Origin of the sequence: Acinetobacter sp. YH12064 (assembly GCF_013419735.1) — a bacterium.
In the GTDB taxonomy this organism is placed as follows: domain Bacteria; phylum Pseudomonadota; class Gammaproteobacteria; order Pseudomonadales; family Moraxellaceae; genus Acinetobacter; species Acinetobacter amyesii.
The window spans coordinates 1-51,012 of the sequence record NZ_VOZP01000021.1 but is presented as its reverse complement, the minus strand read 5'-3'; the positions used below and the strand labels follow the sequence as shown (position 1 = coordinate 51,012).

Below are 51,012 nucleotides of genomic sequence, written 5' to 3'. Positions count from 1 at the left end.
TGCTCATTATAGGGCAATTTCTTACACGTGCAAGTGCTTTTCACTCACAAAGAACACGAGTGTTTTATTTTTATGCACCATTATGGTTCAAAAAATACACTTTACTCACATAAACACATGATATTTATTACAAATATCATGTAAAATATTTTTCCTATTTTGTGCGCTTAGTTTTTTTCAGGTGCTGCTTTAATCACCACACTCTGTATAACTACTGGGTTTACAGGGACATTCTGGTGCATTCCATAGTTCGCAGTTGGAACTTTTACGATTTTATCGACGATATCCATACCTTTAGTGACCTTACCAAAAACAGCATATCCCGCATTCATTGCACTTTTATTGAGGAAGTCATTGTCTGCAACATTAATAAAGAACTGACTACTTGCTGAATCAGGATGATTCATCCGTGCCATTGCCAATGTGCCGCGTTTATTGCTCAAGCCATTACTTGATTCATTCTTAATAGCCGCTTTTGTTGGCTTCTCCTGCATTTTGACATCCATGCCCCCACCCTGAACCATAAATCCAGGAATCACGCGATGAAAGATTGTACCGTTATAAAATTTTTCTTTTGCATAGCTTTCAAAGTTTTTTGCTGAGATAGGTGCCTTGTCATTGAATAGTTCAATTTCAATATTGCCTTGAGAGGTTTTCATTTCGACAATAGTATTGGCAGCAAAACTGCTTAAGCTCACACAGCCAAGTACTGCTGTAAATAAAATCTGTTTTAACATTTGCTAACTCTTCTGATTGATCTCGTACTTGTTATTGACTGTATATTAGTCTTTGATGATTAAAAAGTAATTATTCTGCCATTATTAAAACGAGAACAATGATGACGCAAATAATACCGTCGGACGCTCCATTGACACATTTACCGCCTTGGCAACTGCGTGGCGATGCTTTTATTTTAAATTATTGGATCTCTCCGAGTTTTATCCAACAAGCGCAGATGTTCCGTTTAGCGACATCACCTTTGGGTCGTATGGTTCAGGTGTTATTGGTCCGATACCATGATTCGCCTGTGGGTCCTTATGACGAATTGCTGATTTTAGATCACCCTTTATTGAGTAAGAAAAGGTTAAGTTCGATACCTAAGATTTATGTTTCGACAGATATCTCTGTCATTCATGGCCAAAAACTCTGGGGTATTCCTAAAGAGTTGGCAAAGTTTGAATGGCAACAACATGACAATGAAGTGGTCTGTACTATAGAAGTTGAACAACAAAAGATGCAGATCCGTTTAAAAAAATCACGTTCACAGCGTTCTTTCTATATTAATAGTCATCATATCCCTGCAGCGATGTTGCAAATCAGACAAGCGTGGGAAGGTAAGCGCTATCAATTTTCACCGAAGTTTCGCGGACGGCTCTCTAAACTGAAACAGGTAGAATGGCACAACACACAGGAGATTTTTCCAAATTTTTCTGAAGCACGATTATTGCAAAGCTTTTATGTCCCAGAATTTAGCCTCGTTTTTCCTGCTGCAAAAATCCAAGATAAATAACCCAATAAATAAAAAACCAGTGTTTCACGTGAAACACTGGGTTTACTTTATATAAAGGAATGATTAGCTACGTTTATCCCAAAATTTACGGAACTTCGTACTGATCTCGATCACGTATTTTTTAGCTCGGTGCGAAACCGGGGTTAAATTGATAAAACCATGAGTTTGATCGGTATATTCTTGATAAAACACTTTCACCCCTTGCTGACAGAGTTTATGCGAATAAATTTCACCTTCGTCATGTAAAACGTCATGCCCTGCTGTCACGATATACGCGGGTGCGATACCTGCCAATTTTCCATAGGTTGGTGAAATTAATGGATCATCTAAGGCCACTGCATGTTGTTCTGCATATAAAGCCGTTACGACATCAATATCTTTTTCAGTCAGAACTAGACCATCTTTATAAGCATAGAAAGATGGGTGGCGACTCTTGAAATCCACTACTGGGTAAATTAATAGTTGAGCTTGCGGGGCAAAAACTTTTTGAGCACTGCGCTGTGCAACCGCAGTAGCAATATTGCCGCCTGCACTATCCCCTGCCACCGCAATTCGATTTTTTAGAATTTTAAACTGACGACTATTTTGATAAGTCCAAGCCAAGGCATCTTCACAACTTTGCATTAATTGAGCTGGGCTGGCTTCTGGTGTTAAAGGATAATCAATACTTAAAACTTGTGCTTTGGCATGCACGGCCAATAAACGACAAACTTCATCATGCGTGTCTAGACCACCCACCACAAAACCACCACCGTGATAGAACACGATCATCGGTAATTTTTTATTTGGAGCAGGATGATAATGACGCGCAAACAGCGTAGCACTTTGTAAAGGTAGACGTATATCTTGCACTTGTTTCACAAAGGTCGGCTTGGTCTTGATCGACTCCATCTGTAAATCAAATAATTTACGAGACTTCACATAGTCTTCGGTCACAAAGCCTGACTTACCTTGCTTGAGTTGAGCCGCCATCATGCATTTCACCAGCGGATCTAATTCTGGAAAAATAAACGGATAATCGAGACGTTTTGCGAGGCTTTCTTTGGCAAAGTTAGGAAGACGATCAAGTAACCGAGCAGCCGTACCTTGGCCTTTATCTTTCATATTTTTAAGTGATTCATTCAATGCAAACATGCTCTATCCTTCGAATTATGCTCTTCATACTTTCTACATGATCTAGGTCAAATGTGACCATATTCACATATAAGTCTCAACATCGACATACATAGTACAAACCTAGTTAAGCTAATCTTCTTTTATAGAGTTGTCATTGACAATTTACCCAAGTTTTATGGGTTGATTATGCTAACCCATTCTCGATAAAGGATACTCACCATGGCTAAAAAGATCATCCTTCTGTCTTTTGCGACTGCTTTTTTGGCTGTAGGCTGCGTAGCATTCCCTGAAGATGGTTACTACGATGGACGTTATGATCAACGTTATGACCGCCGTTATGATCATAATGATCGTCGCTATGATAATCGTTATGATCGCCGTTACGACAGCCGTTATGAACAAGACCGCCGTACATGGGAACGTCAGCAACAACAACGTAATCGTTTAGAGCTTGAACGTAGAAAGCAGCAACTTGACCAGCGTAACTGGGAACAGAATCGTAAAAATCAACAAGAGTGGGATCGTCGTAAAAACGAACTCGAACGTCAACGTCTAGAACAACAGCGTAAATACTCTGAAGCTGAACGTCGTAAACGTGCTGAACAAGATCGTCAAAAAGTCAGCAAAGAGCGTCAGCGCTTAGAAGAACAGCGCCGTAAAGCCAGTCAAGATCGTAGAAAACAAATTGAGCAAGAGCGCAAAAAAAATATTCAAGATTTAAAAAAGGCATCAGATCAACAACGTAAAGCAGCTGAAGAACGTCGTCGCGCGTGGGAAAATCGCCGTTAATTGTTGTTTTTGCAGATCGGTTAAAAGTAAAAAGCTCATCTACATGATGGGCTTTTTTTTCATTCACTAAAAATAGAAAAGGTAAAAAAAGCAATAGAAAAAAAATAGACAGAAGAGGCATCCTATCTTCTGTCTATTCTTGACTGCCTGTTGTTACAGGTCAGAGAGCATTAAACAATCTTATTGCTGAACTGTAGGTTGCGGTGCAGGCGCAGATTGAACTTCAGCACCTTGAGCTGATGGATCTGCTTGAACCACAGCACCCGATTGCTCTGTCGTTACAGATGCTTCAGTTGCAGACGTTACTTGTGCGGTTTCTGGAGATTCTACAGTTTCTTGAGAAGTACAACCTACCGCAGCTAAACCAAAACCTAAAACTGCGACAGCGAATAAACCAATTTTTTTCATCTTCATTATTTCCTTCATTGAATCATTAAAAGCAAAGCTCAACTTTGCCCGAGTCATAATGGAAAATAATTCTGTGAAGTTCCCACCTTCTAAGTTGTACTTTGTACGAGACACGGTACAGCTTATGAAATGTTTTATTAATCAAGCAGTTTTCTTTTATAGTGAGGCTTTACATCATTTATTTAACTCAAGTGCTTTGTTTTTTATTAATAAAATAAATATACATGGTTTTAAATCAAGCGTGATCTCAGCTTTTGAATACAACAAAGTCCAACAAAACTTGCAGCTCAGTTACTTAAGTGGCTGTTTTTATAAATTTCATGCAAAAAAAAGCCTGCTTATGAGAGAAGCAGGCCATGAAAAACACATTTGAAATAAATTAAGAAACTACAGCGATATAATCTGAAACAAAGAATACTGTGCTGATCATTTTTTGTGAAATATTTAATAAAACTGATACTAAGAGTTTTTATGTATAAATATTAACCACTATTTTTTGAGGCAAAAAAAATGCTGATTCTTGGGAAATCAGCATGGAAAAGTGTTTCTAAAATCTAGAGGTAGTCACCATATCCCTCTCTCCAGTGGATATGGTCACTTCCGATAGATAAATTATGCAAATTTTCAGGCACAAAGAGAAACCGTTAAAATTTATGATGAAAATCTATAAATCCGATCAAAATATGATTATACATTCAAATCAATAATTTATATTTTCATAGAATTTAATTTTGCAGTCGATATTTTGCTGAAAAACCATTTATTTGAATAAAAAACTGCATTTAATCGCTGACTTCGCTTGAATTTTTATCCCCTGCCCCGATTTCTTTTATTAATCATGAATTCAAAACGCATGGCAGTTACGCATCGATGTCGTTTGAACGCACAGCTATAAGGACTGAACATGTTTAAGAACCCATTTAAACGGAGTAAATCAATGGCGACTGAGCAAAACCAAGACGCTCAAGATCTTCAACAAGAGCAAGCAGAACAGCAAACTCAAGCTGAAAACGAGCAAGCTGAAGTTTCAGTTGAAGATTTACAAGCACAAATCACCAATTTAGAAGAAAGCTTAAAACTTGAAAAAGCACGTACTGCAAATGCCGTATATGAAGCGCAAAAAAGTGTAGAGCGCATTCAACGCGAATCTGAAAAGCATAAAGATACTGTGCTGGAAAAATTTGCAAAACAATTGCTTGAGTCAGTTGATAACCTTGAACGCGCGATTGCTGCGGCAGGTGATGAAAAATCAGGTTTATCTGAAGGTGTAGAACTTACACTGAAATCATTGCTCAGCACTTTAGAAAAATTTGGTGTGGTTGCTGTGGATACTGCAAATGGTTTCAATGCAGATCTTCATCAGGCTGTGGGCATCGATCCAAATGCCAAATCAAATGAAATTGGGACAGTATTGCAAAAAGGCTATAGCTTAAACGGTCGTCTATTACGCCCTGCTATGGTTATGGTTGGTGCATAAAGACAAATTTTCTGAGACGAATTAAAAATTTTAACCAATATTACTTGAAAATTTTTGATTGGCTCTCATATCGGATAACAAGCGAAAACATCGTAAAAGAATTTTAGAGGAAACATCCAAATGGCGAAAATCATTGGTATTGACTTAGGTACTACAAACTCTTGCGTAGCAGTACTTGAAGGCGACAAAGTAAAAGTAATCGACAACGCTGAAGGCGCTCGTACAACCCCATCTATTATTGCATATAAAGACGGCGAGATCCTTGTCGGTCAATCTGCTAAGCGTCAAGCAGTGACTAACCCTAAAAACACATTATTTGCAATCAAACGTTTGATCGGTCGTAAGTACCAAGACCAAGCTGTGCAAAAAGATATCGGCCTTGTACCTTACAAAATCATCAAAGCTGACAATGGCGATGCTTGGGTTGATGTAAACGACAAGAAACTTGCACCACAACAAATCTCTGCTGAAATCTTGAAAAAGATGAAAAAAACAGCTGAAGACTACCTTGGTGAAACAGTAACTGAAGCGGTAATTACTGTTCCTGCGTACTTTAACGATGCTCAACGTCAAGCGACTAAAGATGCAGGTAAAATTGCTGGTTTAGATGTTAAACGTATCATCAACGAACCAACAGCTGCTGCACTTGCGTTCGGTATGGACAAAAAAGAAGGCGACCGTAAAGTTGCGGTTTACGACTTAGGTGGTGGTACTTTCGACGTATCAATCATTGAAATCGCTGACCTTGATGGCGACCAACAAATCGAAGTGTTGTCTACAAACGGTGATACATTCCTTGGTGGTGAAGACTTCGATAATGCATTAATTGAATACTTGGTTGAAGAGTTCAAGAAAGAACAAAGCGTAAACTTGAAACAAGATCCGCTTGCACTTCAACGTTTAAAAGAAGCTGCTGAAAAAGCAAAAATCGAGCTTTCTTCTTCGAATGCAACAGAAATCAACCTTCCATACATCACAGCAGATGCGACTGGTCCTAAACACTTAGTGATCAACGTGACTCGCTCTAAACTTGAAGGTTTAGTTGCTGAATTGGTTGCTCGTACAATTGAACCATGTAAGATTGCACTTAAAGATGCAGGTCTTTCAACCTCTGACATCTCTGACGTAATCTTGGTGGGTGGTCAGTCTCGTATGCCACTTGTACAACAAAAAGTACAAGAGTTCTTCGGCCGTGAGCCACGTAAAGACGTGAACCCAGATGAAGCTGTAGCGATGGGTGCTGCGATTCAAGGTGCAGTACTTTCAGGTGATAAAACTGACGTACTTCTTCTTGACGTAACTCCGCTTACACTTGGTATTGAAACAATGGGTGGCGTGTTAACAGCGATCATTGAGAAAAACACGACGATTCCTGCGAAGAAATCTCAAGTGTTCTCAACTGCTGCAGACAACCAACCAGCTGTAGACATTTCAGTTTACCAAGGTGAACGTAAAATGGCTCAACAAAACAAATTGTTGGGTAACTTCCAATTGGGCGATATTCCACCTGCTCCACGTGGTGTACCACAAATTGAAGTATCATTTGACATCAACGCTGATGGTATCTTGAAAGTATCTGCAAAAGATAAGAGCACAGGTAAAGAGCAATCAATTCAAATTAAAGCTAACTCTGGTTTGAGCGATGCTGAAATTGAAGCGATGATCAAAGATGCTGAAGCGAATGCTGAAGAAGATCGTAAATTTGAAGAATTAGCGAAAGCACGTAACGAAGCTGATGCACTTGTTTCTTCTGCTCAAAAAGCAGTAAAAGATCTTGGTGAACAGGTAACTGCTGATGAGAAATCTGCAATCGATGCTGCTGTAGCTGAGCTCGAAGCAGCGACTAAAGAAAACGATGTAGATGCAATCAAAGCGAAAACTGAAGCACTTCAAAACATCATTATGCCGATCACTCAACGTGCTTATGAAGCTGCACAAGGTCAAGGCGGTGCTGAAGGTTTTGATCCTAACGCTTTCCAAGGCGCTGAAGGTCAAGCTCAAAAAGCAGATGACGGCGTTGTAGATGCTGAGTTCACTGAAGTAAAAGATGACAAAAAATAATTTGTCGCTTTAACTGAGTTTTTCAAAGCTCAAAAAGACCGCGCGAAAGCGCGGTTTTTTTTGTGGATGATTTTGTCTGCATCAGGCAATATTCAAATAACACGCTTAAGCTCAAACAGCCACATTCTTCTCGACTGCCAATCTGTCTAAACTTAGATTTGCATAGCACTAAATTTCAGTTAAATTAATGCAAAATAATCAAGTTTTGCGACGCTATGCGTTTGATTTTAATTATTGTTGTCATCGTTTTGAGTACTTGGTGGATCTTTCAAACCAAGCAGCATCCTCAACTGAAATTTAATTCAATTTCAGATCGAATTTTACACCCTCTCGATACCCGTTTGCGTTATCGGGTTGCTGATGTCGATCCGCGTTTTGGATTAAGCCAGCAACAAGTCATTCAACTTAGCGAAGAAGCCGCAGAGATATGGCATAAAGGGACACTCAAACCGTTATTTATCTATGACCCAAATGCACAACTGGCGATCCATCTAATTTATGATGATCGCCAAGAACAATACAATGCCTATAAGCAAGTCCAAAAGACCTTAGCCGCAGATAAAGCCCGTAATGATTTATATGCCGAGAACTTAGCAAATTCGAGAAAAGGTCTGGAGATGAATGAGCAACAGCTCCGATCAAAACAAGCCATGATCCGTGCGGAAATCGCACAGCTGTCGCAAGAACGTATGAATTGGAGCCGAATAGAGCATGCACAAGACCCCAATATGCAACGCGTTGAAAGAGAACTTGAGCAAGTTAAAGCACAAGCGATGCAATTAGACCAAGAAATAGATCGATTTAATCAGCAAAATGATCAATTTAACCAACAAGTCTTAAGCTATAACCAGCAAATCGATCAATATAATGCAGGCGTGATACAAGCCAGTCAGCGCTTTCCTGCTCGAGAGTTTCATAAAGGCGTTTTTATGGGGGATCAGATTCAGATTTATCAATTTGATGCCGAAGATGATTTACGTCTTACCCTTGCCCACGAACTCGGACATGCTCTCGGCTTATCTCACCATAATGACCCTGCTGCATTAATGTACCCAATCTTAGGCGCGCAACAATTAGAAAACTTTAAACTGATGCCAGCAGACCAAGGCTTACTATATTATCGTTAGAACACCCTGAGCAAAAAAAACCATACAATCTATAAGGATATTATAGGATTCACCAACAATAATTAGCATTTCATGTTATTGTTGATTTGCAATAATTCCCTTATATCAATGACATCTTACGTGGAGAGCAATGTGAGTTACTACCATATCTTAATTGAAGTGAATGACCACATCAGCACGATTGAACAAACCCGTGATATTGAGATTTTTGATATTACAGACATTCAACCTTATCTCCATGCGGTACTTTTACCCTTTTTTAATGAGCAATTAATTGAGCTCGAAGACGAAAATCTTGAGTTTAAAGATGTCTTGCATTTACAGGTCAAACAAACCCTATTGCCGATCCGTGACCTCATCGAAGAAGAACAACGCCTGCTTCCGAGTGATACCGATGTCACCATTACGGCATATGAAATTTTTAATAATTATCAATTGACTCAAGACGTGACTACCGTAATTTTAGATCTATTAGAAGCACTAAAATTTGAAGCCTAATATCGATTTTAAACATTAAAAAAGCCCTCTAAATGAGGGCTTTTTTATGGCTCAATTCATCATTGCGATTAGATCGAGAATGAAGATCCACATCCACACGTGGTTGTCGCATTCGGGTTTTGAACCACAAATCGAGAACCTTCAAGACCTTCAATATAGTCGACTGTTGAACCAACTAAATATTGATAGCTCAGTGAATCAACCAACATCTTCACATCACCATTGATGAATTCAGCATCATCTTCGTTTTGGCTTTCAGCAAAATTAAACCCATATGAGAAACCTGAACAACCACCACCAGTCACATATACACGTAACATAAGGTCTTGATTACCTTCACTCTCACGCAATTGGCGTACTTTATTGGCAGCATTGTCAGTCAGCACAAGTGCTTGAGCATTCATGATGGATTCCTCTGAGTCATTGGGGTGTCTTTAAAAAGAAAAGACCATATTTCAAGTATAACATACTCAATATATGGTCAGTCTTCACAGTTTAAAGTTAAATCAGAGTATTTTTCTCAAGATTCATTTAAAACTTATTTATAGTTTTCTTCCTGTAATGCGCATTCGAAGTTTTTCGGATCTTGTTTACAGCGGAATTGCCATAATAGTTTCATCATTCGCTTGTCGTAGATACCACGTTTAGTCAAATCAATACGCGCTTCACGCATCATTTTTTGATAACCAGCTTTGTCTGCAGTTGGAACATCCATCCAATATTTGGCTGGAATTTCCGATTTCATTTTTCCTAAAATGGTGAATGCACGAGGTAATTGTGTTTTGACCCAATCACGTGATTTTTGTCCATAACCTGCAGGGAATTTATCTGGGCGAATAATGATATTTCCCGTCACTTGTAAAATTGGATAATTGACGATTGCGCCTTTGCTGCCTAAACCTTTATGTAATTCCAATGGTTTGAACACCGCAGCAGGTGCCCCAATTATATCTACCTGACCATTGTTAAATTTGGCGCCAAAATTGGTTACATCAGCACTGACTGCTTGAGCTCCGACCTGCTGCACCATAATTTTCTGTGCTTCATCATAGTCAAGCACCGCAATTTTTTTACCTGCGGCTTTAGCGACAGTATTAATACTTCGGTCATTCACTAACAGATAGGCATCACCAACAGGTATCACACCTGCCACTTCATATTTACTATTAACCATGCTCTTCGCAAATGTTGGACTTGCAAGACCTTGCATAACTTTTACGGCCAATTTCAAATCTGGAATCGCACCAATGGCATCTAAAGAACCAGTAAAATTATTGAATTGGCGACCACGCATACCAGTAACACTGATCCCATCACATTTACCGGCTTTAAAATCTTCTGCAATCACTGCTTCATTTTGACCGACGCGGAGCTCAATGTCTGCGCCCCAGTTTTTTGCCGCCAATTGATAATCTTTCATCAGGGTAAAAACATCACCATTTTTACCGACCAAATCAAATACGCATACCACTTGCTTCGCTTGAGCTACGCCATTTACCGCTATTAATGCAGCAGCAACGCTCAATACCTTTGTCCATTGTTTCATACTGACTTTCCTTGTTTTTTACTGTTTTTGTTTTTAACCATTTTTTTAATTTTGGGTCATGCTAAGTTCGATTCAATTGACTCACAGCCCTCGATTTGAATTTAGATTACCTGAATATTTGCTCACTCAATGGCGAGAATGACCTGTAAATTTGCAAAAAAAAGCCTGGATAAATCCAGACTTTTTTCTTTAAATATCAGCTTATTCGCCGCCAAGTGAACATTCAAAATTAGCTTTATCGACAGAACAACGTGCCTTTTTCAAAACAGACATCATGCCTGCATCGTAAATGCCACGCTTCGTCATATCCATACGACCTTCACGCAGTAATTTTTGATATTTGGTTTTATCTTCTGCACTTAGGTTAAGTTTATATTTCGCAGGAATACCTGCTTCTAGACGGTTAATCATCGCGATACTCTTCGGTAAGTGTTTCACAAACCAATCACGTGATTTTTGACCAAAGCCTGCAGGAAACTGATCAGGACGAATAATAAAGTCCGCAGTCACTTGTAAAACTGGGAAGTTAAACATCGCACCATTGGTACCTAAACCTTTATAGATCTCTAATGGTTTGTAGGCATATGCAGGCGCACCCACCATATCGACCTGACCATTATTAAACTTCGCCACAAAGTTAGATACATCTGAAATCACAGCTTGAGCGCCGACACGTTGCACCATGATTTTTTGTGCTTCGTCATAGCCTAAAACTGCAAACTTTTTACCTGCTGCTTTTTCAATTGAGTCAATTTTTTTGTCTTTGACAAAGATGAACGCTGAACCTAGTGGGGCAATACCCGCCACTTCGTATTTTTTACCACCTAGGTTACTAACCATTTTTGCAGCATTACGTTGGTCTAATGCAAAGGTAATCGCACGTTGCGCAATCGCATTGCTCGGTGCGCCACCCAGCGCATCAATAGAGCCTGCAAATTTATTGTACTGACGGGCACGCATCGCCGTCATAAATACGCCGTCACATTTACCTGCTTTAAAGTCATTGTCGGCTACTGCTTCGTCTTGACGCGGAATTAAGTTAATTTCAGCACCCCAGCCTTTTGCTGCAAGCGCCCATTCCTGAGCCATTTGATATGACTCGCCTGACTTACCCAGTAAGTCAAATACACAGATATCTACTTTTGCTGCCTGAGCTGAACCAGCAAAGCCAATTGCAGCAAACGTAGCCAATGATAGGAGCGTTTTTTTCATTCTATTTTCCTTTCAAATCTTTTTATGGTTCAGAGGTGTCCTTACACAAGCCCGATATTAAGCAAGTTAAATTAAAAAAAATAGAGCATTTACTCCATTTATTTATGTCATTTTGGCATATTCTGTTTTTCTGTGATGCATATCACTTTTTATTCAAAGTGAAATTATAAATATAATCATCATCTTATATTTGCAAAAATGGCTTTTTACATTTACAGCGATTGCATCAAAATTTACAAAGAAATACAGAAAAAAGCTTATTCACCCGCCACTGAACACTCAAAATTGGTTCGCTCAATCGTACAACGGGCTTTTTTTAGTACCGTCATCATGGTGGAGTCATAGATCCCTTGTTTGGTTAAATCCATCCGTCCTTCACGCAATATTTTCTGATACTTCAACTGATCATCTTTGCTGAGATTCATCTTATATTTGGCAGGAATTTCAGCTTCCATACGTTTCACCATGGCAAAACTTTTTGGTAATTGCTTAACAAACCATTGCCGAGAAGGTTCAGCAAAACCTTCTGGGAATTTATTATTACGAATAATCAGGTCTGCCGTGACATTCACCACAGGAAAATTCACCATCGCCCCGGTAGTGCCTAAGCCTTTTGAAATTTCGAGTGGCTTAAAGGCATAAGCTGGCGCAGCAACAATTTCAACTTCGGCCTGATTAAACTTGCGAATAAAATTAGAAATTTCTGACATCACTGGCACAGCGCCAACACGGTCGACCATCACTTTTTGCGCATAATCATAATGCAAAATGGCAAATTTTTTACCTTCAGCTTTTTCTAAATTATTGATATTGCGATCACGGACAAAAATGTAGGCTGAACCAATTTGCCCGATCCCTGCCACTTCATAACTATCTTTCCCTAGATTGCTAATCAGTCGTTTACTGTTCCGTTTATCTAAGACATAGGTAATGGCTTTTTGTGCGATAGTATTATTCGGTACACCGCCAATGGCATCAATCGAACCGGCAAATTTGTTATACGCACGTGCCCGCATCGAGGTCATATAAAATGCGTCACATTTCCCTTCTTTAAAATCTTTATCGACTTTGGATTCATCTTGATATGAAATCAGTTGAACTTGTGCTCCCCATGCCTTACTGGCCAGAGACCACTCTTCCATCAGCTTATAAGATTCCCCCGCTTTTCCAAGTAAATCGAACACACAAACCTTCTGATTGGCATAGCTTTGTGCAGACATCACACCTGAAAGAAGCGATAAAATTAAAATTCCTTTTCTCATTTCTTATATTCCCAATATGTTTTATTAATCCATTTAAAACAACAACTTGAAATATTTTTTTAATACTATAGCCAGTTCAATATACCTAAATACGTGGAATCTGTCACATTTTTTCAGATGGTTGCGATGCTTTGTTTTTTCTTTTGCAAAGCCATCCATTAGAATAACCCCACATTCTTCTTGTTTAGTTAGTTCCATGATTCAGTTAGACCAACTTTCCATTCGTCGCGGTGGGCGTGTTTTATTTCAAAAAGCATCTATGCAATTGCATCCAGGCTGGAAAATCGGCTTAACCGGTGTAAATGGTGCGGGTAAATCGACTCTTTTTTCTGCGCTTTTAGGTGGAATGGAATCTGATGGCGGATCCTTAACTCGTCCTGCAGTATGGACCGTCGCGCATATGGCACAAGAAATCAAAGCACTGGATATGAAAGCGATTGATTTCGTTCTATCAGGCGATGAAGAATATTGGGAAATACAACATAAACTTGAACATCCAGAACAATTAGACAATGAAGCATTGGCACACTTATATGGCCGATTTGATGAAATCCATGGCTATACAGCACCATCTAAAGCCTCACAATTGATGGCTGGCCTGGGATTTTTTGAACATCAATCCCAGCTCAATGTTTCAAGCTTTTCAGGTGGTTGGCGTATGCGTTTAAACCTTGCGCGTACCCTGATGAGCCGTTCCGACCTATTATTACTCGATGAACCAACCAACCACTTAGACTTAGATGCGATTTTGTGGTTAGAAGATTGGTTAAAAGCTTACGAAGGTACACTAATCTTGATTTCACATGACCGTGATTTCTTAGATGCGGTGACTGATCATATTTTACATATCGAAAATCAAGAGCTGACACTTTACACCGGCAACTATTCGACCTTTGAACGCACCCGCTCTGAGCGCTTGGCACAACAACAACAAGCCTATGAAAAGCAGCTTGAAACCCGTGCGCATCTCCAAAAATTTATTGACCGTTTTAAAGCTAAAGCCACCAAAGCCAAACAGGCTCAAAGCCGTATTAAACAATTAGAACGCATGCAGGAACTTTCTGCCGCGCATGTCGATACACCATTTACCTTTAGTTTCCGTGAGCCAACCAAAATGAGCTCACCGCTGCTGCAAATGGAACATGTCGATATTGGCTATGGTGACAAACTGATTGCCACCAATGTGAATTTACAGATTACCCCAAACAGTCGCATAGGTTTACTGGGAATGAATGGTGCAGGTAAATCAACCTTAATTAAATCCTTGGTTGGAGACCTTCCCTTATTACAAGGGACGCGCAAAGCTTCTGAACTGTTGAATATTGGCTATTTTGCGCAGCATCAAATGGATGCTTTAGATGGCAATGCCAGCCCGATGTTGCAATTATCTCGAATCGCTGACAAAAAAATCAGTGAAGCTGCATTACGTTCATTTTTAGGCAGCTTTGGTTTTAGTGGCGAACGCATGGATACACCAAGTGAAGGCTTTTCAGGCGGTGAACGAGCACGATTAGCTTTGGCTTTGATTGTTTGGCAGCGCCCCAATGTTTTAATTCTAGATGAACCGACCAACCATTTAGACCTTGATATGCGTCATGCCCTAACTATGGCATTACAAGATTTTGAAGGCGCTGTGGTTTTGGTTTCGCATGAACGTCAATTGATTGCCAGCGTTTGTGACGAATTATTGTTGGTACATCATGGGAAATGTCGCGAATTTGATGGCGACCTCGTGGCTTATGCCGATTGGCTGCGTCAAGCACGGATTGACATGATGAAAAATAGCCAACAAGCCCCTACTCCCATCAAATCTCAAGTTGAAACTAAACCGACGATTTCCAAAGTCGATAAAGAAGCGCAGCGCAAAGAAGCTGCACGTCAGCGTGAATTGACCCGCCCGATTCGTAAAAACATTGAAAAAAATGAAGCGCAAATCAGCAAAATTCAGCCACGCTTAAACGAAATCGAGGAATTATTAGCAGACAGTGCTTTATATGAAGCCAGTCGAAAAGATGACTTACTCAAACTGATGAGTGAGCAAACAGAATTAAAAGCCAAACTTGAATCTGTCGAAGAGCAAATGCTTGAATTAATGATGGAATTAGAAGAAATGGAAAGTAGTTTTGAGGCTTAATTTAAAAGTCAAAACCCTAGATTTGCATTATTAAGAAAACCTAACTTAAGCTCAAAAAATCAATCGCCGTGAAATTTAAATGTTCCACGGCGATTTTTTATTTATACTTCACAATAGTAATCACGCTATAAATCTAAAAAATATTTAAAAAATCGAATGTTCATATCCAACTGGTTATTACATTGTTAAAGCATTTCTATTCGTAAAGAAACTAAAAATTCAGCGATCGCTTTTACCCTAATTTTGTAAATGAATTCAAAAAATTACTTCACATCAAACTCATTGCCACATTTATCCACAAAAACCATTTTTAAATTCAAATCTTAGTTTTAAATTCATTTTTATTTTTTAAATTCAAAACATCGAACCACTTTTTTGTGGATAAATATTTTTAAATGATATAATCCACAATTATAAATGACTTTGATGCTGAACACTACTAAATGTGAAAATTCACAAAACTTATCCACATTTGCAAGATGGATGCATTTTATCTCCACTCACGACATCAATTTAAACTTTTTATTGTTTAAGATAAGGCAGAAGGATGGGCTTTTTTTGCCTTTAAAAAACGTAATTCTTGTATTTTCCAGGTCTGATCAAAATGCCAGATTTCCTGTATTTGCTGCTGTGTTTCAGCTAAACCAATTAAAATTTTGCACTCCGTTTGGTCACGATTAAACTCATATTCTTCAAATTCTACGTCTGGTTTTCGTGGTTTCCAAACCCCATTTTTCACTGCATGTGCAATACGTTCATAGCGGACATAATTACTTTCGACACGCCCGTCTTGCTCATAAACCACCTTAAAGTGCTCATCTTCGTATTCGGCTAAAACAGTATAATTTCCGGTAAAAAATGCATTTACCCAGATGTCACGAATGTGTTCAAGTTGATTGTCCATCATATATAGACCTCTTATTTTTAGCTGCTAAGTTCAATTTGATTTGAGCTTAGCATCAGAATAAGTCAATTTTATAAAACACAAATTGGCGATTTAATATTCAATTTTATTTAAGATAGCACAAAAAAAAGCACTCCGAAGAGTGCTTTTTTGAATGATTCTGTAATCAGAATTTAGGCATCAATATCCGCATTTAACGCATTTTCTTCAATGAAAGCACGACGTGGTTCCACATCATCACCCATCAAGCAAGAGAACATACGATCAGCTTCAATCGCGTCCTGTACCGTTACTTGCAGCATGTTACGGTTCTCAGGATCCATCGTGGTTTCCCAAAGCTGCTCAGCATTCATCTCACCCAAACCTTTATAGCGCTGAATCATCATGCCACGGCGTGAGTCTTGTAGGATGTTTTGCCAAACCTGATGGAAGCTGCCCACTGGAATTTTGCGCTCGCCTTTTTGTAGGTAAGCACCTTCTTCCAATAAGGTGAACCAACTCTTCGAATTTTTGAGTAAACGCGCATATTCACCTGAACCCAATAGACCTGAATCTAACAAGTATTGGTGCGGTAAATTATGAACATAGATGGTAATACGCGGGAAATAAGTTGCTGACTTATTGCCTTCAGTATCTTCATGCTCAAAAGTTTCTAAGCTTAATTCAGGACGTAAGCTTGGTTGAGTTTTCTCAATATTGGCACGTAGCTGCTCACCCCAAGTCTGTACATAGTCTTGGTTATTTGCTTGATCTAACTTAAAGCCTTCTACTGCCAATAAACCATCCAACACACTTGCAGGATAACGTACAGTCAGACGATGCAAGCTCTTTTGAGAGGTTTGATAATCCGCAATCACACCCGCTAAAGCCTCACCACGAATGGCTGGCGCTTCTGCACTGATGTGTAATTCAAGCTCATCAATTGCATTTGAAATCAGGTAAGTCTCAAGTGCATCATTATCTTTGATGTACTGTTCTTGCTTGCCTTTTTTCAGCTTATACAACGGTGGCTGTGCAATATAAATATATCCACGTTCCACAAGTTCTGGCATTTGACGGAAGAAGAAGGTCAATAGTAGCGTACGAATGTGCGAACCATCGACGTCGGCATCGGTCATGATGATGATTTTGTGATAACGCAGTTTATCTGGGTTGTATTCCTCACGGCCAATACCACAGCCTAAAGCAGTAATCAACGTTCCCACTTCTTGTGAAGAAATCATCTTGTCAAAACGTGCACGTTCCACGTTGAGGATTTTACCTTTCAGCGGCAAAATCGCTTGCATCTTACGGTTACGGCCCTGTTTTGCAGAACCGCCCGCAGAGTCACCTTCGACTAAGTAAAGTTCAGACAATGCAGGATCTTTTTCCTGACAATCGGCCAATTTACCTGGCAGGCCTGCAATATCAAGCGCACTCTTACGACGAGTCATTTCACGTGCTTTACGCGCTGCATCACGCGCACGTGCTGCATCAATAATTTTGCCTGCAATCGATTTAGCAGCTTGTGGATTCTCTAAAAGATATTCAGAGAACGATTTATTCATGGCTTGTTCAACCGCAGTTTTCACTTCGCTCGACACCAATTTTTCTTTGGTTTGCGAAGAGAATTTTGGATCAGGCACTTTCACCGAAACAATTGCAGTTAAGCCTTCACGCGCATCATCACCAGAAACCGCCACTTTCTCTTTTTTGAGTAAGTTTTCGCTTTCCATGTAGCTGTTTAAGCCACGGGTTAATGCAGCACGGAAACCCGCTAAATGCGTACCGCCATCTTTTTGTGGAATGTTATTGGTAAAGCAACGAACATTTTCCTGATAAGAATCGTTCCACTGCAATGCAACTTCTACACCAATGCCATTATCGGCTTGAGTAGTGAAGTGGAAGATATCATTCAGATGGGTTTTGCCTTGGTTAATATATTTTACAAACTCAGACAAACCACCTTCATAGTCATAAACGTGTTCTAAATTGATACGTTCGTCACGTAGTACAATTCGCACACCTGCATTCAGGAAAGATAATTCACGTAAACGACGCGCCAAAATATCGACATTAAAAATCGTTTGACTGAAGGTTTCAGAACTTGGCCAAAAACGGACTGTTGTACCTGAAGTTTCAGTCACACCAGTTTCACGTAATTTATAGACAGGATCGCCATGGCGATATTCCTGCTCATAGCTCTTACCCGCACGACGAATATTTAATAGGAGCTTTTCTGATAAAGCGTTTACAACTGAAACGCCAACACCGTGAAGACCACCTGAAACCTTATAACTGTTATCGTCAAATTTACCGCCCGCATGCAGAATCGTTAAAATCACTTCTGCTGCAGAAACACCTTCTTCTGGGTGAATGTCGGTAGGAATACCACGGCCGTTATCCGATACGCTTACAGATTCATCTTCATGGATGGTGACTTGAATTTCGTCACAATGACCTGCCAACGCTTCATCAATTGAGTTATCGACAACTTCAAACACCATGTGGTGTAGGCCAGTACCATCGTCAGTATCACCAATATACATGCCCGGACGCTTACGTACAGCGTCTAGACCACGTAATACTTTGATGCTAGAGGAATCATAAGCTTTTTCTATGGTTTGTTCTGTTTGAGAAGCAGCTTGATCTTCTGAACTCATGGTTTCTCCCTAGTGAAAAATAGGTCTATCCAAAGGTGGTATTTCATTGCACAACAGCCTGCACCGTACCATTTTCAACTTTGAATAATTGATAAGAAATAGATAAATCATGTAAGTGTTTTTGCACTGAATCATGGTCTAAAGTGGTAATAAAAACTTGACTACCAAGATGGCTTAAACGCTCAATTAAACGCTGTTGTGCGGTTAAATCTAATTCTGCTGTCAGATCATCTAATAATACCACAGTTTCCTTATTACAAGCATGTAGCATTGCAATCTGTGACAGTTTTAACGCCATGATCAATAACTTTTTTTGCCCACGAGAGAGCACAACATCTGCATCACCCATAGCAGTTTTTAACCTTAAATCTGCACGGTGCGGACCATACTCAGTAAAGCCACGCTCGCAGTCTTTAAAATGCTGATTGGTCAGATCATTCAGCAGTCCTGTTTCAGCATGAAAGCCTGCACTATATTCCAATGTCACTGTTAAATCAGGCAATAAGGCTTCTAGATCTTGTTGAAAATATCGAATCCACTGTTCCACCACATTGCTGCGTAGACTATGTAATATCTCACCATAGTCACTGAGCATTTTGTTCCACGGTTCTAAGTCAGACAGACTCAAATGACGTCGTGATTTCAGTAAACTATTCCGCTGTTTTAATGCCCGTGCATAATATTGCCATGCATGGTAAAACTCCGGTTCCACGTGGAACATCAACCAATCTAAAAGTTGACGTCGTGGCTTCGCACCATGATCAATGATATCGGTACTTTGTGGATCGATGAGTTGTAGCGGTAAAATCTTAGCCAACTGCCCTTGTGTCCCCACTAGGTCGCCATTGACTTTAATCACTTGCTCGCCCGACTGCATTTTTTGCATACCAATACGATCTGTTGCAGACTGCGCAAAGACGACAGCGTCAGGGCTATTATTTTGAATATAGTTTTTCGGAATATGAGTTCGAAAAGAACGGCCTGTTGCCAGCAAATGTACTGCTTCTAATACAGAAGTTTTACCTGAACCATTTTGCCCATAAAAGACATTAAACGGCTGCAACCCAGAGAGTGCAACCGTCTTTAAATTTCGAACACGTTCTACATGTAAACGCGTGATATGCATAATAATTGAGACGTCAGTCCGAATTAAACACGCATTGGCATCACAACATAGGTTTGATCTTGTTGCTGTGGATCTTGTACCAATACCGACTGGTTCGCTTCTGTCATGGTCATTGCAACATCATCACCATCCAATACATTCAGAACTTCCAATAAGTACTGTGCATTAAACGACATTTCCATCGGTGCATCTACATATTGAATCGCAAGATCTTCGATCGCTTCATCTTGCTCAGGGTTATTGGCACGAAGTTGTAAAGTGTCCGCATCAAACTTCAAGAATACGCCGCGCAATTTTTCATTACTTAAAATCGCTACACGTTGTAGTGATTGTTTAAATACATCATGTGCAATGCGCACGTTTTTATCGCCACCACGTGGAATCACACGGCGGTAGTCAGGGAATTTACCATCGATCAATTTTGTGGTGAAACGTACGGTAATATCACCCTGCTCTTTATCACGGCTGGCAATGGTAATTGTTACATTTAATAATTCACGACCAATTAACAACGATAATTGCTCGTCTTCAACACTCAATAGACGCTGCAATTCACCTACGGCTTTACGTGGAACAATCGCTTGCATTGCTTGAGTTGCATTCGAGCTTGCCGCTGTTTCACACATCGCCAAACGGTGACCATCGGTCGTTACTGCACGCAATTGATTTTCATCAATTTCAAGCAAAGTACCTGTCAAATAAAAACGCACATCTTGAACCGCCATGGCAAAAGATGTTTTCTCGAATAAACGCTTTAACTCACGTTGAGTCACACCAACTTGAGTGCCTTGAGTATTTTCAGTGGTTAATAATGGATAGTCTTCTGCAGGCAAAGTACCCAATACAAAACGACTGTTTCCAGATTTTAAAATACAACGTTGGTCTTCAGTAATTTGCAAATCAATCAATGCCGCTGACGGTAATGATTTACAGATATCCATCAATTTTCGTGCAGGAACAGTCGTCACCCCTGCTTGTAAACATGCGCCATCTGCCAGCGGTGTACTCGCAACCAATTCCACTTCTAGGTCAGAACCTGTAATGGTCAATGCTTGCTCAGTAACCTGTACTTTGACATTGGATAAAATATTTAAGGTATGGCGACGCTCAACCGCTCCTACGACATGTGACAGAACATTCAGTAAGCTTTCTTTCGCGATTTTTAAACGCACAATACATTCCTCTAAAAACTGAAGACAGACAAAATAAATTAATTTTTTAGCAGTGTACTATGCGGCAGAATATACCGCATTGCAAGAACAGAATTTGAACAAAAAGACTTAACTTTGCAGCAGACGTTGCAAGTTTTTATAGTCCTCATTGAAGATTGGATCTTCTTCTCGCAGGCTTTGTACTTTTTCACACGCATGCATCACCGTACTGTGATCACGATTACCAAAAGCCATACCAATTTCAGGGAAACTATCCCCTGTCAGCTCACGTGCTAGCCCCATAGCCAACTGACGTGGACGTGCATAAATACGAGTACGTTTTGGGCCAACCAATTCTTTCAGCGGAATACGGAAATATTCACTCACCACACGCTGAATATTTTCAGTACTAATGGTACGTGCACGAATCGCCAACACATCTTTTAATGATTCACGCACCACATCAAGATCGATAGCGGTACCTTTAAAACGAGAAATGGCTACAACTTTATTCAGCGCACCTTCTAGTTCACGAACATTGGCAACCACTTGTTGAGCAATAAACAGCGCACAATTACGTGGAAGTTCCACGCCATTGCTTTCCGCTTTTTTCAGTAAAATTTCAATACGAGTTTCGATATCTGGTGGTTCAACACCCACCGATAAGCCCCACGAAAAACGTGAAACCAAACGTGGATCAAGTTCAGTCAGTTCTTTTGGATAACGATCTGAGGTTAAAATGATTTGCTTAGATTCATCTAATAACGCGTTGAAGGTATAGAAAAACTCAACCAAGCTGGCCTCTTTACCCGCCAACAAATGAATATCATCCACCAATAACAAATCTAATGAACGACAATTTTTCTTAAATTCTTCGACCTTACCTTTCTGTAGAGAGCTCACAAAGTCTTGTACAAAACTTTCAGCCGTCATGTACATCACACGTGCATTCGGCTTCGCTTGTAATAATGCATTACCTACGGCTTGCATCAAATGGGTTTTACCTAAACCAGTCGGTCCATATAAAAATAATGGGTTATGCTGTGAAGCACCGGGCTGCGTCAAGACTTTACGACAGGTTTCTGCCGCCATCTGATTGGAACGGCCTTCAACAAACAAGGAAAAGGTAAATAATGGGTTAAGCTGACGCTTACGGTTATTTTTTGAAGACGTCTCTTCTTTTTCTTTTTTAGGACGATTCGGTGCAGACACTTGCGGCGTTGACTCTAATGCTGCGGTGGTTGTTGCAGGTTGCTCAGCTGCAGATAAAATTGCACCAGGCCGTGAATCAACCAAAATCTCGACTTTACGTACCCGACCTTCAGACAACTGTTCCGCTAAAATAGAGATCAGTTCTAAATGGTGCTCTTGAATATAGCGTGTCCAATACGGATTCGGTGCATAGAGTTTTAGACTATCACCTGCATCTTCTGCCACCAGTGGGCGTATCCACATTGTATAGACATTTCCTGAAAGCTCTTGTCGCAAGCGAGTTAAGCAGTCTATCCAAAGCATGTGAAACCCCTATTTCAGTCCATTGTACGTAAAAAAATAATTCAACCCCGCCTAAGCGGGCAGCCATTCTAACCATCTTATCCACATCTGTCATGAACAAATCAGTCGAAATCGATCAAAAAAACGCAAATTGAATTTAAATTTAAATTTAAATCGCGTGTGGATAAGTTTATCCGCAAGCTGTGGATAAATTATAGCACAAAGTTATCCACAAACTATCAAAATTATAAAAACATCGTTATCCACAATATAATTGTTTGTTTTTTAAATCTAAAAAAGCTTTTTCCACAGAAAACATCAACACTAATAGTAATAAATTTAAATTTTAAAATTTGAATTTATTTATAAGATCGATCCATTCTGGGGATAACTTGATGGTTGGTTTAAATTCAAATTTAAATTCATAAAAACCAATTCACAAATTTGAGATTGTGGATAAATCTGTGAGTAAACTTGAAGATAACTTAAATAATTAATATATACAATGATTTAGCTTGTGAATATTTTTAATTTAAAACTTTCTGACTGATTTCTAATCCTTATATTATCTTGATATATCACAGCCTAGATTTTGAAAGAAAGCGTGTTTTTCATTGACAGCTCAAGCAATGAGCACTAAAATCGCGAACCTTTACTGAAAGATCATTTTTGGAGTTTCGATATGAAACGTACTTTCCAACCTTCTGAGTTGAAACGTAAACGCGTTCATGGTTTCCGTGCTCGCATGGCTACTAAAGCTGGCCGTCAAGTATTAGCGCGTCGTCGTGCAAAAGGTCGTCACAGCTTAACTGTTTAATTTCAGTTAAGACTGTCAAGACTTGGGTGTTATGACAACACTTTACGGCTTTAGCACAGATGTGCGAATACACTGTGCTGCCGATTATAAAAGTGTGTTCGATGGTGCGCTTTTTAAAGTGCATCAACCCCATTTCTTATTTCTAGCAAAAATCTCCGAACAGCCGAATAGCCGTTTGGGTATTGTTGTTGCTAAGAAAAAAGTGCGCCGCGCACATGAAAGAAATCGAGTAAAACGACTTGCACGCGAAAGTTTTCGCCTGCATCAACAGCAGTCTAATGTATTAGATATTGTCGTTATGCCAAAAATGGGCATAGAGGCGGTACCGAATGCAGAGTTGCATCAGCAATTACAATTTGCTTGGCAAAAATTGCAGCGCCTTGCAAATAAGCATAAAAAAATAGCTACCTCCCCACAAGCGTAGAGATGACCAATGGTTCGTTTACTGCATTGGCTCATTCGTTTCTATCAGATTGCGATTAGTCCTTTATTGGGACCACGCTGTCGTTATATTCCAACATGTTCTCAATATTCTTTGGAAGCAGTCCATCAACATGGTGCTGTACGTGGAGTGTGTCTAGCTGTTCAGCGTATTTGCCGTTGTCATCCTTGGGGCGGTTCAGGCTATGATCCTGTTCCATCAAAAGCAATTCGTTTTATTTCATTTCAGCAAATAGATTCTCAAACGCGTCACGTTGCTGTACCCTTTCGTGAACGTTTATTGAACCAAAATCACTCTAACCACTTGGGGTAATACCTATGCAACAATGGGCCAGGATTGCAATTCTAGGGGCCATGTTTGTTGTCGCATATTTGCTCATTTTGGCTTGGCAGAAAGATTATGGACATGCGGAACAAAAACCTCAGCAAAATGCTGCGGTGGTAACGCATGAAGTATCTGCCGATTTGCCAAATGGCCAGACAGCTACGGCTGCTACTGATGTGCCGCAAGCAAATAATGCTGCTACACAACAAACAACAGATGCCACTGCACCTGTTAGTCAACAGTTAATTTCAGTACAAACTGACCTTTACCATCTTTGGATTAATCCAAAGGGTGGCGATATTGTTCGTATTGAATTACTCAATCATGACAAAAATAAAGACAGCGACGAACCATTTGTAATGCTTGAAAGCGATGCAAAACGTACTTATGTTGCTCAGTCTGGCTTAATTGGTCTTAATGGCCCTGACAGCAATCCGAAAGGACGTCCAACCTATGAGATTGAAAAATCTTTATATACGTTAAATGACGCAAAAGCTGTGAAGGGTAAAGATGGCCAAACAGCAAAAGTTTTGTCAGTACCAATGGTTTATAAAACAGCAGATGGAGTAGAGGTTATTAAAACCTTTAACTTCACTGAAGGTGAATACCCTGTTGTCGTGAATCATAAAATCGTGAACCGCAGTGCTCAGAACTGGCAAGGTCAGATGTTTGGTCAGCTTAAACGCGACAACTCTGAAGATCCGGGTAAATCTGATCAAGGTATTTTCACTTTAGGTACATTCCTTGGTGGTGCATGGGGTTCGCCTGAAGAACATTACAACAAGCTTAAATTTGCTAACTTTAATGAAGAGAAATTGAATGTTGAAGCAACTGGCGGTTGGGTTGCAATGGTTCAGCATTACTTCGTGAGCGCGTGGATTCCTGGACAGATCAAATTAACGCAAGCCAATGGTCAACCGTATGCTGCGAAACTTGAGTCACGTAAATCTACTGATGATATGAACATCATTCAGTTCACATCACCTGCAATTAATGTTCCTGCAGGAACTGTGGCAGAAGTAGATGCAACGTTCTATTCAGGTCCAAAAATCCAATCTGAATTAAAAGAATTGGCAGTTGGTTTAAACCAAACAGTAGACTATGGTTGGTTATGGCCAATTGCGAAATTATTGTTTGTCGGTCTTGAGTTTTTCCACGGTTTAGTGGGTAACTGGGGGTGGTCAATTATTCTATTGACCATTCTGGTGAAACTGATCTTATGGCCTTTGTCATCGAAGAGCTACCGCTCTATGGCGAAAATGCGTGTGATTGCACCTGAAATGCAACGCATGAAAGAAGAGTTCGGTGAAGACCGTATGCGCTTCTCGCAAGAAATGATGGCATTGTATAAACGTGAACAAGTAAACCCACTATCAGGTTGCTTGCCGTTATTGCTCCAAATGCCGATCTTCCTTGCTTTGTACTGGGTATTGATGGAGTCTGTTGAACTTCGTCATGCGCCATGGTTAGGTTGGATTCAAGATTTATCTGCGATGGATCCGTGGTTTATTTTGCCGCTATTAATGGGCTTAACCATGTTTATTCAGCAAAGTTTGAACCCACAACCGGCTGATCCAATGCAGGCGAAAGTCTTCAAAATCATGCCAGTGATCTTTACGGTATTTATGTTGTTCTTCCCTGCGGGCCTTGTGCTTTACTGGATCTGTAACAACAGTATTACTATTCTTCAACAAGGTTTGATTAACAAATCTGTTGAAAAAGAACGTTTAAAACGTGAAGCGGCTGACTCAGCAAACTAAGCATTGCTGATGGGCTGAATAAATCCGCTTAAGATGGTAATCTTAGGCGGATTTTTCTTTATCTGTCGTTTGAAAATTTTTAGGTGAATTTTATGTTAAACCGAACCACCATCGCAGCAATTGCCACACCGCCGGGTCGTGGTGGTGTCGGCGTGATTCGCCTGTCTGGTCCCAAATCTTATGCCATTGCAGAAGCATTAACGCAGCAATCCTTACCAGAAGCACGTTTTGCTGGTTTCCGTAAGTTTTATGATGCATCGAATGAAATCATGGATGAAGGTTTGGTGATTTGCTTTCCAAATCCGCACTCTTTTACGGGTGAAGATGTGGTGGAGCTTCAAGGTCATGGCGGCCCCGTTATTCAAAATGCATTATTGGCACGCTTACTTGAATTGGGTGCTATTGCTGCAAAAGCGGGCGAATTTTCAATGCGCGCCTTTGAAAATGGCAAAATGGACTTGGTGCAAGCCGAGGCGATTGCCGACCTGATTGATGCCACCTCACAAGCTGCTGCGCGTTCTGCGGTACGTTCATTACAAGGTGCTTTTTCGAGCAAGGTCAATACGGTGTTAGAAAAACTTATCCATTTGCGTTTGCATGTGGAAGCAGCGATTGATTTTCCTGAAGAAGAAATCGACTTTTTGGCGGATGGTAAGATTTTGGGTTTATTGGATGAAGTGGCAAGCTCGGTCCATGCTGTGCAGCAATCTGCCCGTCAAGGTCAGTTACTACGTGAAGGTTTACAAGTGGTGATTGCCGGTAAACCCAATGCAGGTAAGTCATCGCTACTCAATGCTTTGGCGGGTGTTGAACGTGCGATTGTGACGGATATTGCGGGTACGACACGTGATGTTTTACATGAAAAAATCAGCCTCAATGGTTTGCCAATTACCTTGACCGATACTGCAGGTTTACGTGAAACCGGTGATATCGTCGAAAAAGAAGGGATTCGTCGCGCAATTAAAGAAATTGAGCAAGCTGACTTGTTACTTTTGGTCTATGACTTAAGTCAGGGCGAAGATCCACTACAATTGGCTCAAGCGTACTTTGCTGATCATATTGAACCGAAGCGTTTGATGTTGATTGGTAATAAATGCGATTTGACGGGATCTACCGCGGAAATTACCGATTTAAACGGTTTTCGACATATTCGCGTTTCGGCTAAACAAGAAACTGGCGTTCAAGCGCTTATTGATGCGATTACAGCGCATGCAGGCTTTCAACCAGAGGAAGATACCTTTATTGCTCGAACACGCCATTTAGACGCAATGAAGCGCACTCAGCGCTATCTTGCAGAAGCACGTGAGCAGTTGGTGGTTTATCATGCGGGTGAGTTGGTAGCCGAGTCTCTACGGTTGGCGCAAAATGCTTTAGGTGAAATTACGGGTGACTTTAGTGCGGATGATTTACTCGGGAAGATTTTTGGATCATTCTGTATTGGCAAGTAATAAAACGATTGAGCTCCTCGTTTCATCCATTGAAATATCCATCCAAAGCACGATGTTCGAAAACATCGTGCTTTTTTTGCATCCCTTTAGCCTGGGTTTGAGCCAAAAATGATTTTAAAGATCGATCTCAGCACATCTTTCATTTTCATCCCATAAAAAGGATTGATCGCTGCTCTTTTCGATGCGGCTTCAACTTTGACTTTGAGTGTTGCATAGTCTGGAAATTGTTGCTGTTGCGAGGATTCTTCGACCGCTGACAAAATATCAATTAAAAAAGCACGATTGATTTTTGAACTTAATGGAATGGATTGATACCACTGTTTTTCAAAGCGACGATCTAAAAAGATATCGGGAATTTCGGGGCTGGTGGCATAAAACATGGCTTTGGTGCGCATACATTTACTGCATTGACCACAATTTTTTGGTCGAGCCCTATAGTCCACACAAATCGACAGGGTTTGTAAATCTAAGTCAGATTGGCTTAAAAATGCGGTTTTTTGAGATCGCGTGACATCATCGTCAAGGGTGATTAATGCCCCGGATCGATTCTTCATCAATCGGTTGGATGCCGTATTTGAGCCATAGGGATGAACGAATAATTGTTGATCTAAACGATAATCGGCTGAAATTCGATATTGCTGGTAATGTTCAAAAATCGAAGCGCAGGAAAACAGCGAAAAGATATGTGTGACATGTGAACCTTTAGGGTTACAGCCATATTTACTGTATAGCGCGTAAGCATCGGTTTTTACCACGCGACTTTGCTTAAAAACTTGGCTTCTAAAGTCATGGGTCTGATCCATTAAGGCCTGAAATTTTTCATGGTCATCAAATTTATAATCCATTCCATGCACAGTGAGACAATCAGAATCTTGCCCATTTTCAAGAAAAGCTTTGTATGTACTATAAGTGGAGTCAATCCCACCGCTAAAAAAGCTTAAATTTTGAGTGGTTTGGTTTGCCTGTGGTGTTTGGATAATCGATGCAGCACTGAGCATGACTGGTTGATATAAATCAGGTAACCAAGCGGCCCAGACCGTTGAAACCTCCCGTGCGGAGTGGAGGGTTTGTATTGAAATAGGTCCTTCTACATGCAGCGGGATGCCAAGGCGCATGGCAATCGGTAAAAAGCCCCAAACAATAAAATCATAGGTTTCTAATTGCGGTAAGGATTCAAATGGTAAACTATAGTGAATATTCCCATATTCACTGCTGGCGATGATTTGATTATCCGCAGTGTTAATTTGACATTGAATTTTTAGCATTTTTTTAAATTTTTGAATCACATCAGACAAGATCTTAATTTAATTTAATTGATTTTTATAGGGTTTTTTAATTGTTTTTGGGTTAAAGAAACATTCGATACAAGATGCTTCTTGAATAATTTCAGTAGTTAATTGGTGTTCAGACTACGGTGCCAAAACAATAAGCCGATACACAATAAGCCTACGCCAATACAGAAACCTAAAACACCGACGATCAAGCCGAAATGATCAGATAAATAGCCGGCTGCAATAATTGGAATAATGGTTCCTAAATATCCGATAAACAAATAGGTCGAGATCACCGCAGCACGGTTTTGATTGTTGGTCATTTGATGAACTAAGCCAAATGCGCCTAAAAGCCCCAGACCATGCCCGACACCCACTAAAATATCGCTAATAAAAAACAATGCGCTCCAATGTTGGGTCATACATAGCGCAAGGAGCGCATAGCTCAGTATTAACACCATTAAGCCGGCATTGACACATTTTGCAGAAGGAATCGATTTCGCCATAAATTGCACGACAGCGGAAACCAGCAAGATATTTGCAATGGCACTACCACTGACCAAAGGGCCATGCCATGGGATTGCATCTTTAACGAAAGAGGGTGCGAGTGATGCAAATAAGCTAAAAGAGCCAAAGGCACAAAAGGCAGTTAGTCCGGCGATATAAAATCGTGAATGATCACGCTTTTCAGGCAATTCCAAATGTGGTGCCACTGAAAAAGGCTGGGGCTCAAAATTCGGTGTGCGAATAAAAAATAACCCTATTAGACACGCCAAACCCCCAAAGATCACAGGGATATAAGGGGTGACTAAAGGCTGTTCCGAAAATTGGGCAATCACTCCACCAATAAATGGGCCAAGACCAAAACCAATCACGGTAATGATTGAACTCAACTGTGGAGCATTATTTTTATGCGGTTCAGGAATGGTATAGACCAAGCCAAGCATAGCTGAGGTACTAATTAAACCCGAGGCAATGCCGATAATAAAGCGACCGATAGATAACCACAGCGCATTACTGGCAAACACCGATAAGCTTAAACCTAAGATGATGCATGCCATACCAATTTGCAGGGTTCTTAAAAAACCAAAACTGTTACTGGTACGACCTAAAAACAGCAAGGTCGCTAGGCAACCAAACATGTAGGCAACAAAGATATAGGTGATATGACTCGGCAGCAGTCCCCAAAGTTGCTGATAAATGGGATACAGAGGACTAGCTAGCGCTGTACCAATAGTGCCCATATAGAGTGCAAGGCTCACCATGATGAACGGTCGCCAAGAGGGAGATATGGTCATTTTAAAGTCGCAGAGGTACAGTCAATAGGGTCAATATTGTGCTGCATGAGAAAGAAGGAAATATGTGCTCAGTTTAATGCCGATTGTTTTCCATGGTCAAATCGCAGTTGTAACTTTATCCATAGCGTTTAAGCAGTTTTACAAATTCTTCCAGTTCTGCTTCATTGATTTCAGCATCTTGAGGTAATACATGATGGCGTAAATGTGCTTCGATGAGTTCATTCATTAATCCATTTACAGCACCTTTGATGGCCGCAACCTGTTGTAAAACCTCGATACACCCTGCTTCGGGTTGCTGTAAAGCCAGTTCGACCGCATTGACCTGACCTTGTAGACGTTTAACCCGATTTAAAATCTTTTTGTCCTGATGTAAATGACTCAACACTTTCTCCCGAAAATAAATATACTATGGGGGAGTATATTTAAGCATAGAACCTAATGAAAACTTCCCCATCCATCCGAATTCATCATCATCAATTTGATGAAGGTAATCCACTCGCACAAAAACGGATCTTAATTGCCACTATTTTAACGGCAGTCATGATGTTGTTAGAAGTCATTTGCGGATGGATTTTTAATTCGATGGCATTATTGGCTGATGGTTGGCATATGAGTTCACATATGTTGGCATTAGGCTTGGCCTATTTTGCCTATCGTGCTGCACGCCACTATGCCCAAGACGCTCGTTTTAGCTTTGGGACTTGGAAAATTGAAATTTTAGCGGGCTATAGCAGCGCGATATTATTGATGGTCGTTGCTGCATTTATGGCCTTTCATTCGGTGGAACGCTTATTCAACCCGGTCCAAATTCATTATAACGAAGCAATCCCTATTGCGATTTTAGGTCTAATGGTGAACTTGATCTGTGCTTGGTTATTGCATGATGACCATCACCATCACCATCACCATCACCATCACCATCATAGCCATGAGGAGCAGCATGATCATCATCACGACCTCAATCAGAAAGCAGCCTTCATGCATGTAGTTGCTGATGCGGTGACTTCAGTGTTGGCCATTGTGGCTTTATTTGCTGGAAAATGGATGGGCTGGGGATTTTTAGATGCGCTATTGGGGATTGTTGGTGCAGTGCTAGTCGGTAAGTGGGCTATTGGCTTGATGAAAGAAACAGGACAAACATTACTGGATGCGGAAATGGATCACCCTGTCGTTGATGAGATTCGAGAGGTTTTAATGCAATTGCCTGTCGACGTCGATGTGACCGATTTACATGTGTGGAAAGTGGGTAAAGGTCAGTTTTCATGTATTGTTGCTTTAGAAACCAGTCAGGCATTGAGCGCCGATGAAGTGCGTCAAGCGCTGTCGATTCATGAAGAAATTGTACATGTGTCTGTTGAAATTAATTCACCTGATGCAGCTTAATATGTTCCACGTGAAACGGCATGTAGCTATTGCGTAATGAACTGAAAAAAGCCCAAGACTTTCACCTGTTAAGGCTTAGAATGCTGAATCAATTAAATGTTGAAGTTGTTCGGTCTATGTTGAAAAAAATATGTGCGTTGGCGTTGAGTACCACCCTTTCGACTTTTGCTTTGGCGGATGTAGCACAGGTTCAAAAGCTCTTGGCAGAAAAGCACCCTAGTTTAAAAATTGAAAATATTCAAAGTACCGAAATGCCGGGCATATATAGTGGCTTTGTTGAAGATCAAGTTTTGTATTTGAGTGAAAATGCGGATTATGTGATCGCAGGTTCTATGATTCGTTTAAAAGATCAAAAAAATCTGACCAAACAATTGATCCTCAGTCAGCAAAAAACTGAGTGGAATAAACTTCCATTACAAGATGCGATTAAAACAGTCAGGGGGAATGGGAAGCGCCAAATCGCGATCTTTTCTGACCCAAATTGCCCATATTGTAAGAAGCTTGAAGTAGAACTGGCAAAACTCAATGATGTGACCATTTATACTTTTGTCACAGCGATAAAACCGCAGTCGTTGGCGCCATCGAAGCAGATTTTTTGTGAGTCAAACCCTGCTATGGCCTGGGATAATTTAATCAATAAGGGAATTCAACCGAAGTCAGCGAAAAGTTGTGCAAACCCGATTGATCGAAATTTAATATTAGCTAAAAGCTTAAAACTAGGTGGTACACCGGGAATCGTTTTTGCCAACGGTTCGATCTTAACCGGTGCTTACCCTGCTGCTGAATTAGAATCGATGTTAAAAGAGATCAAATAATTTCAGCTGTACGGCATGAATAAAATATAAAAAAAATACCCGTCTATAGGCGGGTATTTTAATGGTGCTATAAAAATTAGACGCGGGTTTTTTTCGTTACAAGGTTATAGATAAACAACACGATGATTGCACCAATGACGGAAGCGATAAATCCTGCAGCAGAATTTTCTCCATACAGACCTAATAAACGTCCGCCATAGGTCGCAAGTAAAGAACCTGCAATCCCGAGAATGGTGGTCATGATGAAACCGGCTTTGTCATCTCCAGGATGGATCGCACGTGCAATTAAACCAGCAATAAAACCAACAACAATCGCAACAATGAGTGACCACATAGTAACTCTCCTTTTGTTATCATGTATTTGTTTTTTACGACATATTCAATCTTTATCTTTAATCAAAACTAAGCTGAGCTACAGCCTAAACATGCAAAAAACTGTTGTTTTTTTGTTCTGAAATAGCCAGAAAAGTAAAAAAAAGTGGCCTTAGGCCACTCTTAAGTATCTGATCTTGCTTAGAGACCAATTTCGCCAATAAATGGAATGTGACGATATTTTTGATCATAGTCCAGACCATAACCTACGATAAATTTATCTTCGACTTCAAAACCTAAAAATTTCACTTCGAGTTCAATCTCACGACGTGAAGGCTTGCTAACCAAAGTACAAAGCTCGATTGAATTTGGATTGCGCGTCTGTAAAATTTCTAAAACTTTGCTTAAGGTATTTCCTGAATCGATAATATCTTCAACCACCAAGACATCTTTATCTTTAATGTCGCCGTCTAAGTCTTTTAAGATTTTTACATCACGAGTAGATACGGTCCCACCGCCATAACTTGAAACGGTCATGAAGTCGAGTTCATGCGGTTTTGAAATTGCGCGGCAAAGGTCAGCCATAAAAATAACAGAACCGCGTAAAAGACCGATTAACACCAACTCTTTGTCGCTGTTAGCATAGTGTGCATCAATTTTTGCGCCAAGCTCTTTCACTTTAGCTTGAATTTCTTCAGTGGAAATCAGTACGCTCATTTGAACAGACATGGGTAGATACCTAAAAAAGCAAATCAAAAAAATAAAAAAGGTGTTGACTTGCAACACCTCTAAAGATGAACCAATTTTAATACATCTGGCTCGCAGATGCATCTTTTTTGCCGTTGAAAATGTAATCAGTTTTTCTTGGAAGTGCTGTCACGCTTGAGTAAGCACAAACAAGCGACGGCAATCAGTCCAATTTTCAACGCTGTTTTTCGTCTCGGTCGAGCCGTTTTATGCTTTGACATACGCACATTGTCCAAACACATAGGTGGCATGGATATTACGATCATCACCCATCAGCATGAGGGCAAATAAAGCATCTTCCAGATTTTTGGCACGTTGTTGACGTAAGGCTTGTAAAGCCGTGGCATTTAAATCGAGCACCACAAAATCTGCTTCTTTGCCCAAATCAAAGTTTCCAAGTTTGTCCTCTAGATCTAAGGCTTTTGCTCCCCCTAAAGTGGCATGGTACAGCGCTTCAAATGCGGACAGTTTATCGCCTTGAAGTTGTTGAACTTTGTAGGCTTCATTGATGGTTTGTAGTTGGTTAAATGAGGTGCCTGCGCCAATGTCTGTGCCTAAGCCGACTTTCACCTGTTTTTCCCATGTTTTCTTTAATGGAAATAAACCACTGCCTAGGAACAAGTTCGAGGTTGGACAAAACGCGATTGCAGAGTTGGTCTGATGCATACACTCCCACTCGGCATCTTCCAAATGCACGCAGTGCGCAAACACGGAACGTGATCCGGTCAGACCATAATGATGATAAACGTCCAAATAGCCGTTTTGCTCAGGGAATAATGATTTGACCCACGCGATTTCATTTTTATTTTCACTCAAATGCGTATGCACATAAACATCAGGATACTCGGCTTTTAGCTCCCCTGCCCGTGCCAATTGCTCAGGCGTTGAGGTTGGGGCAAAGCGAGGCGTGATGGCATACAGGTTACGGCCCTTGCCATGCCACTTTTCGATGAGTGCTTTGGAGTCGTTATAGCCACTCTCCGCGGTGTCACATAATGCTTCAGGGGCATGTCGATCCATCATGACCTTACCGGCAATTAAGCGCATCTGATGCTGTTCTGCAGCTTTAAATAAAGCATCGACCGATTGTGGATGAACGGTACAAAAAACAAGAGCTGTTGTGGTTCCGTTTTTGAGTAACTCGTTTACAAAGAACTGTGCAATTTGCTCTGCATAAGCCGGATCTTCAAATTGGATTTCAGTTGGAAAGGTATAGGTATCGAGCCATTCCAGTAGCTGTTCACCATAAGCCCCCATCATTTCCGTTTGTGGATAATGAATATGGGTATCGATGAAACCCGGAACAATCAATTGATCGGAATAATGCTGTACTTCAACCTGATCTGGGAGATGGTGTTGGCCCTCAGACCATGGACCGAACCATTGAATTTTTCCGGCTTGCGTAATTAGCAAACCATCTTCGAAATAGCGCACTTGGTCGTGAATTTCACGTGCTTGGGCAACTGTATTCTGAATATCTAGAAAGCGACCACGGATCGCTGTAGATGCGATAACAGAAGACATGACATACCTGCAGTTTAGAATTTTTTCGGTTGATTGTAGCCCAATTTGGTTCAAAATACCGTTAGAGTAATTGTGAAAATGTGTTCTAAAAAATAGAACAGTTGTTTATAAGTGATTCTGTTTTTTTGTTCATTGTATTTGATTTGAATAATACAAAAGCATTGAGCTGTATACATTACATCGATGAATGAATAAAGACCATGAGTCGCAACGCTTGCTATATTGATCTCAAGAGCGCCCTTTAAAAAACGATAATGAACCCTTTAGTGAACATGAGCTATTCAGACCAATTAAAGCATAACCTGCTTCAGCATCAAGGCATCATGCAGATTTTACATGCCCTGTATGCCATAGATACACAGGCTTATTTGGCCGCAGGCGTGGTTCGTAATTTGATTTGGTCACAGCGACATCAACAACTCTATGTACTGGAAGGCACAGAAGTGGATGTGATTTATTATGCTGAACATGATGATGGAACACAGGGTCACAAGATCCAACAACAGATGCAGTTGAATTTTCCTCACATTCATTGGGATGTTACCAACCAAGCGACAGTACACCAGTGGTATCGCTTGGAAAATGGTGAGCCGATACAGGCGCTCAAGTCGATTGAGCATGCCCTATCGTTGTGGCCAGAAACTGCTACTGCCATCGCTGTTAAATTGGATGATCAACAGCAAATACAGCTGATTGCTCCTTTGGGCTTAGATGATTTATTTGAATTAAATGTCCGCTGGAACCCACGTTTAGTCAGTCAGGCGACTTTTTTGCAGCGTGTGCAGCAAAAACAATTTTTACACCGCTGGCCGAAACTCAAACTCTTGATGACGCCTGAAGCTTAGCTCATGGCTTTGCTACAGAATAAAAAAAGCCTTCTCGAAAGAAGGCTTTTAATCATCTAAGTGTTTTAAAGCATGGTTTCATTGTGCTTCTTGCTGTGTCGGATCGATAACCACGCGGTGATGGTTAAGGTCACCACAATAAAGCCGAGTGAAATCCAAATTGGCATGTGGAACACATCGAGCAATAGCATCTTAGCGCCAATAAACACCAGGATAATGCCTAGACCATATGGTAAGTAATGCATTTTCGATGCAGCACCTGACAAGAGGAAGAACATAGCACGTAGACCTAAAATCGCCATTAAGTTTGCCGTCAGTACAATGAACGGGTCAGAGGTAACCGCAAAGATCGCTGGGATTGAGTCCACCGCAAAAATGACGTCCGATGCTTCAACCAAGATCAATACTAAAAAAAGCGGCGTTGCCCATAAGACACCATTTTGACGAACAAAGAATTTATCTTCATGCATCTGAGGGGTAATACGCATGTGTTTACGTAGCCACTTCAAAATCGCCATATCTTCGATATCTTTATCTTCTTCGTCTTGGCCTTTAAGGAATTTAAAGCCGGTATACACCAAGAACGCACCGAAGAAGTACAGCACCCAAGAGAATTCTTGAACGAACCATGCCCCAATAAAAATAAAGATGGTACGCAGTACAATTGCGCCGAGGACACCGTAGAGCAACAGTTTACGCTGCAAAGCAGGTGGAATGGCAAAGGCAGCAAAGATCATGAGCCAGACAAAAACGTTATCAATTGCAAGTGATTTTTCGAGCAGATAACCAGCGAAATATTCCATGACTTTGGTGTTTGCAACAGCGACACCAGCGGTTTGCTGTAAGTAGAGCCACAATGCACCACCGAATAAGGTAGCCACAGAGACCCATGCAATACTCCAATAGGCAGCGGTTTTGACTTTGATTTCTTGGCCTTTGTTATTTTTAAAGCCTAAAAAGTCGATGAGTAGCATGATGGTGACTAAACCGAAAAATGCCAGATATAGCCATAAAGAGCCAATCGTTTCCATGTGTATTCTCCACATCTAACAACCAGCCATAAAAAAACCTCGACCAGTTGCCAGACGAAATAAAACGCCTGAGACAACATGATCAAGGTCTTGCCTACATCGTACTGTAATGATTTTCAGCAGCGATGCTCAGATACCGACTTTTTGCAAAGTGTAATGACGATATTCTGACACGTAAAACAAGGTTTACGTTTGGAGGAGGCTACTCCCCTTGTTCAAATTTTGTTTTGGACACTGTCCAAATATGCGGCAAAGCATGACAGTTTTTAGTTCAAAGTGCAATCAGCAATTTACGAATTCATTTAATGTGCCATGGGAGGATTAAAATCACCACGTTGTACCAACGCTAAGGCTAAAAGTGTGCCGATCACCGCGATGATTCCTCCGATCACGCCAATATAGCTCAAACCGAAATGTACGCTGACCATGCCGCCCAAGAGTGCGCCACCGCCAATGCCGACATTATAAAGTCCTGAATAGATAGCCATGGCGACATCTGTGGCATCGGATGCGAGATGCAGCGTCTTTGACTGTAATGCGAGACTAAATCCAATGATACTCATGCCCCACAATAAACACACCGCACTCACACCTGCAAAACTCAAAGAAACAGGCAGCAACAGCACCATCGATAAAGCCAGTATGCCCGTACTCAAAGGAATCGCAACTTTAGGATATTTTCCACCAAATTTCCCGAACAGATAAGAACCCAGAAAGCCTGCTGCACCAAAGATTAATAACAAGGCTGTGGTTTGCATGGAGCTGAACGCAGCAATGTTAAGTGAAAACGGCTCGATATAGCTATATGCAGTAAATTGCGCGCTAATGACGATAATGGTTAATGCAAAGACCATCATTAAGCTTGGACGGTGAATAAACTGTTTTAGGCTGCTCAGTGAACCTGAGTTCAAACTCGGCAGTATTGGCAGCGTTTTGGCTAAAATCAGGCATACGATACTGGCGCCAATGCCAATCAGAGCAAAGGTATTTCGCCAACCATAGGCTTCTCCAACCATCCGCCCAAACGGAATACCGAGAACCATTGCCAAAGCTGTGCCTGTGGCCAAAAGACCCAAGGCCTGAAATTCTTTGCCTTTCGGCGCAACACGAACTGCCAGCGACGCAGTAATGGACCAAAAAAGTGCATGCGAGAAAGCAATGCCAATTCGACTGAGCAATAAAGTATTAAAGCTCCATGCGAAATACGACAGAACATGGCTGATAATAAACACCATAAATAAGCAAATCAGGAGTGATCGACGTTCAATATTTTTGGTCAATAACATGATCGGCAAAGAAATCGGCGCAACCACCCATGCATACAGCGTAATCATGATGCCGACATGGGTCGCGGCTAAGCTAAATGTTTTGCCAATATCGCTGAGCAACGCGACAGGTACAAATTCAGTGGTATTAAAAATAAATGCTGCGAAAGCCAAAGCAATCACAGCCGTCCAAGAGCCAGAAGAAGCCGTTTCGGAGGGAGAGGCAGACATGAGTGTCTTCAAATAAAAAAAGTGGCATATTTTACTATGCTCTATACACAAGCAGGAACCGATTTAAGCCCTGTACATGCGGTTTAAATTAATACAAAAACAACAGAGTTGACCTGCATTACATGCCAATTTATAAAAAAATGGAGGAAATTTAAGATGTTTGTACAACAAGATGATGATCAAAAAAAAGGAGCTTTCTTTGTTGAGCAAGATGGAGAGCGTTTGGCAGAGATGACTTACTCATGGGCAGGCGATGATAAATTTATTATTGATCATACCGATGTCAGTGATAGCTTGCGAGGCCAAGGTGTTGGACGACATCTCCTCGATGCAGCAGTGAATTTTGCTCGGGAAAAAAACGTGAAAATTATTCCACTCTGCCCTTTTGCAAAATCTGTATTTGATAAAGATGAATCGATTCGTGATGTTCTACGCTAAATTGTTCAGCGTGATGTGGATTAATCATTTGGATAAATAAAAAACAGCCTGATGGTATTGCAATCAGGCTGTTTTTATTTGAAATCTAGTTGTGAACTTGAATTAAGATCGTGATTTATACAGCGATACAACCAAGCATGCTGCAGCAATCAGTAATACAAAGATAGCGACAAGATAAAGGTCCATAATAAAAATATCCGGCAAGTGTGATTTAATTGTTTTTTAATTAATGTGAAAGGTGTACGGATTTATTATCACCTACAGTTGAATATAGGTTGTTTAAGTTCTGTACCAATCACTTTCTCGTTTGTTACACGGTGTATTTTTTCATAAAAAGGAAGAAAAAACAGTGACTATGCAACATCAAGATAATGGTCAAAAAGGTGAATTTTTTCAGTTAAATGCTGAGGGTGTACGCCTTGCAGAAATGAGTTATCTATGGCGTGATGAACATACCATTGTGGCAAATCACACGTGGGTAGATGACTCATTGCGTGGGCAAGGGATGGCTCGAGTGTTATTGGATCATTTGGTGGAATTCGCTCGTGATAAACACTTAAAGATTATTCCTACTTGTTCTTATGTTGATGTGATGTTTCGTAGAGATAAAACCCTTGCCGATGTTCAAGCCTAGAAAAGCCCGCCATGCGGGCTTTTCTATCATTATGAATTTTTTAAAAAATTTAAAAGCTAAGTTGTATTTAATTGAGCTTTAATTTTAACAGCGTTGAAGGTGCTTTGAAAAGATTTGGCCAAAACTGCAATAAGATCGAGCAGCTTGATATCCCTAAAAATAAGCTTAAACACATGATATTTAATAATGCAAAGTCATTCAGTACAAAATAAATACTGCCAATAGTCATCATCATTAGTAAATAAATGAGATAGTGAGGAATCGCAGTACGCAGTGTTATTCCTAAAATAAATGAGCAAATAACGACATTAAAAAAATCTGAAACGCCAAAATTATTCAGTATGATCAAAGCAGCAAAATATACACAAGTGATCGATAAAAAAATGAGTAAATTTTTAAGCATGGTCGGCCTCTTTATTCATCTTCAAATGGAAATAATTTCATTGTTTTAATATGTATAAGTTTAAAAAAATGAAGGTGATATCGGTATACGTGATCTTGGTTTTCTGTTGTAAGTTAAAAAGCACATTTGATTAAAAAATATACAAATATTTACTCATCCTGTAGAACTTTCTACGTTAAAATCGTGCAAATACTTTAAGAATAAACACAATGATACAACTTTGTTATGCCAGTACACGTGTAGAACAACAATTTGATTTAATACAAGATTTAAGTGATATTTTGGTGAGAGCCCGCAGCTTCAATACCGAACAGCGTATTTTTGGCGTGCTGTACTATGCCGAAGGCCGGTTCTTCCAATGCTTGCAAGGTGAGCAAGCGGCTCTCGAACAGCTTTTTCAGCATATTGCGAAAGATACTCGCCATCGGGATATTGTGCGTTATCCTGATCAAAATATTGATCAAATCGATTTTTCAAAATGGTCGATGAAATATGTCAACCGACATAGTGAAATTGCTAGTTTGTTTCAGCGCTTTGGACATTCAAGCTTTCAACCCGACGTGCTCAATCTAGAACAAATTCAGGCGTTTTTAACGACATTGTTAAGATTAGAGAATGTTGAACAGCCGGTTAAGCTGGATTTAGGCTATAAAAACCGAGGCTATCAGCATTATTTTTAAGCTGAGTGTGAATAAAAAAAGCCCGCGCAGCGGGCTTTTTTTTATTTTATCTAGTGGGTTTAGGCTTTTAATGCACTGATCAACTTCTGATGTAAACCACCAAAACCGCCATTCGACATAATCACCACAGCATCGCCCTCGCCTGCCTCGCTTACGATGGTTTGAATGATGTCATCCAGTGAACGAGCCACCACAGCTTTATTCGTAGCAGCTTCAATCACAGGCTGTAGATCCCAATCCAAACCTTCAGGTTGATACCAAATCACTTCATCCGCTAAGCGTGCAGAATGTGCAAGGCCATCTTTATGGCTACCCATGCGCATGGTGTTAGAACGTGGTTCGATTACCGCCCAAAGCTTACGTTCACCCAAGCGCTTACGTGCACCTTCCAGTGTGGTATCAATTGCAGTTGGGTGATGTGCAAAGTCGTCATAAACTTCAACGCCACGTACGGTACCCAAAAGCTCCATACGACGTTTTACACCACCAAAGTTCGAAAGCGCCTCACACGCCGTTTCAATCGAAACACCGACATGTTCAGCCGCAGCAATGGTTGCTAAAGCATTGGCTACGCTGTGTTGCCCAGTCATGTTCCATTTCACTTCGCCTTTCACTACACCGTGCTGAAGCACTTTGAAATGTGAACCGTCAGCAGACAATTGTTCGGCATACAGTTCAGATTTGTCATTGGCATCTAAAGAAGTACGCACTACAGATGTCCAACAGCCCATTTCCAAGACTTCATCAATATTTGTTTCGGTAATGGGCGCAATAATACGGCCTTCACTTGGAATAGTACGCACTAGATGATGGAATTGCTTTTGAATCGCTGCCAAGTCATCGAAGATGTCGGCATGATCAAATTCTAGGTTATTTAAAATCGCCGTTTTTGGATGATAATGCACGAACTTAGAACGTTTATCGAAGAATGCAGAATCGTATTCATCTGCTTCAACACAGAAGTATTTTCCACCGCCTAAACGTGCACTCTCAGTGAAACCCAATGGTACACCGCCAATCAAAAAGCCTGGTTCTAAACCTGCTTGATCGAGTACCCAAGCGAGCATGGTTGTGGTTGTGGTTTTACCATGGGTGCCTGCAACACCTAACACATGTTTGCCTTGTAAGACGTGGTCTGCAAGGAACTGTGGGCCAGAAATATAAGGTAGGCCTTCGTTCAGCATGTATTCCACAGCATCAATACCACGTTTCATGGCATTGCCGACAATCACGAGATCTGGGTGTGGTTGAAGGTGGCTACGGTCATAGCCTTGCATTAAGGTAATGCCTGCATTTTCCAATTGGGTAGACATTGGTGGGTAAACGTTTTGGTCTGAACCCGTCACCTTATGTCCTAAATCACGCGCCAAGAGCGCCAATGAACCCATAAAGGTGCCACAAATACCCAAGATATGCAGATGCATTCGTTCTAACTCCACTGCTTTTATCGACACATCACTTTGTTATTGTGGTGTTGTCATTATAGATTTGGTTGAAAAGGTTAATTTCATTTGAGAGCAACCATAGCAAGGGTCTTAGCGAAAAGATAGATTTTTTTGTATGAGATCGTGCAAAAAGATTGAGCACGTAACTGATCAAATGTACGCAATTTTCTTGAGGATAAAAACACGGAAAATAGGCGCGAAATCATGATGAAAAACGTACAATAAGCGCAATTTTTTGCGATCTTGATTGCTTATGTCACTTGCCCTGTTTTTATTGATTATTTCCAACTGTTTTATGACTTTGGCCTGGTATGGGCATTTGAAGTTTTTACATGATGCACCGCTTTGGCAAGCGATTTTATTTGGATGGGCGATCGCGTTACTCGAATACAGTTTTATGATTCCAGCAACGCGACTGTTGGCCAAACATGGGTGGTCATTGGGCCAAATGAAAATCACACAAGAAGTCGTGACGCTCTTGGTCTTTGTTCCATTTATGATTTTCCTTTTTAAACAACCCTTTAAGTTGGACTATTTGTGGGCAGGTTTATGCCTTTTTGGATGTGTCTATTTTGTATTTCGCAGTGCTTAATTGATTCAATACCGCATGGGGCTGATCATTTAGGTGAGGCGTGTTTGCAGGCATTTTTGAGGACTTTACTAAACTCACGGTCTCGTGGAGTGGGATCTTCATAGTCAAAGGCATAATCACTCTCACTGGTCAGTACAGTCATTTGACCGTCTGCTTCAAAGTTCATGAGAGCAAAACCATAGCTTTGGTCATCGCAATACACACGATATTCTGAAATTGAATACATTTTATCGCGGCCATCATCTGCTTTGTAATAGCCTGTCATCTTGACCGGCTCACGTTCATCAATGATCGATTTTCCGGTGACTAAAAATTTTTCGTGGATGTAGCCATTACTCTTAATTTGGCCGTTATAGTCTTTTTGTTGCTGTAAAAGGTTAAATTCTTTCACAAATTGGTTCGTATTGAGTTGAACGAGTTGGGCAAAACTTTGAGAGCTTAGGGCTAGAGTAAGTAGGATAAACATCTGTTTCATATTTAAAGTGTTGTTATAAATATTGATTTAATAAAAGTTTTTATAAAATTGAAAAAAATAAAAATATTTTCATCAAAATATTATGGAGTTTTCTTTTAAAGACAACCGTTAAATTTTATTGAGATGAATTTTCAGTCTATAATATGGGGCTCTTATTAAAGCTTGGCTCTAGTCGAGATTTACTCTCTCTTACTTTAATCTCTGGAAACATTGCAATGAATGCGGCCGCTTCACAAGACACTCCTCTCGTTGGAATTATCATGGGTTCTCAATCGGATTGGGCAACGCTAGAAAACACTGCCAATATGCTGAAACAGCTTGGCGTCCCATTTGAAGCGGAAGTTGTATCTGCACACCGAACTCCAGATCGATTATTCGAATATGCTGAAACCGCACGTGATCGTGGTATTCAAGTGATTATTGCCGGTGCTGGCGGTGCAGCGCATTTACCAGGTATGTGTGCAGCCAAGACTGACCTACCTGTACTTGGTGTACCGGTAAAATCATCAATTTTAAACGGCGTGGATTCATTACTGTCTATCGTGCAAATGCCAGCAGGTATTGCAGTTGGTACTTTGGCGATTGGCCCAGCGGGTGCGACCAATGCAGCGATCATGGCGGCACAAATTTTAGGTTTAACGCGTCCTGAAATCGCAAAAAATGTTGCAGATTTCCGCGCTGCGCAAACCGATAAAGTGGCGAGTAAAAATATTCCGGGTCAAGCTTAATTAAGGGGCATTTCTCATGGATAAAACCATTGGTATTTTTGGTGGTGGCCAGTTGGGTCGCATGATGGCGCAAGCGGCATTGCCTTTAAACATTCAATGCACCTTCTTTGAAGCGAGTACTGAGTGCCCTTCTGCAGCGCTGGGTCCAGTGATTTCGACTCAAGCTGAAAATGGTTTGCAAGATTTCATTCAGAGCGCAGATGTTTTCAGCTTAGAGTTTGAAAATACTCCGTTAGCAGATGTTGATGTGTTGACCAAGAACAAAGCATTGCACCCACCGCGCCAAGCTTTAGCGATTGCACAGCATCGTTTGTCCGAAAAGGCTTTGTTTGATGAATTGGCTATCCCAGTTGCACCTTATAAGGCCGTGACATCTTTCGAGGGTTTACAAGCTGCTGTTGCTGAGTTGGGTTTACCCATCGTACTGAAAACATCGCGTGGCGGTTATGACGGTAAAGGTCAATTTGTGCTACGTAGCGCTGAGCAAATGGATCAAGCATGGGCTGAACTAGGCCCTGCAGGTGAATTGATCGCGGAAAGCTTTGTAACCTTCTCACGTGAAGTCTCAATCATTGCGGTGCGTGGTCAAGATGGTGATGTGAAAACATGGCCATTGGCGGAAAACCACCACCACAACGGCATTTTGTCGCATTCGATTGTGCCTGCGCCAAACAGCGCAGACTTACAACCAGTTGCGCAAGACTACATTACTCGCCTGCTCAATCATTTGAATTATGTCGGTGTTTTGACGCTAGAGCTGTTTGTGACAGATAAAGGCTTATATGCCAATGAAATGGCGCCACGTGTGCATAACTCGGGGCATTGGTCGATTGAAGGCGCAGTGTGTTCACAATTTGAAAACCACATTCGTGCTGTAGCTGGCCTACCTTTGGGTTCGACTGAAGTTGTTCGTCCAACGGTCATGGTAAACATCATTGGTCAACATCCGAAGTCTGAAGATGTATTGGCACTGAATGGCGCGCATTTGCATCTGTATAACAAAACAGAGCGTGAAGGCCGCAAAATCGGTCACATCACTTTAATGCCGAACGATACTGCTGAATTAACAGCTTTATGCCGTGCTTTGGCGAAAATTTTGCCGAATCCACTGGCACTTAGCGAAGATATGACCATTTAAACCTGTGTTTGAATGATAAAAAAGCGGTCATGCACATGGCCGCTTTTTTTATTGCTGTAGTTCGGGCATCATTGCGCCTCTTTGCAAAATCACACCGTTTATCGCTGAAACGATAAGAAACTATTGATCATAAAGTGTTCGTTCGTTTATAAATATTCTGCGTTAATCTTCGTATGATTTTTTGTGTATCAATAGCCTGTGATGTGTGAATCAAAATCAAAAATAACCAAAGCGTTTTGAATTTAAATTGTGTTTTTGAATTCAAACTATGAATTTGAATTCAAAAAATCCTATACGAAAAAAATGAATTCAAAGTTTATGAATTCAAATTTGAAAAATGAATTCATTTCGCCGTGTTTAAATTTAAAATTTGAATTTAAAAGTTGCTCAGACTTATTGGATCTATGGGGAGTATATTTTAAAACCTATAATATTTTGATTATTAATAATAAAAATGAATTTTTACCCCATTTTGCATTTGTGGATAATTTTTTATGCACCTAATTTATCTTTAAATTTAAAAGTTTTGAATTTAAATTTAAATTGGTGTTTGGTTTGTAATGAATTTAAAGTTGGGTTGTGGATAACTACTTTTGAATTCAAATTTTAAAAATGAATTTAAATAAGTAGAAAATATGAATTTAAATTTACGTTTTGAACCTTTAACTTTTGCTTTGAGCTGCTATTGTTAAAGCAACAATTTAAATTCAAAAAAGATCTAGGGTATGAAGCATCACTTAGGATTTGTTTTCGGGACTGCTTTATTGGCAATAACTCAGGCAAATGCCGAGTTGATTATTAATGGTCAGTCTGTCAATTCGTCGAGCATGCCTGCAACAAGTAGCATTTCACCACAAAATAACTTTCAAGGTTGTTTAGCCAATTTGCGCTCGCAAGCAATGAATGCTGGTGTGAGTGCATCCACTTATGATCGCTATACACAAAATTTAACACCTGATTATTCTGTGATTGAAAAGCTCAACTATCAGCCTGAGTTTTCAACTCCGATTTGGGACTATCTGTCCGGTCTGGTAGATGAAGAGCGTGTACAACTGGGTCAGCAGAAATTGGCGCAGCATCGTGATGTATTAAACCGTGTCGCAGCAGCTTATGGTGTGCCTGCTGAAACCGTGGTCGCGGTTTGGGGTGTGGAGAGTAATTTTGGTGATATTGCGGGTAGCTATCCTTTATTACAGTCATTGGGCACTTTAAGTTGTGAAGGACGCCGTCAAAGCTATTTCCGTGGCGAGTTTTTTGCAGCCATGCGGATTTTGCAGCGTGGTGATTTAAATGAATCTCAATTGAAAGGTTCATGGGCAGGTGCATTTGGTCATACCCAATTTATGCCGAGTACCTATGAAGAACTGGCCGTGGATTTTGATGGTGATGGCCGCCGTGATTTGGTGTCGAGTACCACGGATGCGTTGGCATCTACAGCCAACTTCCTGAAAAAGCGTGGTTGGCAAACTGGTCAGCCGTGGGGCTTTGAAGTAAAAATTCCCGAAGGAATGTCGATCAGTGGTGAAAGTCGCCGTAATAAAAAATCCTTGGACAGCTGGATGAATCGTGGTTTGCAGCGTGCCGATGGTACACCGTTAATACAAGGTAACCTTTCTGGATCGAGGCAAGCAGGTTTAATGGCACCGGCTGGGGCAAGTGGGCCTGTGTTCTTGGTGTTTAAAAATTTCGATGCAATCTATAGCTACAATGCCGCAGAGAGTTATGCATTAGCGATTGCGCATTTATCCGATCGCTTGCAAGGCAAGGGTGGCTTTAGTACGACATGGCCAACCGATGATCCTGGGACTTCACGTGCGGAACGACGTGAGATTCAACAATTTTTACTTAACCGCGGCTATGACATCGGTAAAGTTGATGGATTAATTGGAGATAAAACCCGTCAAGCAATTCGACAAGAGCAAAATCGACTGGGTTTAAGTCCAACAGGTCGGGCGGGACAGCAGATTTTACGGGCATTTCGTAATGAGCATGCCAAGGCAATGATGAATTAAGTTTGAGCTATGCTTTTTATATAGTAGTCAATATATATAAAAGCTTGTCTATATAAAAAAGGTCTGTAATTGCAGACCTTTTTTATATGTTTTTGACTCTTAAACCGCAGTGATTGTACCTAAGATACGATAGCCAGCAGCACCAGTCACACTTGGTAAATTTGCACTAAGCTGATTGACAAAGCGCATCGCCAACCAAGCAAAGGCTGTGGCTTCCACCCATGTTGGGCTTAAGCCTAAATCTGCGGTACTTTGTACCGTCCATTCATGTTTACGTAAACGCCAGCGCAGTTGCTCTAATAGGTGCGAATTGTATGCACCACCACCGCATACATAGACTTCACCAGTATCCATATCAGAACGGTAAATGGCTTTTTTAATGGCACGTGTGGTGAGTTTCATTAAGGTTGCTTGAATGTTTTCTGGCGTATCTTCAAGTTCGTCATATTCGAGATCTCCACGCCAATCGAGAATCTGTTCATCTAACCATTCAAGATTGAAGTCTTCACGACCTGTGCTTTTAGGTGGTTCTTTAGAGAAAAACTCATGTGCTTGTAAGCGGTCGAGCAGACTGCGAATAGGTTGACCATAAGCTGCCCAGTTCCCATTTTCATCATAGGGCTGACCAGTATAACGTTCGCACCAAGCATCCATTAAAATGTTAGCTGGACCTGTATCAAAGCCATACACGGCTTCAGGTTGACCTGCAGGCAACATGCTAACATTGGCAATTCCGCCCAAGTTTAAAATCACACGGTGAATGGTGTCATGTTGGAAAAGCGCTTGATGAAACGCAGGAACTAAAGGTGCGCCTTGACCACCTGCAGCCATATCACGGCGGCGGAAGTCTGAAATCACAGGGATTTTAGTGAGTTCGGTAATAATATTGGGGTCGCCAATTTGCAGGGTAAAACCATGTTCAGGACGGTGGCGGATGGTTTGACCATGTGAGCCAATCGCCTTGATTTGACTACGATCTAGCTCATTCTTCTCGATCAACTCATTGATGCCATGACCGATCATTTGAGCTAAAGCAACGTCTGCCTTACCCATGCGATCAATTTCGTTATCATCAGGCAAGGTGAGGGCCATCAGTTCATCACGAAGGTCTGGGTCAAAGGGAAGTGTGAGCGTCGCATGAATCTCTAAAGGATCAAAAGAAGCAGCAACAATATCGACACCATCCATGCTCGTGCCGGTCATTACCCCAATGTAGATCGCTGTCATGATGATTCTTAAGCCTGCAATGTGCTGAAAAAGTGTTAGTATATCGCACAAATTGTATAACTGATCTATTTGGATTTTGTGATGTCAAATTTCCTGCCGGCTGAAGAACAACTTGCCCTCATCCAACGAGGCACACATGAGATTATTTCTGAAGAAGATCTTCTTAAGAAATTAAAGCAGAATCGCCCATTAAAAATTAAAGCGGGTTTTGACCCGACTGCACCTGATTTACATTTAGGTCATACGGTTCTGATTAATAAATTAAAAGTTTTCCAAGATTTAGGTCATGAGGTTTACTTCCTGATTGGTGACTATACAGCCATGATCGGTGACCCAACGGGTAAGAGCGCTACACGTCCACCGTTGTCTCGTGAAAAAGTTTTAGAAAATGCTAAAACTTATCAAGAACAAGTATTTAAGATTCTTGACCCTGCGAAAACTAAAGTTGTGTTCAACTCAGAGTGGTTTGGTCAAAAAACTGCTGCTGACTTGATTCAGTTAGCTTCACAGCAAACTGTGGCACGTATGTTGGAACGTGATGATTTCACTAAACGTTATAACAGCCATCAACCAATTGCGATTCACGAATTTTTATATCCATTGGTGCAAGGTTATGACTCAGTTGCGCTAGAAGCAGATGTAGAGCTGGGTGGTACAGACCAAACCTTTAACTTGCTGATGGGTCGTACATTACAAAGCCGTTATGACCAAGAATCTCAAGTGTGCATTACTGTGCCGATTCTTGAAGGTTTAGACGGCGTAAATAAAATGTCTAAATCTTTGGGTAACTATATTGCTGTATTTGATGCACCGGGTGCGATGTACCAAAAAGTGCTGTCAATGCCAGATGATTTGATCGAACGTTACTTTGACTTGTTGAGCTTTAAATCGATTGAAGAAATTCAACAGTTGCTTAAAGAAGTGGCTGAAGGTCGTAACCCACAAGAAGTGAAGAAAATTCTTGCACTTGAATTGGTTGAGCGTTTCCATGGCGCAGAAGCTGCAGCAAATGCGCACAAAGGCGCAGGTAACTTGATTACTGAAGGTGAACTTCCAGAAGGTACACCAGAAGTAACGATTTCTCGTGGCGCATTTGGTGGCGAGATTTTCATTACTTCTATTTTGCGTGAAGCGGGTTTGACTAAAAATGCAGCTCAAGCAAAAGATGCAATTGGTCGTGGTGCAGTGAAAGTGGATTGGGAAGTGGTCGATGCAAGTTATGCTGTGTCAGAAAACAAAACTTTGATCATCCAAGCGAGCAAAAAAGCGATCGCAAAAGTAACTTTTACCGACTAATAAATTATTGAATTTTTAGTTAAGTTATTGAATTAAAAGCAGGCTTCGGCCTGCTTTTTTTTACCAATTAATATATTAATAATATAAATAAGTAAATTCAAAAAAACCCTTATAAAAACAACACTTAAATTTTGCCAAATGTGTTGCATTTCTCGAATTTTATGTATAAGATTTATTCATCTAGAGAGATATATACCATCTAGAGGGTACATAACGATAACTCCACTTTTTATAAGTCTCTTCCCCAAGGGACTCTTTTTTTAGTGAAGTAAACAGATAACTATAATAATTACACGATGGATCGACTAAAGATTCAATTCTAAGGGAAAGATTTTGGGAGAGATCTTTCCCTTTTTTATTTGTAAAATTGAGCTATTCCTTTCAAAAGTCACATTTATTTCTGTATTAAAGACTTTAACCGCGCCAAAAAAAAGCCCGATTCAATCGAGCTTTAAAATGTTTCTACTTAGACAGATGTTCATTGAGTTTTATTTTAGGGTTTAGAGCCAAATTGAATGAAGCTTAATTTAGGTAAGATCCGCTTGACTAAAGTCCCGACTAAAAGTGCGGTAATAATGGTGCCTTCACGTACCCCGATGACTTGATGTAAGACCAACCAACTGCTGATAACCGCAATACTGACCAAGAGAATATCGCCATAGGTTTTACAGTTGCCAAAATCAAGGCGATAACGAACAGCAATGGCTTGATAGAGGCCTTCTGCGGCCAAGAGGACTAGACTGGCTTTGACCACTAAGCTCACACCTAAAGCAGTAATCAGGCAACTTGCCAAGCAAGCCAGGAGTTGAAGTGGGTAACTTTCTATGCTCCAGCCTTGGGTCAGCCACATTAAACCGTCAATAAATGCACCAAATAAAATTCCCACGGGTAATTGCAACCACTGTATCCACTGAAAGCGTGATTTTAAGATCAGCATTTGCAGCAGGATCATGACGATATGCATTAATACTGTTAATGTGCCGACGGTGAGAGGAAAGATATAGCTAAAGCTGTAGGGCACTGAAGAAATAGGGGATGTCCCTAAATTTGAATGTATAGAGAGTACGACACCAAAAGCCAATAATCCTAATCCGCTTAATAGTAAGAATAAGCGTGGAAAAAACTGTGTTGGCATCCTGCACCTAAAAAATAAAAAGAGTGTACGTGAAATGCAGCCTGCGCTCTATGCGTCTAAAGCCCAAAAATAGTGGCTTTTTATGACTGTAATCGTTAATATTGATTATTCAAATAAATAGGCTGTATTTTTATCAGCAAAAATGACTAAGCATGTAATTAAAATGATTTTTGCAAAAACAGGCCTTATGGAACAATGGTCAAAAATCAAAAAAGAGCAACAACATGGCGTATTACAATACCGATAATCATGATGAACAGATCGATCGAATCTTGAGATATTTATTTGACTACCAAACCACACAGCATAAGCGAGCATTATTTTGTGAGGCGCAGCAACAATTACATGATTTGGATATCGCAGCACAGTACCAACTATTTGCATTGGTGCGAGAACAACTCCCTCGACGTGCAAAGCTGCTATTTTCTGCTGAAGATTTCCGTGGAAAGCAACAAGTCATCTTGGAAGTCATGCAACATTTAGCATATGAACGTTAAAAGAATGCTGGGAAATATAAAAATGCACGCTAAAAAAAGTCTATAAAGCTTGAATCGATATGATGACAGAAAAAAATGATGTGCTTTGAGGCAGAAAAGTAGACTAATGATTAATAAACAATCAAAGTCACTTTTATTAGACTTAAAAGCGCTGAAAAAGATTTGCTAGATATAAGAAATTTACTTAATTAAATATCGACTATTTGCTAAATATTTATAAAAAATGCTTAAAAAATAGGTAAAAGTGCAATTTTTTTAGCAAAAACGCTTATAAAAAATACATACGTGAAAAATATAGTGAATTGGGGGTTGCAATGATTCTGAAATGCTCTAGAATGCACC

Annotated in this window: 49 protein-coding genes; 25 read left to right on the top strand and 24 right to left on the bottom strand. The window is 40.5% G+C overall.

Annotated elements, in window-relative coordinates:
- Positions 1–167 precede the first annotated feature (167 nt).
- Entirely contained in the window at positions 168–737 is a 570-nt protein-coding gene (locus FTU13_RS16500) for a peptidylprolyl isomerase (RefSeq protein WP_180128885.1), read from the bottom strand.
- 101 nt (positions 738–838) lie between these two features.
- Here FTU13_RS16500 and FTU13_RS16495 point away from each other — a divergent pair, with 101 nt between their 5' ends.
- A complete protein-coding gene (locus FTU13_RS16495; protein ID WP_180128883.1) occupies positions 839–1,510 on the top strand; it encodes an acetoacetate decarboxylase family protein in 672 nt (223 codons plus the stop codon).
- A gap of 63 nt (positions 1,511–1,573) precedes the next feature.
- Here FTU13_RS16495 and FTU13_RS16490 read toward each other — a convergent pair whose 3' ends face one another.
- Positions 1,574–2,644, bottom strand: coding sequence for an alpha/beta hydrolase (locus FTU13_RS16490; protein WP_180128882.1), 1,071 nt, complete (start codon positions 2,642–2,644; stop codon positions 1,574–1,576).
- Between the two features lie 201 nt (positions 2,645–2,845).
- Between FTU13_RS16490 and FTU13_RS16485 the strand changes: the two genes are divergently transcribed.
- A complete protein-coding gene (locus FTU13_RS16485) occupies positions 2,846–3,415 on the top strand; it encodes a hypothetical protein (RefSeq protein ID WP_180128881.1) in 570 nt (189 codons plus the stop codon).
- A 180-nt stretch (positions 3,416–3,595) separates the two neighbouring features.
- Here FTU13_RS16485 and FTU13_RS16480 read toward each other — a convergent pair whose 3' ends face one another.
- On the bottom strand, positions 3,596–3,823 hold the full coding sequence (locus tag FTU13_RS16480) for a hypothetical protein (protein ID WP_228144800.1): 228 nt from the start codon (positions 3,821–3,823) through the stop codon (positions 3,596–3,598).
- Between the two features lie 58 nt (positions 3,824–3,881).
- Here FTU13_RS16480 and FTU13_RS16475 point away from each other — a divergent pair, with 58 nt between their 5' ends.
- From FTU13_RS16475 to FTU13_RS16455, 5 genes are all read left to right on the top strand, one after another.
- Complete coding sequence (locus FTU13_RS16475) at positions 3,882–4,196, top strand: hypothetical protein (protein WP_180128879.1); 315 nt, start codon at positions 3,882–3,884, stop codon at positions 4,194–4,196.
- Between the two features lie 564 nt (positions 4,197–4,760).
- On the top strand, positions 4,761–5,300 hold the full coding sequence (grpE, locus tag FTU13_RS16470) for a nucleotide exchange factor GrpE (RefSeq protein WP_111885723.1): 540 nt from the start codon (positions 4,761–4,763) through the stop codon (positions 5,298–5,300).
- A gap of 120 nt (positions 5,301–5,420) precedes the next feature.
- Entirely contained in the window at positions 5,421–7,361 is a 1,941-nt protein-coding gene (dnaK, locus tag FTU13_RS16465; RefSeq protein ID WP_078194438.1) for a molecular chaperone DnaK, read from the top strand.
- A 215-nt stretch (positions 7,362–7,576) separates the two neighbouring features.
- On the top strand, positions 7,577–8,488 hold the full coding sequence (locus FTU13_RS16460) for a matrixin family metalloprotease (RefSeq protein ID WP_180128878.1): 912 nt from the start codon (positions 7,577–7,579) through the stop codon (positions 8,486–8,488).
- Positions 8,489–8,608: 120 nt separating this feature from the next.
- Positions 8,609–8,986: a hypothetical protein gene (locus FTU13_RS16455; protein WP_171263823.1), complete on the top strand. Its 378-nt coding sequence runs from the start codon at positions 8,609–8,611 to the stop codon at positions 8,984–8,986.
- Positions 8,987–9,054: 68 nt separating this feature from the next.
- Here FTU13_RS16455 and erpA read toward each other — a convergent pair whose 3' ends face one another.
- The 4 genes from erpA to FTU13_RS16435 all read right to left on the bottom strand — a co-directional run bounded on the left by erpA (position 9,055) and on the right by FTU13_RS16435 (position 13,006).
- Positions 9,055–9,390 (bottom strand): iron-sulfur cluster insertion protein ErpA, encoded by a 336-nt coding sequence (erpA, locus tag FTU13_RS16450; RefSeq protein WP_078194440.1) that lies wholly within the window; start codon positions 9,388–9,390, stop codon positions 9,055–9,057.
- Between the two features lie 134 nt (positions 9,391–9,524).
- Entirely contained in the window at positions 9,525–10,532 is a 1,008-nt protein-coding gene (locus tag FTU13_RS16445; RefSeq protein WP_180128876.1) for a putative solute-binding protein, read from the bottom strand.
- Positions 10,533–10,733: 201 nt separating this feature from the next.
- Positions 10,734–11,744, bottom strand: coding sequence for a putative solute-binding protein (locus FTU13_RS16440; RefSeq protein WP_078194442.1), 1,011 nt, complete (start codon positions 11,742–11,744; stop codon positions 10,734–10,736).
- A gap of 257 nt (positions 11,745–12,001) precedes the next feature.
- Complete coding sequence (locus FTU13_RS16435) at positions 12,002–13,006, bottom strand: putative solute-binding protein (RefSeq protein WP_078194443.1); 1,005 nt, start codon at positions 13,004–13,006, stop codon at positions 12,002–12,004.
- A gap of 196 nt (positions 13,007–13,202) precedes the next feature.
- Between FTU13_RS16435 and FTU13_RS16430 the strand changes: the two genes are divergently transcribed.
- Positions 13,203–15,140, top strand: a complete 1,938-nt coding sequence (locus tag FTU13_RS16430) for an ATP-binding cassette domain-containing protein (RefSeq protein ID WP_180128875.1) — start codon at positions 13,203–13,205, stop codon at positions 15,138–15,140.
- A gap of 529 nt (positions 15,141–15,669) precedes the next feature.
- On the opposite strand, the gene FTU13_RS16425 is transcribed toward FTU13_RS16430, so the two are convergent.
- From FTU13_RS16425 to dnaA, 5 genes are all read right to left on the bottom strand, one after another.
- Entirely contained in the window at positions 15,670–16,047 is a 378-nt protein-coding gene (locus FTU13_RS16425; protein WP_180128873.1) for a hypothetical protein, read from the bottom strand.
- Between the two features lie 170 nt (positions 16,048–16,217).
- Positions 16,218–18,686, bottom strand: coding sequence for a DNA topoisomerase (ATP-hydrolyzing) subunit B (gyrB, locus tag FTU13_RS16420; protein WP_180128871.1), 2,469 nt, complete (start codon positions 18,684–18,686; stop codon positions 16,218–16,220).
- A gap of 43 nt (positions 18,687–18,729) precedes the next feature.
- Complete coding sequence (gene recF, locus FTU13_RS16415; protein WP_180128870.1) at positions 18,730–19,812, bottom strand: DNA replication/repair protein RecF; 1,083 nt, start codon at positions 19,810–19,812, stop codon at positions 18,730–18,732.
- A gap of 23 nt (positions 19,813–19,835) precedes the next feature.
- Positions 19,836–20,984: a DNA polymerase III subunit beta gene (gene dnaN / locus FTU13_RS16410; protein ID WP_180128869.1), complete on the bottom strand. Its 1,149-nt coding sequence runs from the start codon at positions 20,982–20,984 to the stop codon at positions 19,836–19,838.
- A gap of 108 nt (positions 20,985–21,092) precedes the next feature.
- Entirely contained in the window at positions 21,093–22,478 is a 1,386-nt protein-coding gene (gene dnaA / locus FTU13_RS16405; protein WP_180128867.1) for a chromosomal replication initiator protein DnaA, read from the bottom strand.
- A 661-nt stretch (positions 22,479–23,139) separates the two neighbouring features.
- Here dnaA and rpmH point away from each other — a divergent pair.
- From rpmH to mnmE, 5 genes are all read left to right on the top strand, one after another.
- Positions 23,140–23,274, top strand: coding sequence for a 50S ribosomal protein L34 (gene rpmH / locus FTU13_RS16400; RefSeq protein ID WP_000831329.1), 135 nt, complete (start codon positions 23,140–23,142; stop codon positions 23,272–23,274).
- Between the two features lie 31 nt (positions 23,275–23,305).
- The gene (gene rnpA / locus FTU13_RS16395) at positions 23,306–23,698 is read left to right on the top strand and encodes a ribonuclease P protein component (RefSeq protein ID WP_078189509.1); all 393 of its coding nucleotides are present in this window, start codon (positions 23,306–23,308) and stop codon (positions 23,696–23,698) included.
- A gap of 9 nt (positions 23,699–23,707) precedes the next feature.
- Positions 23,708–24,028 carry a membrane protein insertion efficiency factor YidD gene (gene yidD / locus FTU13_RS16390; RefSeq protein WP_111885710.1) on the top strand — a complete coding sequence of 107 codons (321 nt, stop codon included), beginning with the start codon at positions 23,708–23,710 and terminating at the stop codon, positions 24,026–24,028.
- A 5-nt stretch (positions 24,029–24,033) separates the two neighbouring features.
- On the top strand, positions 24,034–25,800 hold the full coding sequence (gene yidC / locus FTU13_RS16385; RefSeq protein WP_180103144.1) for a membrane protein insertase YidC: 1,767 nt from the start codon (positions 24,034–24,036) through the stop codon (positions 25,798–25,800).
- A gap of 92 nt (positions 25,801–25,892) precedes the next feature.
- The gene (gene mnmE / locus FTU13_RS16380) at positions 25,893–27,248 is read left to right on the top strand and encodes a tRNA uridine-5-carboxymethylaminomethyl(34) synthesis GTPase MnmE (protein WP_180036053.1); all 1,356 of its coding nucleotides are present in this window, start codon (positions 25,893–25,895) and stop codon (positions 27,246–27,248) included.
- Positions 27,249–27,334: 86 nt separating this feature from the next.
- On the opposite strand, the gene FTU13_RS16375 is transcribed toward mnmE, so the two are convergent.
- The 3 genes from FTU13_RS16375 to FTU13_RS16365 all read right to left on the bottom strand — a co-directional run bounded on the left by FTU13_RS16375 (position 27,335) and on the right by FTU13_RS16365 (position 30,199).
- Positions 27,335–28,513 carry a hypothetical protein gene (locus tag FTU13_RS16375; RefSeq protein WP_180128866.1) on the bottom strand — a complete coding sequence of 393 codons (1,179 nt, stop codon included), beginning with the start codon at positions 28,511–28,513 and terminating at the stop codon, positions 27,335–27,337.
- A gap of 128 nt (positions 28,514–28,641) precedes the next feature.
- Complete coding sequence (locus FTU13_RS16370) at positions 28,642–29,817, bottom strand: MFS transporter (protein WP_257226775.1); 1,176 nt, start codon at positions 29,815–29,817, stop codon at positions 28,642–28,644.
- Between the two features lie 115 nt (positions 29,818–29,932).
- On the bottom strand, positions 29,933–30,199 hold the full coding sequence (locus FTU13_RS16365) for a metal/formaldehyde-sensitive transcriptional repressor (RefSeq protein ID WP_078194474.1): 267 nt from the start codon (positions 30,197–30,199) through the stop codon (positions 29,933–29,935).
- Between the two features lie 56 nt (positions 30,200–30,255).
- Here FTU13_RS16365 and dmeF point away from each other — a divergent pair, with 56 nt between their 5' ends.
- A complete protein-coding gene (gene dmeF, locus FTU13_RS16360) occupies positions 30,256–31,200 on the top strand; it encodes a CDF family Co(II)/Ni(II) efflux transporter DmeF (RefSeq protein ID WP_180133207.1) in 945 nt (314 codons plus the stop codon).
- A gap of 116 nt (positions 31,201–31,316) precedes the next feature.
- On the top strand, positions 31,317–32,015 hold the full coding sequence (locus tag FTU13_RS16355) for a DsbC family protein (protein WP_180128887.1): 699 nt from the start codon (positions 31,317–31,319) through the stop codon (positions 32,013–32,015).
- A gap of 76 nt (positions 32,016–32,091) precedes the next feature.
- On the opposite strand, the gene FTU13_RS16350 is transcribed toward FTU13_RS16355, so the two are convergent.
- The 3 genes from FTU13_RS16350 to guaD all read right to left on the bottom strand — a co-directional run bounded on the left by FTU13_RS16350 (position 32,092) and on the right by guaD (position 34,598).
- Positions 32,092–32,349 (bottom strand): GlsB/YeaQ/YmgE family stress response membrane protein, encoded by a 258-nt coding sequence (locus FTU13_RS16350; RefSeq protein ID WP_078189516.1) that lies wholly within the window; start codon positions 32,347–32,349, stop codon positions 32,092–32,094.
- 179 nt (positions 32,350–32,528) lie between these two features.
- Entirely contained in the window at positions 32,529–33,056 is a 528-nt protein-coding gene (gene hpt, locus FTU13_RS16345) for a hypoxanthine phosphoribosyltransferase (RefSeq protein ID WP_078194457.1), read from the bottom strand.
- Between the two features lie 225 nt (positions 33,057–33,281).
- Positions 33,282–34,598, bottom strand: coding sequence for a guanine deaminase (guaD, locus tag FTU13_RS16340; protein ID WP_111885705.1), 1,317 nt, complete (start codon positions 34,596–34,598; stop codon positions 33,282–33,284).
- Positions 34,599–34,870: 272 nt separating this feature from the next.
- Between guaD and FTU13_RS16335 the strand changes: the two genes are divergently transcribed.
- Positions 34,871–35,443, top strand: coding sequence for a nucleotidyltransferase family protein (locus tag FTU13_RS16335; RefSeq protein WP_257226776.1), 573 nt, complete (start codon positions 34,871–34,873; stop codon positions 35,441–35,443).
- A gap of 65 nt (positions 35,444–35,508) precedes the next feature.
- Here the strand turns inward: FTU13_RS16335 and FTU13_RS16330 are convergent, their stop codons facing one another.
- Together FTU13_RS16330 and FTU13_RS16325 are read right to left on the bottom strand one after the other, a co-directional pair.
- The gene (locus FTU13_RS16330) at positions 35,509–36,474 is read right to left on the bottom strand and encodes a TerC family protein (RefSeq protein ID WP_180128862.1); all 966 of its coding nucleotides are present in this window, start codon (positions 36,472–36,474) and stop codon (positions 35,509–35,511) included.
- 302 nt (positions 36,475–36,776) lie between these two features.
- Positions 36,777–37,970: a sugar transporter gene (locus FTU13_RS16325; protein ID WP_180128860.1), complete on the bottom strand. Its 1,194-nt coding sequence runs from the start codon at positions 37,968–37,970 to the stop codon at positions 36,777–36,779.
- A 132-nt stretch (positions 37,971–38,102) separates the two neighbouring features.
- Between FTU13_RS16325 and FTU13_RS16320 the strand changes: the two genes are divergently transcribed.
- The 3 genes from FTU13_RS16320 (at position 38,103) to FTU13_RS16310 (ending at position 40,125) form a co-directional block, all read left to right on the top strand.
- Positions 38,103–38,408, top strand: a complete 306-nt coding sequence (locus FTU13_RS16320; RefSeq protein ID WP_347269446.1) for a GNAT family N-acetyltransferase — start codon at positions 38,103–38,105, stop codon at positions 38,406–38,408.
- 307 nt (positions 38,409–38,715) lie between these two features.
- Positions 38,716–39,042, top strand: a complete 327-nt coding sequence (locus tag FTU13_RS16315; protein ID WP_257221586.1) for a GNAT family N-acetyltransferase — start codon at positions 38,716–38,718, stop codon at positions 39,040–39,042.
- A 612-nt stretch (positions 39,043–39,654) separates the two neighbouring features.
- Positions 39,655–40,125, top strand: a complete 471-nt coding sequence (locus FTU13_RS16310) for a BLUF domain-containing protein (protein WP_180109492.1) — start codon at positions 39,655–39,657, stop codon at positions 40,123–40,125.
- 59 nt (positions 40,126–40,184) lie between these two features.
- Here FTU13_RS16310 and mpl read toward each other — a convergent pair whose 3' ends face one another.
- Positions 40,185–41,549, bottom strand: coding sequence for a UDP-N-acetylmuramate:L-alanyl-gamma-D-glutamyl-meso-diaminopimelate ligase (gene mpl / locus FTU13_RS16305; protein ID WP_180128859.1), 1,365 nt, complete (start codon positions 41,547–41,549; stop codon positions 40,185–40,187).
- 274 nt (positions 41,550–41,823) lie between these two features.
- Here mpl and FTU13_RS16300 point away from each other — a divergent pair, with 274 nt between their 5' ends.
- Positions 41,824–42,162: a DMT family protein gene (locus FTU13_RS16300; RefSeq protein ID WP_078189529.1), complete on the top strand. Its 339-nt coding sequence runs from the start codon at positions 41,824–41,826 to the stop codon at positions 42,160–42,162.
- Positions 42,163–42,187: 25 nt separating this feature from the next.
- Here FTU13_RS16300 and FTU13_RS16295 read toward each other — a convergent pair whose 3' ends face one another.
- Positions 42,188–42,637: a hypothetical protein gene (locus tag FTU13_RS16295; protein ID WP_180128858.1), complete on the bottom strand. Its 450-nt coding sequence runs from the start codon at positions 42,635–42,637 to the stop codon at positions 42,188–42,190.
- Positions 42,638–42,852: 215 nt separating this feature from the next.
- Here FTU13_RS16295 and purE point away from each other — a divergent pair, with 215 nt between their 5' ends.
- The 3 genes from purE to FTU13_RS16280 all read left to right on the top strand — a co-directional run bounded on the left by purE (position 42,853) and on the right by FTU13_RS16280 (position 46,515).
- Positions 42,853–43,365: a 5-(carboxyamino)imidazole ribonucleotide mutase gene (gene purE / locus FTU13_RS16290; RefSeq protein ID WP_078189531.1), complete on the top strand. Its 513-nt coding sequence runs from the start codon at positions 42,853–42,855 to the stop codon at positions 43,363–43,365.
- Between the two features lie 16 nt (positions 43,366–43,381).
- Positions 43,382–44,503: a 5-(carboxyamino)imidazole ribonucleotide synthase gene (locus tag FTU13_RS16285; RefSeq protein ID WP_078194467.1), complete on the top strand. Its 1,122-nt coding sequence runs from the start codon at positions 43,382–43,384 to the stop codon at positions 44,501–44,503.
- Between the two features lie 725 nt (positions 44,504–45,228).
- Positions 45,229–46,515: a lytic murein transglycosylase gene (locus tag FTU13_RS16280; protein WP_180128856.1), complete on the top strand. Its 1,287-nt coding sequence runs from the start codon at positions 45,229–45,231 to the stop codon at positions 46,513–46,515.
- Between the two features lie 99 nt (positions 46,516–46,614).
- Here FTU13_RS16280 and FTU13_RS16275 read toward each other — a convergent pair whose 3' ends face one another.
- Positions 46,615–47,742 (bottom strand): anhydro-N-acetylmuramic acid kinase, encoded by a 1,128-nt coding sequence (locus FTU13_RS16275; protein WP_180079211.1) that lies wholly within the window; start codon positions 47,740–47,742, stop codon positions 46,615–46,617.
- A gap of 63 nt (positions 47,743–47,805) precedes the next feature.
- On the opposite strand from FTU13_RS16275, the gene tyrS reads away from it, so the two are divergent.
- Positions 47,806–49,038 carry a tyrosine--tRNA ligase gene (gene tyrS / locus FTU13_RS16270; RefSeq protein WP_171263825.1) on the top strand — a complete coding sequence of 411 codons (1,233 nt, stop codon included), beginning with the start codon at positions 47,806–47,808 and terminating at the stop codon, positions 49,036–49,038.
- Between the two features lie 493 nt (positions 49,039–49,531).
- On the opposite strand, the gene FTU13_RS16265 is transcribed toward tyrS, so the two are convergent.
- The gene (locus tag FTU13_RS16265) at positions 49,532–50,173 is read right to left on the bottom strand and encodes a YitT family protein (RefSeq protein ID WP_180108237.1); all 642 of its coding nucleotides are present in this window, start codon (positions 50,171–50,173) and stop codon (positions 49,532–49,534) included.
- A gap of 224 nt (positions 50,174–50,397) precedes the next feature.
- On the opposite strand from FTU13_RS16265, the gene FTU13_RS16260 reads away from it, so the two are divergent.
- Positions 50,398–50,670 (top strand): hypothetical protein, encoded by a 273-nt coding sequence (locus FTU13_RS16260; RefSeq protein WP_078194471.1) that lies wholly within the window; start codon positions 50,398–50,400, stop codon positions 50,668–50,670.
- Positions 50,671–51,012 lie beyond the last annotated feature (342 nt).

Excerpts from the sequence above, each read along its gene's own strand:
- FTU13_RS16490 (WP_180128882.1), bottom strand. The coding sequence starts at position 2,644 with ATGTTTGCATTGAATGAATCACTTAAAAATATGAAAGATAAAGGCCAA.
- FTU13_RS16300 (WP_078189529.1), top strand. The coding sequence starts at position 41,824 with ATGTCACTTGCCCTGTTTTTATTGATTATTTCCAACTGTTTTATGACT.
- FTU13_RS16335 (WP_257226776.1), top strand. The coding sequence starts at position 34,871 with ATGAGCTATTCAGACCAATTAAAGCATAACCTGCTTCAGCATCAAGGC.
- guaD (WP_111885705.1), bottom strand. The coding sequence starts at position 34,598 with ATGTCTTCTGTTATCGCATCTACAGCGATCCGTGGTCGCTTTCTAGAT.
- FTU13_RS16435 (WP_078194443.1), bottom strand. The coding sequence starts at position 13,006 with ATGAGAAAAGGAATTTTAATTTTATCGCTTCTTTCAGGTGTGATGTCT.
- recF (WP_180128870.1), bottom strand. The coding sequence starts at position 19,812 with ATGCATATCACGCGTTTACATGTAGAACGTGTTCGAAATTTAAAGACG.
- erpA (WP_078194440.1), bottom strand. The coding sequence starts at position 9,390 with ATGAATGCTCAAGCACTTGTGCTGACTGACAATGCTGCCAATAAAGTA.
- FTU13_RS16500 (WP_180128885.1), bottom strand. The coding sequence starts at position 737 with ATGTTAAAACAGATTTTATTTACAGCAGTACTTGGCTGTGTGAGCTTA.
- FTU13_RS16460 (WP_180128878.1), top strand. The coding sequence starts at position 7,577 with ATGCGTTTGATTTTAATTATTGTTGTCATCGTTTTGAGTACTTGGTGG.
- FTU13_RS16260 (WP_078194471.1), top strand. The coding sequence starts at position 50,398 with ATGGCGTATTACAATACCGATAATCATGATGAACAGATCGATCGAATC.
- FTU13_RS16425 (WP_180128873.1), bottom strand. The coding sequence starts at position 16,047 with ATGATGGACAATCAACTTGAACACATTCGTGACATCTGGGTAAATGCA.
- FTU13_RS16295 (WP_180128858.1), bottom strand. The coding sequence starts at position 42,637 with ATGAAACAGATGTTTATCCTACTTACTCTAGCCCTAAGCTCTCAAAGT.
- mpl (WP_180128859.1), bottom strand. The coding sequence starts at position 41,549 with ATGCATCTGCATATCTTGGGTATTTGTGGCACCTTTATGGGTTCATTG.
- FTU13_RS16430 (WP_180128875.1), top strand. The coding sequence starts at position 13,203 with ATGATTCAGTTAGACCAACTTTCCATTCGTCGCGGTGGGCGTGTTTTA.
- FTU13_RS16330 (WP_180128862.1), bottom strand. The coding sequence starts at position 36,474 with ATGGAAACGATTGGCTCTTTATGGCTATATCTGGCATTTTTCGGTTTA.
- FTU13_RS16370 (WP_257226775.1), bottom strand. The coding sequence starts at position 29,817 with ATGACCATATCTCCCTCTTGGCGACCGTTCATCATGGTGAGCCTTGCA.
- FTU13_RS16445 (WP_180128876.1), bottom strand. The coding sequence starts at position 10,532 with ATGAAACAATGGACAAAGGTATTGAGCGTTGCTGCTGCATTAATAGCG.
- dnaA (WP_180128867.1), bottom strand. The coding sequence starts at position 22,478 with ATGCTTTGGATAGACTGCTTAACTCGCTTGCGACAAGAGCTTTCAGGA.
- FTU13_RS16440 (WP_078194442.1), bottom strand. The coding sequence starts at position 11,744 with ATGAAAAAAACGCTCCTATCATTGGCTACGTTTGCTGCAATTGGCTTT.
- FTU13_RS16310 (WP_180109492.1), top strand. The coding sequence starts at position 39,655 with ATGATACAACTTTGTTATGCCAGTACACGTGTAGAACAACAATTTGAT.
- FTU13_RS16495 (WP_180128883.1), top strand. The coding sequence starts at position 839 with ATGACGCAAATAATACCGTCGGACGCTCCATTGACACATTTACCGCCT.
- FTU13_RS16265 (WP_180108237.1), bottom strand. The coding sequence starts at position 50,173 with ATGCCAACACAGTTTTTTCCACGCTTATTCTTACTATTAAGCGGATTA.
- dnaK (WP_078194438.1), top strand. The coding sequence starts at position 5,421 with ATGGCGAAAATCATTGGTATTGACTTAGGTACTACAAACTCTTGCGTA.
- mnmE (WP_180036053.1), top strand. The coding sequence starts at position 25,893 with ATGTTAAACCGAACCACCATCGCAGCAATTGCCACACCGCCGGGTCGT.
- FTU13_RS16480 (WP_228144800.1), bottom strand. The coding sequence starts at position 3,823 with ATGAAAAAAATTGGTTTATTCGCTGTCGCAGTTTTAGGTTTTGGTTTA.
- yidC (WP_180103144.1), top strand. The coding sequence starts at position 24,034 with ATGCAACAATGGGCCAGGATTGCAATTCTAGGGGCCATGTTTGTTGTC.
- grpE (WP_111885723.1), top strand. The coding sequence starts at position 4,761 with ATGGCGACTGAGCAAAACCAAGACGCTCAAGATCTTCAACAAGAGCAA.
- rnpA (WP_078189509.1), top strand. The coding sequence starts at position 23,306 with ATGACAACACTTTACGGCTTTAGCACAGATGTGCGAATACACTGTGCT.
- gyrB (WP_180128871.1), bottom strand. The coding sequence starts at position 18,686 with ATGAGTTCAGAAGATCAAGCTGCTTCTCAAACAGAACAAACCATAGAA.
- FTU13_RS16280 (WP_180128856.1), top strand. The coding sequence starts at position 45,229 with ATGAAGCATCACTTAGGATTTGTTTTCGGGACTGCTTTATTGGCAATA.
- rpmH (WP_000831329.1), top strand. The coding sequence starts at position 23,140 with ATGAAACGTACTTTCCAACCTTCTGAGTTGAAACGTAAACGCGTTCAT.
- FTU13_RS16350 (WP_078189516.1), bottom strand. The coding sequence starts at position 32,349 with ATGTGGTCACTCATTGTTGCGATTGTTGTTGGTTTTATTGCTGGTTTA.
- FTU13_RS16375 (WP_180128866.1), bottom strand. The coding sequence starts at position 28,513 with ATGCTAAAAATTCAATGTCAAATTAACACTGCGGATAATCAAATCATC.
- FTU13_RS16285 (WP_078194467.1), top strand. The coding sequence starts at position 43,382 with ATGGATAAAACCATTGGTATTTTTGGTGGTGGCCAGTTGGGTCGCATG.
- FTU13_RS16325 (WP_180128860.1), bottom strand. The coding sequence starts at position 37,970 with ATGTCTGCCTCTCCCTCCGAAACGGCTTCTTCTGGCTCTTGGACGGCT.
- dmeF (WP_180133207.1), top strand. The coding sequence starts at position 30,256 with ATGAAAACTTCCCCATCCATCCGAATTCATCATCATCAATTTGATGAA.
- FTU13_RS16485 (WP_180128881.1), top strand. The coding sequence starts at position 2,846 with ATGGCTAAAAAGATCATCCTTCTGTCTTTTGCGACTGCTTTTTTGGCT.
- hpt (WP_078194457.1), bottom strand. The coding sequence starts at position 33,056 with ATGTCTGTTCAAATGAGCGTACTGATTTCCACTGAAGAAATTCAAGCT.
- yidD (WP_111885710.1), top strand. The coding sequence starts at position 23,708 with ATGGTTCGTTTACTGCATTGGCTCATTCGTTTCTATCAGATTGCGATT.
- FTU13_RS16275 (WP_180079211.1), bottom strand. The coding sequence starts at position 47,742 with ATGACAGCGATCTACATTGGGGTAATGACCGGCACGAGCATGGATGGT.
- FTU13_RS16355 (WP_180128887.1), top strand. The coding sequence starts at position 31,317 with ATGTTGAAAAAAATATGTGCGTTGGCGTTGAGTACCACCCTTTCGACT.
- FTU13_RS16475 (WP_180128879.1), top strand. The coding sequence starts at position 3,882 with ATGGAAAATAATTCTGTGAAGTTCCCACCTTCTAAGTTGTACTTTGTA.
- purE (WP_078189531.1), top strand. The coding sequence starts at position 42,853 with ATGAATGCGGCCGCTTCACAAGACACTCCTCTCGTTGGAATTATCATG.